The sequence below is a fragment of the Roseibium sp. genome (assembly GCF_965229775.1).
Classification (GTDB): Bacteria; Pseudomonadota; Alphaproteobacteria; order Rhizobiales; family Stappiaceae; genus Roseibium.
Genome location: NZ_OZ245929.1, coordinates 1191980 through 1249157 on the forward strand (window position 1 = coordinate 1191980; position 57178 = coordinate 1249157).

Sequence of the window (57178 nt, forward strand, 5' to 3'; positions counted from 1 at the left end):
GAGACATTTCATTCATGGGCAACCGATCCTGACGTTGGGGTACAATCCTGAGCAGACTAGAGAGTCGTGCCGGGCCGTCAAGCGGAACGGAAACAGACGCGGCCTGCGCACGGCCCACCTGTTGACAGCATCATATCGTTGAAATGCCGTGGGAATTTCAAACAGGCGACGCAGGGACTCGGCAAGCCGGTCATTGCTGTCCTGTCAATCCGTTTGGCACCACGCGTGCTGTGTGCCACTCTCTCTTCAGCCGAACGGAGCGGGACGTCATGCCGGATGACAAGTTGAAGGGATGGAACTATCTGCCAGACGTGCCGCTGAAAACCTCCCCCTTTTTCACATGGCCGTTGAACCCGGTCGAGATGGTGAAATGGGTCTGGAATTCGTGGTTCCTGATCACCGAGAAGCTGATCATCGTCGGCATCGCCTTCGCCTGCTATGTCTGGTTTCAGCCGCCGCTTGAAGACATGAAGACGTTTGAACCCGGCTGGATCGCGCAGATCTACATGCGCAACATCCTCCTGACGCTGATCGTCGCCGGATCGCTGCATCTCTGGTTTTATACGTTTTCGGCACAGGGCCGGAAACTGAAGTTCGACCCGCGCCCGCTGATGATCGAAGGCAGGCAGTTCACCCTCGGCGGGCAGGTACGTGACAACATGGTCTGGACGCTCGGAAGCGGTGTCCTGATCTGGACGGCCTTCGAAGCGATCTGCTTCTGGGCGCTGGCCAACGGGTACATGAAACTGATCACCTTCGAGGCCGATCCTGTCTGGTTTGTCGCGATCTTCTTCCTGATCCCCGTCTGGGAGAGCTTCTATTTCTACCTCATCCACCGGCTGCTCCACGTGCCGTTTCTCTACCGGCACGTCCATTCCCTTCACCACCGCAACATCAATGTTGGTCCCTGGTCCGGCATGTCCATGCACCCGGCGGAACAGGCCATCTTCCTCGGATCGGTGTTCATCCACTTCCTGATCGGCGCCCATCCGGTTCATATCCTGTTCCACCTCCAGTATTATTTCCTGACCGCGATCACGACCCATACCGGCTTCCAGGGTCTCCTGATCAACGACAGGAACCGCCTTTCCCTAGGCACCTTCCATCACCAGATGCATCACCGCTATTTCGAGTGCAATTACGGCAGCCTGGAGATCCCCTGGGACAAGTGGTTCGGCTCCTTCCACGACGGCACCGTGGAAGCCAACGAGCGCATGCAGGCCCGCCGCCGGAAGATGATGGAGTAGCCGGTTTCGCGCCGTCAGACGATCGGCCCATGTTTCAAGATCGCGACGCCGTTTGAGCTTGGACAAAAGTTCTTGCGGACACATCATTGCCCGTTGCCGCCAGAACCAGCCAAATGCGGGCCGCCATCGCAAAGCGCGGGCGGGGCATCGCTGCAACGTTCCCAAGGGCAGAATTTCCTTGATCACAATCCGACAGCGGGTGAGTGTTTACCAGACCGGTGGGTCGCTTGGGTACGTCAGTTGGCAGCAGCTAGCCGGCTAAACTGTAAGCTACGCCGGATATCCGCATTGGCAGGTCATTGTCTCGATGTGACCAAATTGGGCGGGTTGAGCAAGGAGCCGGTATGCCAGACTACCCGAACGACCAAGCGCCCGAGCAAGACTTGCTGGCAAGCAAAAAGGAAGTGTTTGCCAAGGCTTTCCCGTCCAGGGTCCAAGACAGCGCGATCAGCAAGATGTGGGATTTGCTTGTCGCCGGCATCAATACGCAGTGGCGCTTCATCCAGGAGAATCCGCGCAGCGCCAAGTCCAGAACCAATCCTGAATACCAGGAATTGGCTGAGCAGTATTCGGAACATCTTTCGGTCATCGCTCCCGGTCGGCCATTCGCGCTCTGGACCGGAGGAATAGCCGTCAGTCTGTACGCGCGCGAAAAACGGAATTGCACGACCCTTGAAAATACGGTTCTGGGCAACGCAATCCACAAAATGAACCTGCATGAAACCTGCGTACCGTGGGATTGTATTGGACCGTTGTGGAACAGTATCTCGCGAATGTTTGTTGCAAAAATGCAAGGTCAGTCCGTTTATCTCTTCATGAGGACCCACGCTCCGCTCAGTATTTTTTATCGGCAGGAATTAACGCAGCTGGCAGCTTTACCGGCGATTCCAAGGACACCGGCCGACAACAGCCCCGACGCCGGGGCAACGATGCAGGAACTCATAACAAGGTTGAACCGTCTGAAACCCAATGGGAGCTCATCCCTCGGGCTTTACTTCGTCGCACTCTACGCCGAGCGAAACAATCCGACACCGGACGAATTCAGGGAAATCGATGCGTCCGGTCATCTCGTTGCACGGCACAATTTCAATAGGGAACGAGACGCGGTCGCAGCTATCAAGCGGTTTCATGTGTTAAAAATAATGGAAAGCGACAGGGTTTATCGGGAGCTTGCCGGCAAGCGTGACGTTCTGGACATGAAACTGTTCGCAGCGAACGATGGCGTCTGGACAGGGATCGATCCCAAGCCGGAGTGGTGGGACGAATTGGCCAGAGCATGGCAGATCGCAAAGGCGGCCTCCAACTCCGTGGCAGCCTCCGAGATGAAGCTGGATTGATGTCGGCACAAAAGGCTCTCAAAGAAGCATCGCTTTTAAAATCCCCGCCGCTCATCGACTGATGATCAACATGGCCACTTCCGGCGGTGGGACAAAAAGCGTTCTCAAAATGCAGTCCGGTTCGCATTCTGAAACATGAACTTTGCATAACCATAACAATTCCGCTGTCTTCGCTCCACCAGACCCCTCTTTGGAGATGGCACCGATGTTGCCACGGAACACGGGCAACCACTTGTTCCGGCAAGGGTGCCGGCGCTTCAGGGTCCTTGCACACGACATCCTTGAGCGCAGATGCAACAGCGTTTTCATCGTGTGCGAGAGGGATATTTTAGATGTTCAAGAAATTCATCGGAACCACACTTGTGGCGATGGTCCTGGCCGGACCGGCGCACGCCCTGACCATGGGCTATACCGAAGGCTCGCGGGATCTTGTCGATGGCACGCAAAAACTGGGTGATGCCTCGTCCAGCCCCCTGGGGTCCAATCTTGGCGTATTGGGTTTTGGCACGTCGGAATACCGTCAGATCGATCTTCATGGCCGGATTGTCGGTGCCATCGACGTTTTTTCCTTCAGCGCCACATCGAACTTTATCGTCGAGTTCATATTCGGTCCGATTTCCGTCAAGAACGGCACCAAGACGGTCGATGGCGGTTTCGTCCAGGAAGGCAACACCGGGAACAGGTCCGAATTCGTGCTGGAATTGTCGGACACCTCAGACAGCAAGATGTTTCAGACCAACATCCTGTCCGAAGCGGACAACATGGGCACGTCGCTCATCTTCAAGGCCATGGCAGGCACGCCTTACACATTCTCGGTTCAGAACGGACCAGCCAACAACCCAAGCGGTGCCGCCACCTATGACATCCGGTTGACGGCTGTCCCCATACCGGCAGCCCTCCCCCTCCTGGCAGGTGGCCTCGGCCTCCTCGGCTTCGTGGGCTGGCGCAGGAAGAAAGCGGCCTGAGGCGATCCGGAAAAACGGTTCAAGAGGCGGTCCTTCTGGGCCGCCTTTTTCATTCGGCGCCATTGTGCCCGAGGCGTACCAAACGATGGGCCGTCTCGCCCAGAAAAGGCAAGGCAGACAATCAGTTCGGCACGAGGTTGTAACCCATGTCTCCGGTACAAACTGTTACCTATGTCTCCGGATCGGACACAGGAAAACATGGTGCCGCTGATAGGACTCGAACCTACGACCCCATCATTACGAATGACGTGCTCTACCAACTGAGCTACAGCGGCGTTTCCCGGTGGCGGGAAGGGCGCGCGTGGTGCGCGCGAACTCGATCAGGATCGAGTGGGCCGCTAATTACCGGAGCTTGCGGCCAGATGCAAGAGGCATCTGGCAGGTTCCTGGCGGGACACCCGAAATTGTTTTTGAATGGCGCTGGTCACGCCCCTCTGACGGGGCGCGAACAACCGGAACCTCAGTTGAAGAAACGCGGCCGCGCGGCCTTGTCGGCCTTGTCCTTGTCGTCCTCGTCCGTGCCGGGGTCGTCGGGCATGCGCTTCAGCGGGAACTGGATGGGACCGTTGCTTTCCTCGGGCGTTTCCGCCGCGGTGTCTTCCGCCTTCTTCCCGCCTTCCGGCTTTGAACTTCCCGCCTCCGCAGCTGCGTCTTTCTCGTCCCCACCCTTGCCGGCATCACTCTTGTCGTCGTCACCCTTATCCGCATCCGCCTTGACGGTATCCGCGTCTTCGCCGGATTTTGCAGACGGTTCTGATTTGGACCCTGCCTCGGCCTCGGCCGGCTTCGCAGTTTCCTTGGCTTCCGGGCTGCTCCCCGCCTCCGCCTTCGGTGAGGCATCGGGCAAATTGCTAAGGGATGGACTGTAGCGAACGTCGTCCGTCGTGCCTTCGAAACCGTGCTTCGCGGTTGCGTCCGCCGCAGGGGTGACGGGTGAAGGCTCGCCGGTTTCCGGAGCTGCCGCAGCTGCATCGGCAGCGGGCTCCGCCTTGAGTTCCACGGTTTTCGGCGCATCGGCCACCGCCACGTCTGCGGTGGCATCGCCTGCTGCCGGAACCGGCTCCGGGGACTGTGCGGGAGCCGGGTCGGCCGCGGGGACTGCCGCCGGAAGCACGGGAGCTTCGAAAAGGCTGTCCTCAATGAGGTCGCCCTCTTCCTCGATCGCGCTGCCGGGAGCTGTCCACTGGAAGGCGTCCAGTTTGCCGGTCACCGGTGACACCGGCTGCCATTCCGCGGAAACAATGCCGTCCGCCACCCAGGCCTTGTCCTGAGGCGCCTTTAGGGCGCGTGCCAGCCAGTCCCGCATGCGGCCCCGGTCACCATGTTCGGCTTCCTCGACTTCGGCCATGAGCAGGAAGGCGGATCGTGTCGGTTCGGACTGCAGAAGCTTTTTCAGCTGCGCCCGCGCATCCTCGAATTCCCGCGCCTCGATGGCCGCCCGCGCAATCGCCAGCGCGCCTTCCGGCGTGTTGGTGCGCTGCGCCGACAGCGACTTCACCCGTTTCAGCCTGTCGACGGCCGAGTCGCCGGTGCGCACATGCGCATAGGTCTCCGCGAGCTCCGGATGGGGTGACAGGCGCCAGGTGGCTTCCAGCACCTTCGCCGCCTTGCGGATATCGCCGCGGCGCGTCGCCAGACGCGAGGTCAGAACGGCGGCGGGCACGAGGTCGAGCGCCAGGCCGTGGGCTTCCTTGGCCAGCGAGAACGCCCGCTCCGGTTCGCCGCCTTCGAGTTTCTGCGCCAGCGCTGTCAGGATGACGGCCCGCTGACGGCGGTAGCTCTTCTTGTCGACAAGCTTGGCGGCATAATTGCTTTCCAGCGTCTTGAGCGCTTCGTCCCAGTGATGGGCGACGGCCTGGTAGCCGAGAACGGCCTTGCCGGCCCACTCCAGGCCCGGCGATGTCCGGGCCGCTTCTTCCGCATAGTGGCGGGCGGCAACCGGCTCTCCCTGGCGTTCCGCTTCGACGAAGAGGCCGTGAAGGCCGAGCGCCTTTGTCTCCGGTTCATCCAGCATCGCCTCGAACCGCTGGCGCGCCTCGTCGTCCTTGCCGGCAAGCTGCGCGGTCTGGGCCAGCAGAAGCTTGGCCGCGGGCTCTTCCGGCAGCAGCTTGTCCGCGTCCAGTCCGTAGCGCCTTGCGAGCTTCGCGTTGCCGGTTCCGAGCGCGATCAGGCCGTGGGACAGCGCCGTATAACCCTTGTCCTTGCGGCGGCGGCGGAAAAATCGGCCGGCGATCGCCGGCGACTGCAGGATCGTCCGGATCACCCAGACGACGAGCAGAAAGGCAATGAGCGCGACACCGGCAACGAGCGCGACGACGACCGGCGGCTGTTCCCAGACATATCCGTTCCAGCTGATGGAAATGGTCCCGGGCACGTCCGCCAACCAGGCGAATCCGGCTGCCAGCAGGAACAGCAGGAAAAAGAAGACAAAGACGCGGATCATGTAGCTCGCTCCCAAGCGTCGCCGGGCGACTCCGGCTCAAAACAACAACGGCACGGACCGCCCACCGGCGGCCGACGCTTAACTGTCCTTCGCAGCAAGCGCATTGAGCACTTCCTGTGAAGCCTTTTCCGTCAGCCCGTCCACCTGGACACGGGCCTCGGCACGCGCGACCCAGGCGCTTCCGGCAGCCTTCGCGGCGTCGGGAAGGTCCTGATACGCGGCAATCGCCCCGGAAAGGTTCCCATTGGAAACAGCATTTTCCATCCGCCGCAAGGCCGCCTCGGGTCCGGTGCCGTCCGCATCGCCCGGACCGCGCACGGCGACGATGGACCTGGCGCTTGCAAGCAGACTGTCGAGAACATCGTCGGAGTGGTCCGGTTCCGAGAAGGTCTGGTAGATATTCCGGGCGACCGGCGGGAACTGGGCAATCAGCACGGACACCGGTTCCACCCCGGTCTCGGCATGTGCCTCCAGCGCCTTGACGTCGATATCCGCCGGCAGTCCGGCCTTGACCGCCGCGAGTTCGGTTTCGTAGGGACGGCCTGAATCGACCGCCGACTTGAGCGCCGAGACGGACAGGGCGCGGGCGGCGACTTCGCGGGCGGTCGCGTCGCCCATGGTGCCTTCGACCTGCTGCAGCCTCTTCGACAGCGCGTCCAGCTCCGCCCGGATGCTCTCCAGGGCCGCCGTGTTGGCGGCACCGACGGAACTGATGTCGGATGACAGGCTGGACAGCGTCTCCGTTGCGCGGGCCTGGCTGTCGGCAAGGGTCTTCAGGGAAACGTCCGATGTCGAGACGGCGGTCTGCGCCGCCTTCGCCGTGGCTTCCGCGTTTTGCAGACGGTTTTCGACATCCGCAAACTGTGTTTTCAGGCCACCCAGTTCCGTTTCGAGCCCCGAGACCGACCCCGTCAGCTTGTCGGCTTCTCCTGTGGTCGCCGCGGCTTCGGTTTCAAGCTTGGAAAGGCGGTCTTCCAGGGGGCTCAGATCGACGGAGGTCTGCTGTCCGGTCGAACTCTCCAGCGCATCCAGCCTGCTTTCCAGCGGCTTCAGATCAACCGACGCCGCCCCGGTTGCCGCGCCGCCTGCAGACGCGACTTCACTGCGCAGGCTTTCAAAGTCCTGTTTCAGGGCCTCGAGCGCAGGCGTCACATCCGACGCGGCGGCAGAGGCGGCGCTTTCAAGTGAACTTTCCAGCGCGGACACCTTGGTTTCAAGCGCTGTGAGCGCCTGGCCGGCGGACGGGTCCGTCGCGGCCGTGCCGAGTTCGCCGAGCTTCTGCTCGAGATCCGCGATCTTTTGTTCCGCGGCGGACAGGGCGCTGGCGACCTGCTGGTCCTGTTCGGGCGTCAGCTTCAGGATCCCGGTCTGGTGAAGACCGAAGCCGCCGCCGAGCACGATGATGCCGCCGATCACGGCTGCAATCAGTACACCGAACGCGCCGACGCCGCCGCTCTCTTCAGGTGCCGGCGGGGTCGAAAACGACGACCCGGAAGGCTTTGCGGAAGAGGATGTGGTTGACGTCGACCTTGCCGATGCGCTCGCACCGGACGAGGCGGAGGCGGACGTTGCGCCAGCGCCCGTCTTGGCAGTGCGCGGCGCACTCGAGGATGCCGGGGTAGATTTCGGTGCACCGGATTGTGCGGACGTGCCGGTACCCGGTGTCTTGGTGGAAGATGATGTCCCCGCCGGCGCGGCTGCAGCGGCTCCGGCCGCGGTTTTGCTGCCGGTCGAGGTGCTTGTGCCGGGCGCACCCGGCTTCGCGCCCGTTGGTCGCGTGCTGTCCGGTTTGCTGTCCGCCGGTTTCGGGTCAGACGACGCCGTGGCACCGGTTTTGGGTATCCCTGAAGACGGAGAACCCGCGCCCGCGCTGCCGGCCTTTTCGTTCACTTTTTCGGCCTTGAGATCGATCGTTACCGGGCGCTTCGCGCTGGCTCCCGACGCTGTGGATGGCTTGTCGCCGCTGCCGGGTTTGTCGGCAGAACCGGATCCGCTTCCGCCCGATGAGGATGCACCGCCAGAAGATTTTTTGTCCGTCGCCATCTGCTCTCCTCCTGAACCTTCCGGTCACACTATACACACCTGATGACGAAGCGGAACTGCCTCGGCACAGACTTTTTCGCGCTGCAAAACAACGACTCCACCGGATCTGGTTAACACGCTCCTAAGACCAGTTCCAATAATGCCTTTTCACTCGGGTCGTCAGCCGCTTCAACGCGCATATACCCAGATAAGGGCTCTGCAGCCTGTTGCGAGATCGCAAAGGCACGTAACCCGGAAAAAACAGTTTCGGGACAGCTTGAACCGAGCAGCTGCAAGAATGTCTCCGCCGTCCGCCGCGAGTAAATCAGCACCCCGTCGTAGCCGCCGTCGCACAAGCGGGTGCGGACGTCATCGGCAAGCGCTCCGGCGGCCGCCATCCGGTAGACGACCACGGTTTCGCTGCTGATGCCGTTTTCGCGCAGAAAAGCCTCGATATCGCTGCTCCGGTCCCGTGCGGCAGGGTAGAGAACCTTGCCGCCCTCAAACATGCCGCGTTTTGAGACGATGAGTTCACCGAGCGACGATGCGTCGCCGGAAGCCGAAAGGACCCGGGAAAAACCGGCTGCGCGGCACGCGGCCGCCGTCGCATCGCCGACGGTGAAAACAGGCAGGTCTTGCAGCAGTCCCAGTTGCCGGTGTCCGGCAAGGGCATCCAGCGCCCTGCGGCTGGTGAAGACCAGCGCGGAAACGGCCGTCAGATCCAGTTGAGCCGGTGCCACGGCCTCTAATTCCAGAAGCGGGGCCTCGTCGGCACCATGGCCGGCTGCGCGGATCAGGTCGGCGGTCCGTTTGCACTCCGGTTGCGGCCGTGTCACCAGGAAACGCATGCCGTCATCAACCTGAGAGGAAACCCGGCCCCATGCGCTCCTTGAGGGCCTCGCCGACCGAAACACCTATGGACACCGCGTTTTCCACCGGTCCGTCTTCCTCGGCCTCGTGGTATGCGCTGCCGTCCGGCTTGAGCACGATGCCTCTGAACCTGAGGGTTCCGTCCGCAATGGTTGCGAGCCCCCCGATGGGCGTCCGGCACGATCCGTCGAGAACCCCGAGAAAGGCGCGCTCGGCATCGAGCCGGATCTGCGTTTCCGGATCGTGGATGGGAGCGAGCTTGTCGAGCGTTGCCGTGTCGTCTTCGCGGCTTTCGATGCAGATCGCGCCCTGTCCGACCGCGGGCAGGAAGTCATCGATCCCGAGCATGCTGGTGATCTCGGCCTCGAGCCCGAGCCGCTTCAGACCGGCCGCGGCAAGAAGGGTCGCATCAACGGCGCCCTCGGCGAGTTTTTTCAGGCGGGTTTGCAGATTTCCGCGATACATCACCACGTCGATGTCGGGTCGCAGCCGCTTGATCATTGCCTGCCTGCGCAGCGAACTCGAGCCGACCACCGCGCCGTGCGGCAGCGCCTCGAGCGACGTCGCCTTGGGAGAGAGAAACGCATCCCGGACATCCTCGCGCGGGAGGAAGGCGGTCAGGGCGAGACCGTCCGGCAGCACCGTCGGCATGTCCTTGGAAGAATGCACGGCGAGATCAATGCGCTTGTCGAGCAGGGCTTCCTCGATCTCCTTGGTGAACAATCCCTTGCCGCCCACTTCGGACAGCGGCCTGTCCTGAATGCGGTCGCCCGATGTCTTGATAACCACGATTTCGAAAGCGTCGTCCCCTAGCCCGTGCGCGGCCTTGAGCCGGTCTCTGGTTTCATGCGCCTGTGCCAGCGCAAGCGCACTGCCCCGGGTTCCGATTCGCAAAGGATTTGATTGCAAGGTTAACCGTCCAGATGTTACGCCCGGCAGAAATCAGCTAGACGCGGGATGAATGGTGCCTGACCCTAGCACAGGCCGTGATCACTAAACCAATGACTTCAGTCAATTCAAATAGCAATGCGACCAATCTGACCGTTCTGGGCATTGAAACCAGCTGCGACGAGACCGCCGCCGCCGTTGTCCGCGGGCCGGAGGCAAGGGAGATCCTTTCCAACACCATCCGCTCGCAGATCGACGAGCACACGGAGTTCGGCGGTGTTGTACCTGAAATCGCGGCGCGCGCGCATATCGAGATCCTGGACCGGATTGTCGCCGAAGCGATGCGCGAAGCCGGCTGCGGCTGGGACGACATAGACGCGGTCGCCGCAACGGCCGGCCCCGGTTTGATCGGTGGTGTGATTGTCGGCTTCATGACGGCCAAGGCAATCGCGATGGCCGCGGGCAAGACACTGATCGGCGTCAACCACCTGGAAGGTCACGCGCTCACGGCACGACTTACGGACGATCTGGATTTTCCGTTTCTGCTCTTGCTTGTCTCCGGCGGCCACAGCCAGTTTCTGCTCGTTCGCGGTGTCGGCGACTATGAACGGCTCGGAACGACGATAGACGATGCCATTGGCGAGGCCTTCGACAAGACCGCCAAACTGCTTGGCCTTCCCTATCCGGGCGGCCCGCATGTCGAAAAGATGGCTGCACGAGGCGATGCCGGCCGCTTCCGCCTGCCGCGCCCGCTGCTCGACAGGCCTGGGCTGGACATGTCCTTTGCCGGCTTGAAAACCGCGCTGCGCACCCAGGCCAAGAAGCTCGAACCGGTGGACGATCAGACGGTCGCAGACCTGTGCGCCGCATTCCAGCAGGCCGTCGCGGACGTCCTGGCCGCACGGACGAAATCGGCCCTCGATCTCTTCCGCATCCGCCACCCCGGCATCGCGCCGGTCATCGTTGTGGCCGGCGGTGTCGCCGCCAACCAGGAAATCCGCAAGGCGCTTACCGTTGCTGCCGGGGAGGCTGGCGCCGGGTTTGTTGCACCGCCGATGCGGCTGTGCACCGACAATGCCGCAATGATCGCCTGGGCCGGGATAGAACGGCTGCGCGCCGGTCCCGTCGACGACATGGACCTGTCGCCCCGCCCCCGGTGGCCGCTGGATTCGGAACGGGCCGGCATCCTGGGTGCCGGCAAAAAGGGCGCAAAGGCCTGATCGTTTCCGCTTGCCCGCGAATTCTTGCCCCGACCACAAACTTGCCCTTTTGCACGTGCAGGGAGCCTGTTAGATCAACGGATGCTCGGTCGCCATCGACTGAACATCCGAAAACTGATCGGTCTTGGCAAAGCTCCGCGGAGCATGCCCCTCGCAAAGGAATCCGGCGGCATGAACGTCTACCACAAGGCTTACGTTTACCTGACTTGCGGCACGGACCTGCTCGTTTTTTCAGAGCCGGACTTCCCGCATGTGGGTTTGCAGGTTCCCGGCGGCACGCTCGATCCGGGAGAAAGCTACCTGCAGGCGGCGCGGCGGGAATTTTGCGAGGAGACCGGACTTTCGTTGGATATCGCGCTCGAATCGTTCGCCGACCAGGATCGGATCCTGAAGAATGTCCCCGATTGCCTCGATGGATTGCATCGGCGGCGGCATTTTCACGGGACTGTTCGGGAAAAGGCTGCCGAAGAGTGGGAACATTTCGAATCCTCTCCGAGCGCAGGCGGCCCGCCGATCCGGTTCCGCCTGTTCTGGATCGACCTGTTCGCAAGCGATGTGACCCAGGAGGCCCGGTTCTTCGAAGGGTTTGGAGCACAGCTTGAGACATTACGGTCGCGCATGGAAAGGCAAAGCGATGGGCGCCATTAAGACAGTCGGTGTTGTCGGCGGCGGTGCCTGGGGAACGGCCCTGGCCCTGACGGCTGCCCGCGCCGGGCGCGACGTCCGGCTCTGGGCGCGGGATCCGGAGACGGTCTCCACGATCCGCTCGCGCCGGCAGAACACGCGCTACCTGCCGGGCATCACCTTCGACGAGGATCTCAATGCAACGGAGTCGCTGGAAGATATAGCGGGCGCGGATGCCATATTGCTCGTCACCCCGGCGCAGACGACACGCGGTGTGCTTGCGGCCCTTAAGAAAACAGGCGCCGTCTCCGGTCCGGTCGTTCTGTGCGCCAAGGGCATCGAGCAGACTTCGGGCAAGCTTCTCTCTCGTGTGATGAACGAGGAGCTGCCGGGTGTCGAACCCGGTGTCCTGTCCGGACCGAGCTTTGCCGACGATGTCGCCCGCGGTCTGCCGACGGCCGTCACGGTGGCCGCGAACTCGGCCAAGACCGCTCTCAGCCTGTGCGAAGCGCTCCAGTCCGCCTGTTTCCGGCCCTACGCCTCGATCGATATCCTGGGCGCCCAGATCGGCGGATCGCTGAAGAATGTGCTCGCGATCGCCTGCGGAGCCGTCGTCGGCCGGAAGCTCGGCGCGAGTGCACAGGCAGCTTTGACCGCGCGCGGCTTTGCCGAGCTGACCCGGCTGGGCACCGCGATGGGCGCACAGGGCGAAACCCTGACCGGCCTGTCCGGCCTCGGCGATCTCGTGCTGACCTGCTCGTCGACCCAGTCGCGGAATTTTTCATTCGGCCTGAGGCTGGGAGAAGGTTTCATGGCCTCGGAGCTGATCTCCGCCGGCGGCAAGCTCGCGGAAGGCGCCTATTCGGCACGGGTTGCGGTCAAGCTGGCGCAGAAACACGGCATCGACGTCCCGATCTGCGAAACGGTCGCGCGGATGATCGATGAAGACCTCTCGATAGACGACGCGCTCAACACGCTGATGGCGCGTCCGCTGAAGGCGGAGACGGAAAGCCTTTGACACCCGCAATCCGGCATTGAGTTTGTGACGACTCGGCCCTAGGTTCGCAGGAGTCACTTCAACCAGGAACCCCCGGCCATGCTTTATGCCCTGATATGCACCGACAAGCCCGGTGCCCTGCAAACACGTCTCGACAATCGCGACAATCACATTGCCTTTCTGAAGGGCCTCGGCGACGGTCTCAAGGCTGCCGGTCCGTTTCTCGACGACGACGGCAACATGACCGGGTCCCTTGTCGTGATCGAAGCCGCGAACAGGGACGAAGCCCTGGCCATTTCGCAGGAAGACCCCTACGCCGTCGCGGGTCTGTTCGAAAGCGTCGAGATCCGCCCGTGGAACTGGGTGATCAAGAACCCGGAGGTCAGCTAAGTGCAGTACTGGTTGATCAAATCCGAACCGGACAAATGGTCCTGGGAACAGCAGAAAGCCAAGGGGGATGCCGGCGAACAGTGGGACGGCATCAGGAACTACCAGGCACGCAACAACATGCGCGCGATGGAAATCGGTGACAGGGCGTTTTTCTATCACTCCAACATCGGCAAGGAAGTCGTCGGCGTCGTTGAGGTCTGCAGCGACATTCATCCGGACACCACGACCGATGACCCGCGCTGGGAATGCGTGGATTTCAAAGCCGTGTGCGACATGCCCAAGCCGGTGACGCTTGCCGATGTGAAGGCGGAGCCGCGTCTTGAGAAGATGGCCCTGGTCGCCAACACGCGCCTGTCGGTTCAGCCGGTCACGGCGGACGAGTGGAAAATCGTCTGTGAGATGGGCGGGTTGAAAGATCCGGCTTGAGCGAACCCGCATGCGCTGAAGGCACACGGCTTGGCTCCCTTTCCCCATGGGAGAGGCGTCTGGCGCACATTTGAAACGGTAAGCCCTATGCCGCCCATCGAGGATCCAGCCGCGTTCATACGCCGGGAAACCACGGTCAAGCCGGTTCCGCATGCGGAGGAAATCAGGCTCCACGTCGCGGACGAGGCGATGGAACTCTGGCAGAAGACGGAAGAGGATCTCGGCGCGCTCGGCCTCGATCCGCCGTTTTGGGCTTTCGCCTGGGCAGGTGGCCAGGGCCTGGCACGTTACATTCTGGACACACCGACACTGGTCGCGGGAAAGACAGTGCTCGATTTCGCCTGCGGCTCGGGACTGGTTGGCATTGCGGCGATGATGGCGGGCGCGAAATCGTGCCGCGCGGTCGATATCGATCCGTTCGCCGTTGCCGCTGCGCGTCTCAATGCCGAGCTGAACGGTGTCCAGCTCGACCTCGAAATGACCGACCTGACACGGCAAGCCCCGCCTTCGGTCGACATCGTTTTCTGCGGGGATGTTTTCTACGACCGGCCGATGGCGGATGCCGTTGCGGGCTTTCTGGACCGTCTGATCGATGCCGGCATTGACGTCCTGGTCGGCGACCCGGGCAGATCCTATCTGCCGACCGGCCGCCTCACGGAACTTGGCGTTTACGAAGTTCCTGTCGTCGGTGCCCTGGAAGACAATGAAATCAAGAAAACATCCGTGTTTCGCGTTGGAAGAAGCTGACGGCGCATGCCGCAATTTCACCGTGAGAGTTCTGTACTCACAACGATCTACAGAAGTTTTTACCGTTCGGGTCTTCCCCTTTGCAGTTCTTGCGATAGGTTAGCCCCACAAAGAGTTTACAGCAGTTCTCCCAGGAGCCCTCCATGCCCATCGTTAACCGACTTGCCGACCTCGCTGACGAGATTACGGCCTGGCGCCGTGACTTCCACGAGAACCCGGAAGTTCTCTATGAAACCGTCAGGACCGCCGGAAAGGTCGCCGAACTTCTGGAGAGTTTCGGAGTGGACGAGGTGACGACCGGTATCGGCAGGACTGGTGTCGTCGGCGTGATCAAGGGCCGCAATGGCGGCACTGGCCGGACCGTCGGCCTGCGCGCGGACATGGACGCCTTGCCGATCGAAGAGGAAACCGGCAAACCCTACGCCTCGAAGGTCCAGGGCAAGATGCACGCCTGCGGTCATGACGGCCATACCGCCATGCTGCTCGGCGCGGCAAAATATCTGTCCGAGACCCGGAATTTCGACGGCACCGTCGTGGTGATCTTCCAGCCCGCCGAAGAGGGCGGCGCAGGCGCCAAGGCCATGATCGACGATGGCCTGATGACCCGCTGGCCAATGGACGAGGTCTACGGCATGCACAACTATCCGGGCATGCCGGTCGGCGAATTCGCGATCTGCAAGGGCCCGATCATGGCCGCCACCGACGAGTTCCGGATCACGGTCACCGGAAAGGGCGGTCATGCCGCGAAACCGCACCAGACAGTCGATCCGGTGGTTGTCGGCTCCAAGATCGTGTCTGCGCTTCAGACCATCGCCAGCCGGAACGCCAATCCGCTCGACTCCGTCGTGGTCTCGGTCACCGTGTTCAATGCCGGCAGTGCATTCAACGTGATCCCGCAGGACGCGGTCCTGCGCGGCACCGTCCGCAGCCTGAACGCGGACATGCGGGACCTGGCGGAAAAACGCATGGGCGACATCGTCACCTCAATCGCGGCGGCCTTCGACGCAACCGCCAAACTTGAGTTCCGGCGCGGCTATCCCGTGACGAGAAACCACGACGAACAGACGGATTTCGCCGCGGAGATCGCGGAAGGCATTGCCGGCGACGGCAAGGTCAACCGGAGCATCGAGCCGATGATGGGCGGTGAGGATTTTTCCTACATGCTCGAAGAGCGCCCGGGTGCGTTCATTTTCGCCGGCAACGGCGACACCGCAGGCCTCCACCATCCCGAATACGACTTCAACGACGACCTCATTCCGGTCGGCTGTTCCTACTGGGTCAAGCTCGTGGAAACCGCCCTGCCCGCAAAGGCTGCCTGACGGCATCGCCGGCTTTACAGGCCTAACGCCCTCTCCCGGTCATTGCAGGGCCCGCCCCTGCAATCCATGCCATTGCCTCGTCGGTGACCGGGGCCAGGTATCGGCATGGATGCCATGATCAAGTCATGGCATGACGGCTTGGGACGGTCCGCAGTCAATGAAATTGTCATTCCGGCTGAAGCGCAGCGGAAGGCCGGAACCCAGTAACCACCTGTTTCTCGTTCTTCTTTCAACCGTCGGCCACAGGGAATACTGGGTCCCGGTCTTGCCGCTGACGCGGCAAACCGGGATGACAAATCGGGGAAACAAATCCGAAACCCGGTTTGGCGCCGCACGTCATTGCAGAGCCGACCCTGCAATCCCTGCTACTACCTCTCCTCGATCACCGGGCCGCGTAGCGGCATGGATGCCATGATCAAGTCATGGCATGGGCCTTGGGACGGTCCGCAGACAAGGAACTTGTCATTCCGGCTGAAGCGCAGCGGAAGGCCGGAACCCAGTACCACCTGTTTCTCGTTCTTCTTTCAACCGTCGGCCACAGGGAATACTGGGTCCCGGTCTTGCCGCTGATGCCGCAAACTGGGATGACAAATCGGGGAAACAAATCCGAAACCCGGTTTGGCGCCGCACGTCATTGCAGGGCTTTCTCAACGACATAAATTCGACAGGACTTTCTTGACCGGACTGCCGTGGACCAGGTCACGGCATGACACGGTGGAACCGCGAGACTGGGCAACACTCACCTCCGGTCATTGCAGGGCCCGACCCTGCAATCCATGCCATTGCCCCTCCTCGATCACCGGGCCGCGTATCGGTATGGATGCCATGATCAAGTCATGGCATGACGGCGTGCTTGGGTTTTTTGGCATCTCACTCTTTCTTCATCATTGCGGGGCTCGACCCTGCAATCCATGCCGTTGCCTGTCCACCAAGGAGGAGGACAGCGGCAAACGGAACAGTTTCAGCCGATTTGTCACAATCGGCGGCCGGCGGGATGACGGCAGCCGGGTTTCCCTATATGACTGACGCCGGTTCCGGCAGCCATATTCCTTTGGGCATTTCGACATGACATCTCAACCGTTCAAGCTTCCCTTCCTGGCGTCCTACGTGCTGGTTGGTGCAATTGTCGGCGTTCTTGTCATCCATCCCCTCAATCTGGTGGTCGTCTGGTGGGAACTGGCCCGGTTTTCCGAGACGGCCCCCGATCTGATCGAGTTCCTGTCGGCGCGGCTCTGGTTACTGCTGTTGCCGCGCCACCTGGATGTCGCCATTGCCTACACGCTGCTCGGCGCGGTCGTCGGGCTTGCCTTCGGCATCTTCAGCCGCAACTACATGCGCACCTCCGAAGCCTACCGGTCCCTGCGGCAGGAACAGACGCTTCATATTCCGAGCATCATGCAAATGGGCGAAACGGACGGCGTCGAGTTCAAGTCGTCGCTGCGCTGGGACATGAAGGAAAACCGCATCAACAGGGGGCTGGAAAAGGTTATCGCCAAGACCATTGCCGGTTTCTTCAACGCCGATGGTGGCTATCTGCTGGTCGGTGTCGATGACGACGGCAAGGCGCTCGGTCTTGAGAAGGATCTCGCCACGCTGAAGAGCGCGGATCTCGACGCGTTCGAGCGCACCGTAAACGATATCGTTTCCAAGAACCTCGGCGGCGATCTCTGTCCGTCCATTCACACCGTTTTTGCAAGCGTCGACGGCAAGGATGTCGCGATGATCATCATCCGACCGGCGCCCCGAGCCGTTTACATGGAAGACGGAAGATCCTCGGTTTTCTACGTGCGAAGCGGCAATTCCACCCGGCAGCTCGATGTGCGCGAGGCGCTGAACTACGCAAGATCGAGGTGGTCCTGATCCGATGGAATTCCTGGCAGCGGTTCTCCCCGATGAACTCGGTTCCCTTTCGATCGCCACGCTGATCCTCGCCAGCTTCTTCACATCCGGCCTCACCGCCGCCGTCGGCCTGGGCGGCGGCATCGCCCTGATCGCGATCATGGCGAACCTGATGCCGGCCAGCGCGCTGGTGCCGGTCCACGGCGCGGTTCAGATCGGCTCCAACGGCGGACGCGCGCTCGTGCAACTGAAGCATGTCGACTGGTCGATATTCGCCTGGTTCACGATCGGTGCGATTTTCGGCGCAGCGCTCGGTGGCGCGATTGCGGTCGAACTGCCGTCATCCATCCTCAGGGCCGGGATCGGCTGTTTCGTGCTCTGGGTGATCTGGGTCAAGCCGCCGAAATTCGACAGGGTCCAGAAAAGGGCCATGGCGGCTGCCGGGTTCGCTTCCACGTTTCTGTCCATGTTCTTCGGTGCCGCCGGTCCGATCGGCGGTGCGGTGCTGTCGACGCTCGGCCTGACGCGTCACGGCTATGTCGCCAACCAGGCGGTCACCGCTCTCGTCATGCATGTCTTCAAGATCGTCGCCTTCGGAGCACTGGGATTTGCCTTCGCGCCCTGGGCCGGGCTGATCGTGCTGATGATCGTCAGCGGATTCCTCGGAACGCTCGCCGGGTCGCGCCTTCTCGGCAAGATGGATGAAAAGACGTTCAAGACCGGTTTCAAATGGGTCATGACCGCGCTTGCGCTGAACCTCTTCTGGCAGGCGGGCCGAGGTCTGATCTGATGGCTTCTCTCAGAATCCGGTGACGCTTGACGGTTCCCGCACGCTCGCTTGAGTTATTCGCAACTGGCCACGCCTTGAAAGACGGGGCGCGACGCGGTAACTGAGCGCAACTGTTTTCAACAATGCGGGATGGAACGTTCATGGCTTCTCACAGTCTTCTGCTTCTGCCGGGTGACGGCATCGGTGCCGAAATCATGAAGGAAGTGGAAAAGGTAATCGACTGGTTCAACACCAACACCGATATGACTTTCGACACCACCGAGGGCCATGTGGGCGGCGCTGCCTACGACAAGCACGGACAGGCGATCTCCGACGAGGACATGGCCAAGGCGCTTGCAGCCGATGCCGTGATCTTCGGCGCCGTTGGCGGACCGAAATGGGACAAGGTCCCCTACGACGTCCGCCCGGAGGCCGGTCTGCTCCGCCTGCGCAAGGAAATGGAACTGTTCGCGAACCTGCGCCCGGCAATCTGCTATCCCGCGCTTGCCGACGCGTCTTCGCTGAAGCCCGAAGTGGTCGAGGGCCTCGATATCCTGATCGTGCGCGAATTAACCGGCGGTGTCTATTTCGGCGAACCGAAGGAAATCACCGACCTCGGCAACGGCCAGAAGCGCGGTGTCGACACCCAGGTCTACGACACCTACGAGATCGAGCGCATTTCCAGGGTAGCCTTCGAACTGGCCCGCACGCGCAACAACAAGGTCACGTCCATGGAAAAGCGGAACGTGATGAAGTCCGGCGTACTTTGGAACGAGGTCGTCACCGACACGCACAAGAACGGCTATGAAGACGTCGAGCTGGACCACATGCTGGCCGATGCCGGCGGCATGCAGCTCGTCCGCTGGCCGAAGCAGTTCGACGTTATCGTCACGGACAACCTGTTCGGCGACATGCTCTCCGACGTCGCCGCCATGCTGACCGGATCGCTCGGCATGCTGCCGTCGGCTTCGCTCGGCGCACCGGATCCGGTCACCGGCAAGCGCAAGGCGCTTTACGAGCCGGTTCACGGCTCCGCACCGGACATCGCCGGCACCGGTGCCGCCAACCCGATCGCCATGATCGCCAGTTTCGCAATGGCGCTGCGCTATTCCTTCGAGGAAGTGGACGCGGCCAACAAGGTCGAAAAGGCAATCGAGGCCGCACTTGAAAAAGGCATTCGCACCAAGGACATCGCCAAGGACGGTGACACGGTCGTCACCACGTCTGAAATGGGCGACGTCATCCTCGCGGAACTGAACGCGCTCAGCACCTGATCCGGTGACGAGATTGCAATAAGGACCGCCTGCGGGTATCCCGTGGGCGGTTTTTCTTTCGAAAAGATGCTGTCACATGATCGACGACAAAATCGCACCCTTCCTCGGCACCTGGATCCTCGACGCGGACGAAAGCGAGTTCGACCAGGGCGAACCGCCGCAAAGCGCCACGCTCCGGATCGAGGACAATTTCGGCATGGTCTCCTTCACCATGAACCAGATTTCGGCGGACGGCGAGGAAAGCAGCGACACGTTCGAGGCCGTCCCGGACGGGCCGGAAGTCAAGCTGGGCAAGAGCGGGCTTGTCGACGCGATGCGGCTTGTTTTCCAGGGCGACAGGAACCTGATATCCGAGGCTCGCCGCGGCGGCCTGACCATCATGAAGGCGGACCGGGAACTCTCCGACGACGGCCGCACCTTGACCGTAACGCAGACCGTCCATCTCGTTGATGTCGCCAGCTTCACCAACACCTCCGTCTATCGCAAGGCACAATAGGCAGATGCAGCAGACCATCGGTGCGATTGCACTTCTTGTCCCGGACTACGATGCCGCCATCGCCTTTTATGTCGGAAAGCTCGGGTTTGACCTGATCGAGGACACGCACCTGTCGGAGGTCAAACGCTGGGTGCTGGTCGCGCCCCCGGGCAGCAGCGAAACCCGGCTTCTGCTCGCGCAGGCCGATGGCCAGGACCAGGTGAACGCCATCGGCAAGCAGACCGGCGGGCGCGTATTCCTGTTCCTCTACACGGATGATTTCGACCGCGACCACGGGCGCATGCTCGCAAACGACGTCGAATTCCTGGAAAACCCGCGCGAAGAGGTCTACGGCAAGGTCGCCGTCTTCCGGGATCCTTTTGGCAACAAGTGGGACCTGATCGAACGCTATTGAGCCGACCGGGTGCGGGCGGGCAGCCTGGTGCAGCAAATGAGTCGAACGTCAGTATCAGGCGACTAACCGCGTTTCACGATCAGCAATGACAGACCGATCGTGACGACACCGATCCCGAGCCATTCCTGAAAGCCGGGCGTTTCCCCGAGAACGGGGATCGCCAGAACAGCTGCGGAGGCCGGAACGGCGGCCGAGAAACCCGCTGTTGCGGTCGGTCCGAGATGTGTTGCCGCCAGCGCGAACAGGATCACGGCCACGAAACCGGGCCCCAGGCCCTGATAGGCGGCCTGGAATACGATGCTTGAAAGACTTGCGTCGGCGAGACCGGAAGGCAGGAAGAGCAGCCAGACAGGTATGAACAGGAGCGCATTCGGGACATTGACCAGAACCAGCGCCTGCCGCGGTGTGATCTGCCAATGGCGCACGCCGAAAATATAGACCGAGAGAACCGCCGAGGCGGACAGGAACAGGCCGATGCCGACGGCCACGTTTTTCCCGCCTTGCATCAGCCCGGTGCTTCCGACCAGCACTGCCCCGGCAACGATCACGGCAATACCGATGACTTGCATTCTGGCGGGGAAACTTGCCGCAAACACGGCGACCAGCGCTGCGGTGAAGACCGGCAGCGCACCGTTGGCGAAAACACCTGCATAGGCCGCAGACGCTTCGCTCAGTCCCCAATACATCAGCATCGAATAGATGACACCGGGCCCGCACAGCGACATCAACGCGACGGCGCGGAACGGCAGATGGCGAGGCCACCACCGGATGGCAAATGGAAGCGTGATCGCGCCCGCCACCAGGAACCTGAGACCGGTCATGTCTGCCGGGGTGAGGCTTGTCGTGACACCGGCACGCGAGAACACGATGAAGCCTGACCAGATGAAAAGCACCGCGACGGCACTCGCAACCCCGAGATTGCGGTTCTGAACGGCAGCAGATTGACTATTCAATTCCAGGTGTACCTTTCGGGGAAGAACGGCAACTGCGAGGCGGATGCCCTGAAAGACGATGCCGGCACAGCATCTGCGGCTTCAACAAGCGACTTCGACGTCTCTCAATAAAGCCATTGCACGCGATTGCAACCACTTGCAGCCACGGCATCGCGGGACTTTGCAAGTCACCGCTGTCCGGCTCGTCACAAACTGGATCCCGCAACGTGATCTCAAGCCAATAGACTTGTCATTCCGGCTGCAGCGCAGCGGAAGGCCGGAAACCAGTAATCCCTTGTCTTTCCGTCTTCTTTCAAGATCTGTAGGCAGGGGCTACTGGGTCCCGGTCTTGGCGCTTTCGCGCCAAACCGGGATGACAAATCCGGGAGATGAATCCGGATCCAGCTTTGAGGACGGACGGAGTGAAGCCCCTCGCAACGACAAAAACTCGATGCCACTTTCCAATTCGATAGGAGTGGTCGCCGTGACAGGCTCAAACAGCACCGGTTCGGTATTCGGTGCAGCTTCCGCCGGGCGCGGGTGGATCATGGTTTCTGTGTCTGGAAACGTCGCAAAACCCAACTGAATACACGATTTTGCGTCTCTTCATGAAATCTCCAGGTTCTCCTCATGTGGACCTCAAGCAAACCTTGCTGCGCTGATCTACCTTTTCGGGATCGCCCCTGCAGAACGCGGTGGGAGAGAGAACCGTCCGGAAGGAAAGGTTTTCCCGTGCGATCAAGACAGACAATCCCGCACAATGCGGCCGGAAGGAAATACACATGCACCCTCATCCTGGATCCCGTCTCACCTTCGACAAGCCCGGGCGGGGCCGCGTCTACAGCAGCATTCTGGAAACCATCGGCAACACGCCGCTCGTGCGGATCGGCCGCCTGGCGGCCGAAGCCGGATGCCAGGCCGAAGTCCTGGCGAAGCTGGAATTCTTCAACCCGGTCGCCAGCGTCAAGGACCGGATCGCCGTCGCATTGCTGGAGGCATTGGAGGCCGACGGCTCCATCGGACCGGGCAGTGTCATTGTCGAACCGACCTCCGGCAACACCGGCATCGGGCTTGCATTCGCATGCGCGGCCAAGGGGTATCGCTGCATCCTGACGATGCCGGACAGTTTTTCGCTCGAACGGCGCAAGATGATGCGGCTGTTCGGTGCCGAACTTGTGCTGACCCCCCGTGAAGGCGGAATTCATGCCGCCATTGAAAAGGCGCGGGAGATCATCGCCAGCACGGAAGGGGCCGTCATGCCCGGGCAATTCGTCAATCCGGCCAACCCGGGCATTCATCGCAGAACCACTGCGGAAGAAATCTGGAACGACACCAACGGCGTGGTCGACGCCGTCGTGATGGGGGTCGGCACCGGCGGCACGCTGACGGGGGTCGCTGACATACTCAAGACGCGCAATCGGGAAATCCGGGTCATCGCCGTCGAACCTGAAGACAGCCCGGTCCTCTCCGGCGGGACGCACGCCCCTCACCTGATCCAGGGGATCGGCCCGGGTTTCATACCCGATGTTCTGGAGACCGGCCTGATCGATGAAGTCATGACGGTCAGCAATGAAAGTGCATTCCAGACAGCAAGATCACTGGCATCGATCGAGGGTATTCCGGGCGGCATCTCGTCCGGTGCCGCCATGCATTGCGCGCTTGATGTTGCCCGGCGCGGGCAGATGAAGGGCAGAACGATTGTCGCCATTCTACCCAGTGCCGCGGAACGGTACTTGTCGACCGACCTTTTTGACGATTACGGCGAATAGTACGAATCTTGGCTCGACGCGTAGCGGGACCCACTGTTGTCCGGTTAAGAAAGTCCTGTTGAATTTATGTCGTCAAGAAAGCCCTGCAATGCCGTGCGTCGCCAAACCGGGATTCGGACTTGTTTCCCCGATTTGTCATCCCGGTTTGCCGCATGCGCGGCAAGACCGGGAGCCAGTACGCCCTGTGGCTGAAGGTTAAAAGATGAAGGAGAAATAGGTGGTTACTGGGTTCCGGCCCTCCGCTGGCCTTCAGCCGGAATGACAAGTTCATTGGCTGAGGACCGCCTAGCTAGATGAACTACGGGTTAAACAGGACAGCAGTGTAGCGGGAACAGACATCGTTTGACTTTACGTAATATCACGTGGAAGTCTTGCTTCCTGTCACAATCGACAGGGGTCAGTTTATGGGCAGCTGGAAATATTGCACCGCGTAACTGGAGATCATCCGGGCAGGAAAACACCACGGCCGATGACCCACCACCGAGAGCACGGAACATGGAACGAAAGCTGATAACGATCGTCGCGATGGATGTGGTTGGCTACAGCCGCATGATGGAGCGCGACGAGGAACAGACGCTGCGCCAGTTGAACGAGATACGCACCTCGGTGGTCGATCCCTCGGTCGCCCGCCATTCCGGGCGCACTGTCAAGACGATGGGCGACGGCGCCCTTCTTGAATTCTCGAGCGTCGTCAGCGCGCTCCAATGCGCCATCGAGATCCAGAAGGATCTTGCTGCAAACCCGGACCACAGAGGCCCCAGTCAACTCAGCTACCGGATCGGTATTCACCTGGGCGATGTCATTGCCGAGGGCGACGACATATACGGCGACGGCGTCAATGTTGCCGCACGTCTTGAAACGCTGGCGCAACCGGGCGGCATCGTGCTTTCCAAGCAGGTGTACGATCATATCGGAGGACGTGTACCGGTCGAGTTCACGGCTCTTGGCGAACAGCACGTGAAAAACATCAGCCGGCCGATCGAAGCCTACAGCATCGATCCATCCGGCAGGGAAACGCCGCCGGGCGCGCTCCGCTTCGGGGCCTATGAACTGGACCCTGACCGGTTTGAACTTCGGCGGGACGGCACACCGGTCGCGGTCGAGCCGCAGGTATTCGATCTCGTGTCCTACCTGGCCCGGAACGCCGAGCGCACGGTGACGAAGGAAGAGATCTTTTCCAGGCTCTGGGGTGACCGGTTCGTGTCCGATTCCGCACTTAGCAGCCAGATCAAGATGGCCCGGAAAGTTCTGGGCGACGATGGCACGGCGCAGCACACCATCCGCACGATCCACGGCCGCGGTTTCCGCTTTGTCGCCAAGCTCAGCCAGCCGGAGGAAAAGCCGGCGCCAAACGGCGTTCAGGTGCCCGAGGCCATGGCCTACAAGATGGCAACGATGAAACCGTCCGTCGCCATCCTGCCTTTCATCAACCTGAACACCGAGCCCTCGGAAGACTATCTTGCCGACGGCATCACAGAGGACATCACGACGGCGCTTTCCAAGAACCGCTGGCTCACGGTGATCGCGCGCAATTCGACCTTCTCCTTCCGGAATTCGGCGGACGGTATCCGGGTGATCGGCGAGAAGCTCGGCGCCAGTTACATCGTCACCGGCAGTGTCCGCAAGGCCGGTCAGCGCGTGCGCATCACCGTTCAGCTTGTCGATGCCGGCACCGAGAACAGCGTCTGGTCGGAGCGTTTCGACCGGGACATGAAGGACATTTTCGATCTGCAGGACGAGATCACCGAACTGGTGGCGTCTCGCATCGAATCCGAACTCGGCATGACCGAGCAGCGCAAGGCGGAGCGCCGCTCCAGGAAGAACCTCGGGGCGTGGGATCTCTACCAGCTTGGCGTCGCGGAGTTCTACAAGTTCACGCCCGAGGCCAACCAGCGTTGCCAGGACCTGCTCCGCCAGTCGCTTGACCTCGATCCCGACTTCGCAAGCGCGCACTCGAGGCTCGCCTACGCAATCGTGCTCAGCATGGTCTATTTCGATGCCGCGCCCGACGACGACCGGATGGACGAAGCCCTGATCGCGGCCAAGCGGGCGCTGGAACTGGACGATCAGGACGCCAACAGCTTCTTCACCATCGGCAGGGTGTACCTGGCGCGCCGCGAATATGATCTTGCGATCGACGCCCTGGAACACGCGGTCGAGCTCAATCCATATCTCGCGGTCACCTATTGCGGCCTGGGAGACTCGCTCGCTTACGAGGGACGTCTGGACGAGGCCATCGAGCAGTTCGAGATCGCCATTCGCCTGAGCCCGCACGACCCGTTCCGGTGGGCGTTTTATTCCTATCGCTCGCTGGCACATCTGTTCAGGGGAGAATACGAGGACGCCGTCAGCTGGGCGCGCAAGTCGGTCCAGATCCCGAATGCGCAATACTGGGCGAAGGCCCATCTTGTGGCCGCGCTCGGTCTTTTGGGAGAAAAGGATCAGGCGGCACGCGCCATTCGCGAGCTGACCAAACTCAAGCCCGAATTCTCGATCGACTTTGCCAGGGAGCATCTGTTCTACCTGAAGAAGGAAGACCAGATCGAGACCTACATGGACGGTCTGCGCAAGGCGGGCTTGCGCGAACGCGCCTGATCGGCACCTTCTGACGTTTCGGGAAGCAAGGCCGGATCGGGCAGACGGATCGCACCGCCTGCCCGACAGGGTCGCAGATTATTCTGCCGGAACCACGGCTCTTTCCCGCAGGCCGTCGCGGTAGAGCGCCTTGCCCAGCGCGACACACATCAGGCCCATCACCATGGTGAACGGCAGGGCGCCGATGATCATCGCGCTTTTCAGCGCTTCCATCGGATCGGCACCACCATTGGTCTTTCCGGCAATCAGCAACGTCCCGATCACCAGTGTCAGGATGACGCCCCAGACAATCCGGTGCTTGATGCCGGTCTGCTGCTCTCCGCCGGACATGATCGTGTTCATCACGAGGATGCCGGAATCGGCCGACGTCACCAGGAAGGTCAGGATCAGGACAACGCACATCACGGTGATGGCGGCCAGGAACCCTCCGGACAGCATCTGCCCGAGCGTGACGAACAGTTTCGCCGTGTTGGAGGCCCCGATGATCGCCCCGTCCGCGCCGCCTGTCAGTTCCAGGTCGATGGCCGTTCCGCCGAGGATCGTCATCCAGGCGAAACAGACAAGCGCCGGCGCAATGACGCAGCCGATGATGAATTCGCGCACCGAACGGCCCTTCGAGATGCGGGCGAGAAACAGCCCCACGAAGGGCGAGAACGCGATCCACCAGGCCCAGTAGAACGTGGTCCAGCCGGCCTGCCAGCCGAACTGGCGTCCGGGTTCACCGGCCGCATAGGCGGCGGCAAGCACGTTTTCCGGCAGCGCCGCGGCATCGCCTTCGAGTCCCGACTTGAATGCGTCGAACGAGCCCCAGGCATTTGTCGCGCCCGCCCGCAAGGCGTCCGCGAAGGGCGCGGCCTCCGGCGGCAGCGCCGCAGCAAATTCGGCCGGTGACTGCGGGCCGAACGCCCCGAAGCTCAGCGACACATAGTGAAGGATGTAATCGGCAAACGCGGTGGCGTAGGTCGTCATCGCGAACAGGAACGAGCCGAAGATGACGAATGTCAAAAGCAGAATGATCGACAGCACCAGATTGAGATTGGACAGGTATTTGACACCCCGTCCGACGCCGGAGACGGCCGAGATGATCGACAGCCCCATGATCACGACGAGACCGGTGACCAGGCCGACCGTACCGGGTGCGGGCGCATCGCCGCTAGTGTCCATCATCCACTGCATGCCCGTGATGGCATAAAGGCCGTCTATGAACTGGGACACACCGAAACCGATGGTGACCGAGACGCCGAGGATGGTGGCAACGACGCCGAGAACGTCGACGACATGGCCGAGAAACCCGTTCATGAGACGGCCGAACAGGGGCGTCAGCGCGGTCCGGATCGTCAGCGGCATTCCGCGCGTATAGGCATAGTAGGCCAGCGAAAGCCCTGTCACCACGTAGATCGCCCAGGCGTGAAAGCCGTAGTGAAGGAACGTGTACCGGTAGCCGGACTGAACCGCGTTTTCGCTGTTGGCGACAACGTCACCGGCCAGCACGACCGGGTTCGAGCCCCAGAGACCAAGCGGTTCCGCCGTGGCGAACACCATGAGACCGACCCCGAGACCCGCACCGAACATCATCGAAAACCAGGAAAATGTCGAAAACTCGGGGGCTTCGCCCGGCGTTCCCATCACCCGGCTGCCCGTGCGCGGCAGGATGGCGATCACCAGAAGAAAGAACGAGAACAGCCCGACGATGACGATGTAAAAACCGTTGAAGTCCTCCAGAAGCCGCCAGTTGAGGCTCCCCAGAACACCGTTTGCGTTTGCGGGCCAGACCAGCGCCCAGATCACGAGCGCGACCATGATCGCCTTGCTGAGAAGTGCGATCTCGACGCTGTGGCCATCATAGAACCCGCCGGCGGACTTCTTGATCTGAAGATCGGTAAAAGGTTGTTTGATTGACATGTGTGACCTCCTGTTCACATGTGCCGTTACTGTCCGGGTGGAGTGATGCCGGCAGCTCCCCGGGTGGCCGCCGGGCTGTTCAGGTGAGAAGCGCTTCGATCTTTGCGAGCGTTGCGGCATTGACGGCAACGCCGTCTCCCCGTGCCGCCAAGCGCCTGGATCGCCGCCCGTCGCCGGGCAAATGCGCGCCCTCCTGAAACCGGATCGCTTCAACCAGTTCGGAAACGATGATGTTGAAACTGCCGCCGGACATCTCGCCCGGGTCGATTGCGATGAAGCACTGCCCGGTCCGCGGCGGACCGCCGGCGGTTCCCGAAAACGGCGAAGCATTTATCCCGAGCGTTGCTCCAGCGAGCGCGGCGGCCATGACTTCCGTCAGCAGCGCAATCCCGACGCCCTTGTAGCCGCCCGACGGCGCCATCGATCCCTTGAGCCCGACATTGGGGTCGGTGGTCGGATTGCCCTCGCCGTCGAGCGCCCAGCCGATCGGGATCGGTTTGCCCTCGCGCGCATGTTTCATGACTTCGCTCTTGGCGATCGTGCTGGCGCTCTGGTCGATCAGCAGCGCGGGCTGACCATCGGCGCCCGGAACCGCGACCGAAAACGGGTTCGTGCCGACGACGGGCTTTGCGCCTCCGGACGGCGCAATGGACGCCGGTGCATTCGTGAACCCGAGCGCGACCAGTCCTTCCTGCGCCAGCCGGAAGGTGTGATAGCCGAGAACCCCGCAATTGTAGCTGTTCCGGATCGTCAGAACCGCGATGCCCTGCTCGCGGGCAGCCGGGACAAGGGCCTCAAATCCCAGGTCGATCGCGGCGTGCGCAAATCCGGTCGCAGCGTCAACGGTAACCACACCGGGTCTCGGCCGCGCAAGCACGGGCTCCGCCGTGCCGTCAACCTTGCCGCAGCGAACGTGCTCGCAATAGATCGGGATATAGGCCAGGCCGTGACTGGCGACCCCGTCCGCCTCCGTTGCCGCGGTGGCGAGTGCCAGTGCGCGTGCGCTCTTTTCCAACGTGCCCGCCGCTACGAGGGCGCGGAAGGAAAGGTCTTCGATTTCGGCAAGCGAAAGTGTCCGCGTCTCGGTCATGATTGCACCTCATCAGTCATTGTCGGAGAGGCCCGCGCCCGCGCCCCGCAGACGCGATTCACGGGTAGCCGGCGCGTAGGTGCGGTGCGCGAGCACCGCAAGCCGGTCCCAGCTGTCCGGATCAGGGCACATCTGCGCGCTGCGCGGCCGCCGGGAAGACATTGTTTCGCGCGCGCGAACACGTATCTTTTCTGCAAGGTCCGGGAGCATGTCAGGGCAAAGCAGAATGTCGCCGTCGGTCTCCGCAACATGGCCATCCATCTCGACCCTCAGGCAGCACGTCAGCTCAGCAGCCGCGTTCGCTGCGAATGGCAGGATGAACAAGGGCACCGCCACCCGTTCCATTTCCACCGGAGCGGTGCGCAGGCTGCGCGCGCAGTCGGACAGGAATGCGCCCGTCATGAGCGGACACAGATCTCTTGCGCCGCGCCAGGTCTCGCCCGCGGCAAGCGGCCGATGATCCACCGAACCTGCAAGGTCCTTGTCAAGCAGCACGGCAAGCGCGGCGACACCGTCATGGCCATTGCGGCAAAGCCAGCGGGTTGCCTTGGACGCTTCTTCCGCAAGGCCCCAGGAATAGCCGGCCCCGCGTGCGGCACGTTTCGCTGTCGCCTCGATCTCGTTCAGGGATCGTTTCATCCGCCCGGCTCCGGATAGACCCAGAGGTCGGCATTTGCCGTGGTGAGGTCTTCGGGATAGGGCGCACCTGAATACATGCAGATCCGTACCCATCGGTCGGAGCGGGGATCAAAATGCGTTGCACCGAAAAACGACAGTTTCGCACGCAGCATGTCGATCGGCATGACCGAGGCGCTGATCGTATTGTCGCGGATTTCCCCGTAAGGCGCGACACGTCCCATCTGCGCCCGCCGGACGGTGTGACGGTGCTCCGGATACCGAAGGAGAAACTTGGCGACGGCCTCTTCCGGGTCGCATCTCTCCAATGCGGCGAACGCGGCAGCCGCATCGCGCGCAGGCGCAAGCGGCTGCTCGTAATCGGCGATCGGTTCCTCGAACCGTTCCCCCATGCGCGGCTCGAGTTTCTCCTCCGAAACATACCAGGCGCGGCCGCAATTGGCGGGATCGGCCCAGTCGAGGTCCAGAGCCCAGCCGAATTGCTCCTGAAGCAGAGCCACGACGTCACGCACCGACATCGAGCCGTCAATACGGAATGCGTCCGGATTGCCGTCAGCCATGCACCCCGCGAGGCCATCGACGAGCGCGCCATAGGGCTCCAGGATGAGCGAGGCGACGAGTTCCTGCCCTTCTTCGCTCAAGGATCTCTCCGACCATTCGATCAGGCTGTTCCAGGGATGGTCCGCCGTCGCATTCCAATCGGGGAGATACTGCGAAAGGATCTGCAGGTCGGCCTTCAGACGGGACACTTTTTCAAGTTGCACCGGATGCTCCGATCGCCAGCGCCCGACGGAGACAGCGCTTCGTTCGACCAGTCGGCGGAAGTGTGCCGCGTCTTCGGGGCTTGCGTGCCTGACGCTCCGGACACGGGATATCGCCTCCTCGCGCACCATCATCCAGTTATTGAAAAGGATCGGATGATTGATGATGAACGGCGCCATGCCGAGGCCGGTGGAGTTGCCGATACCAAGACACCGCGCGATTTCCGGCTCCAGCGGGACCGCCCGTGTGCCACCAAGGCTTGCGGCCATGTGGTTTACAAGGTCGCGGACGAATGTCCTTGTCAGATAGACCGACAGCATTTCGGCCTGAAAAGGTGCCTGCATTTCCTCACGATCCGCGATCACATCCCGGTCGGCGGCGCCGAACTTGCCGGACCCGTAAACCGCGGTCGTGCGCATCAGGTAACCCACGGCATCGATCTGGTCACGATCCGGTTGCCGGCCGGATGCCAGCCGCTCGACGACATGGGTCCAGAGCCGCACGGACCGGTTTGCCCGCGACAGCGACAATTCGTGCTGGCTGACCCGCCCCGCTTCCTGCAACGGGACATTTTCGGCCAGCCGCTCGATGTCATCGCCGGTCGGAACACCGTCAAAGAGCGTGAAGGTTGCGTCCCAGGCATCGGCAATCACGCGGTCCGAGCGTTTGTCGGCCGGAAGATCGTGGGCGAAGGCGACCAGCGAATAGGCGCGCTCCGGGCCTTGCGCCGTATAGACCGCCCGTCCCACGCCGTTGCTGTCGATGTCGAACAGGGAACGCGAAAACTGCCAGGTCTCCCGCGCCATTCGGCGCGTCAGGATCCGCATGAAGCTGAGACGGCACTGATGCAGAGACCCCAGGCGGCTGAGCCGCATCATCGTTGCCGGGTCCCGGCGGGGCACATGCAACTGCTCGGGAGTCACCGGGGCATCCTCCCGAAGCTGTCGGCAAAGAACCGGTACCAGTTGTCCCCCATGATCGCGGAAATCTCGGCCTCGTTCATGCCGACCGCACGAAGGCCGTCTTCGATATTGCCGAAGTCCCTGTTGTCGCGGAACCAGCCGGGCATGTCGGGAAATCCGGGCTTCTCCGCCGAGCCCTCGCCATAGTCGATTTCCCTTGTCCAGCGCCCCACCCGCATCCATTCGACCACGCTGTCGGGCTGGTCCTGACACAGGTCCGTGCCGAGGCCGAGATGCTCTATGCCGTACTTGTCGGCCGTGCGGGCAATCATCTCGCAAAAGCTTTCAAGTGTGCACCCGGACTTGTCCTTCAGGTGATGCGGATAGATCGAAAACCCCAGTATGCCGCCATGTCCGGTGACCGCCCGGATGACATCATCGCGCTTGTTCCTGAGCGCCGGCGCCCAATCGAAAGGATTGGCATGCGTGATCGCGATGGGCCGCTCGGAAATTTCCGCGGCTTCAATGGTTGACCGGTCGGCCGAGTGGCTCATGTCGACGACCAGGCCGACCCGGTTCATCTCCTTGATGACCTGCCGCCCCATGCGGGTGATGCCGGTATCCTCACTCTCATAGCAGCCTGTCGCGAGCAGCGACTGGTTGTTGTAGGTGAGCTGCATGAACCGGGCACCCAGCGTGTGCACGATCTCGACCAGCCCGATATCGTCCTCGATCGGCGACGGATTCTGGAAGCCGAAAAAGACGGCCGTGCGCCCGGTGCGCCGCGCCTCGTCGATATCCGAGGCCCACGCGCCCTTCATGATCAGATCGGGATACTGCTCGAACCAGCGGTTCCACGTCTCGAAGTTGAGCACGGTTTCCCGGAAATTCTCATGGTAGGCGACCGTCACATGGATCGCGTCGACGCCGCCTTCGCGCAGTTGCCGGAAGATCTTTTCCGACCAGTTGGCGTATTGCAGCGCATCGATCCGCATCAGTCCGGGCTCCCCGCGCTGATATAGGCAGTCTTGACCGTGGTGTAGAATTCGGCCGCGGCCTTGCCCTGTTCTCTGGGTCCGTAGGAACTGTCGCCCCGGCCGCCGAACGGGACATGGTAGTCGGTACCTGCCGTCGGCAGATTGACGGTCACGACCCCGGTGCGCGCATTGCGGCGGAAGTGGCTGGCCCGGGCGAGGCTCTTCGTGACGATCCCGGAGGTGAGCCCGAAATGCGTGTCGTTCACCGTCGCCAGCGCCTCGTCGTAACTGCCGACGCGGATCACGCTTGTGAGCGGCGCGAACATTTCTTCGCGGTTGATGCGCATGGCGTTGTTTGTGTTCAGGAAGACACCCGGGGACATGTAATACCCCTCGTGTTGGCGCTCCAGCCGCACACCGCCGCAGGCGAGTTCGGCCCCCTCGGATTTTCCGAGTTGCACGTAGTCGAGGTTCTCCTGAAGCTGTTCTCCGCTCACCACCGGTCCCATCTGGGTTCCCTCTTCAAGCGCATGGCCGACGGTCATCGCCTTCGCGCCCGCGACCAGCTTGTCGACAAAGGCATCATGCACACGCTCGTGAACGACCAGTCTCGAAGAAGCGGTACATTTTTGCCCGGTCCCGCCAAAAGCGCCCCCGAGCGCGAGCGTGACGGCGAGATCGAGATCGGCGTCATCCATGACGGCGAGGGCGTTCTTCGAGCCCATCTCCATCTGCACCTTGGTCAGGTTCCGGATGGCCGATCCGGCAATTCCCTTTCCGACCTCAACCGACCCGGTAAACGAGATCGCATCCACCTGCGGGCTCTCCACGAGCCGCTGACCGATGGAACGGCCGGATCCCATGACAAGACTGAACAGTCCCTTCGGGATGTCCTGCTTCTCGATGATTTCGGTTAGCGCAACGGCGGATGCTGGCGTCAGGTTCGCCGGTTTCCAGACAACCGCATTGCCGTAGCACAGCGCCGGAGCGATCTTCCAGGAAGCTGTCGCAGTCGGAAAATTCCAGGGGGAAATGACCGCCACGACGCCCACGGGCTCACGGCGCACGTCGATTTCGACCCCGTCGCGGACGCTGTCGGCATTCTCGCCGATCTGACGCAGGCATTCGCCCGCATAGTAGGTGAAGAACTGCCCGGCCCGGTAGACCTCGCCTCTGCCCTCGGCTAGTGGCTTGCCTTCCTCGCGCGACAGCAGCCTCCCGAGTTCTTCGGCGCGGGCCATCAGCTCGGAGCCGATGTTGATCAGCACCGCTTGCCTTCGCTCCAGGCCATAGGACGCCCATTCGGCTTGCGCGGTGCGGGCACGCTCCAGCGAGAGATCCAGTTGCTCCAGACCTGCCTGCGCGAAATGTCCGATCAGGTCACTCAGGTCGGACGGATTTCTGTTCTCGATTTCGCTTGTTCCGGCCTGCCAGCTGCCGGCAATCAGGTTGAGGTGTGTCACGGCGGATCCCAGGTCCATGAAGTCTGTTGTCAGACAGCATGGACATCCGGCGCAACATCAGTCAAACTCAAATAACTTAAACTAACTTCAGAAAAATTTAAATATGTCCATCAAGATCGAGATGCTCCGCTGCTTTTGCACCGTGGCCCAGACCGGCAGTCTTGCCGAAGCAGCCGACCGGCTCGGCCGGACCCAGTCTGCGGTGTCGATGACGCTGAAACAGCTGGAAGACCATCTGGACAGGAGACTGTTCGAAGGCGAGCGCAAAAACCGCCTGTCTCCCCTGGGGGAGCAGGTATTTGAAATTTCCCTGAAGCAGGTGCGCCAGTTCGAGCAGACGGTTCGCAGCATCGAAACCGCAGCGGACGCGTCACAGGGGCTGATCCGCATCGTTTCCGTTCCCTCGGTCGCGGCAATCCTGTTTCCGGCGGTGCTGGACCACATGACGCGGATGTTCCCAGGCGTGAAGGTCGAATTGCGTGACACGGACACGCAGCAGGTGCTGGACGCGCTCGCCCAGGGCAAGGCCGATATCGGCATCGCCTCGGGGCATCATCCGCTCAGCGGTGTCACGTCAACACGCCTTTTCGAGGACAGGTTCGGCCTGGTCTGTGCTGCCGATCATCCGCTGATCACCCGGAGCAAACCGCCCCGGATCGCAGACGTCACCGCCGCTCCGTTCATCCGCAACGCCTTGTGCGACCTTATCAAGACGCCGCGTCTCATCGAAGCGATCCGGAACACCGAAGTCACGATCCACAATACCCATTCGCTGATCACGATGGTCAGGACCGGCGCCTGGGTCACCGTATTGCCGGAAACCGTTGCCCGCTTCATTCCCGAATCGACGGCTTTCAGGCCGATCTCGGACCTGGCCGACAAACGCGAGGTCTATCTCCATGTCCGGGACCGCACGCGGTTCAGGGACCTGACGAAGGAATGCTCCGACTTCATCCTGGGGACCGGGCTGGCCTGAGGGGTGGATCCGGTTAAGCCGCCGCCACGTCATTTAGGAAGTCCCTGATCTCGTTGCGCAGATCTTCGGTCCGTTTTACCACATCGCTGGTCCGGCTCTCCATTTCAGCGGCCGCAGAGCTCGACTGCTGGGCGATCTGCTCCACCTGCGCCATGTCGCCGACGACCGACCGTGTCTGGTCCGCCGCTTCAAGAACATTGCCCTTGATCGCGTCCGTCGACTGCCGCTTGCTTTCCAGATCGCCCGCGATCTGCGTGGTGCAGTTCGTGACATCGCCGATATCGGCGATGATCTTCTCGATCGCCTCGACGACGCGATCCGTGCGCTCCTGAACCAGCGCGACCTGGCCGGTGATCTGTTCCGTTGCCGAAGCGGTTTGCCCGGCGAGAGTCTTGACCTCGCCAGCGACCACTTCAAAACCCTTGCCGGCGTCACCTGCGCGCGCTGCTTCGATGGTCGCATTGAGCGCCAGGAGATTGGTCTGGTCCGCAATCGCGTTGATCAGTGACACGATCTCGCCGATCGACTTCGAAATTTCCGAAAGGCTTTCGATTTCCGCGTTCGCCGCGGTCGCATTCTGGTTCGCGGCCTGCGCGAGATCCGTTGCATCCTGCGCCTGCCGGCTGATCGCGGTTATGTCATTCGCCAGCACTTCGGTCGCCTCTGCGACCGCATCGACATTCTGCGACGCACCGGAAGACGCGGCGGCCGTGTCGCGTGCCCGCTGGTCGGCGTTCTGGGCCACGTCCTCCAGCGTTCCGGACGTGTGTTGCATGTCGGCGAGCGCATCGTTCACTTCCGACAGGAGATCGGTCATGCGGGTCCTGAAACCTTCGATGAGCGTTTCGACCCGTTGCTGGCGTTCCGCCGCGGCCTGCCCTTCCAGACGCTGGCGTTCCTCCGTCAGCTCGATCGTCCGGTCACGATAGTAGCCGACAGCGCGGGCGATATCCGAAATCTCCGTATGGCCGTAGGCAAACGGCAACTCCTTGTCGAGCCCGTCCGAGTCGGCCAGATTCCGGATCCCGCTGTTGAGCGCGTGGATGCAGTAAAGAATGGACTTGCTGAAGTGCCAGGCGACGCCAAACGCGAGCAGGAAGACGACCCCGAGAGCAATGGCAACACCCCACATGCGCAGCTTCGATTGCCCGACCATCGTCTCCAGCCTGGATGTGAGTTCCGTCTTGCTGACCTGTTGCAAGCCGTCAATCGCGGCAAGGAATTCGCCGAAACGCGCGCGCAGCGGTGACAGATCGATTTGTGTTCCGTCGGCCCCCTGGCCGACCTGTTTGGCCACGCGCGCCATTTCGCCCTGAAACTTGCCGTTTGCCTGCCGGTAGGCCTTGGCCGCCGTGCTGAACGGCGTATCCTCGCTTGATGTCAAGGCGCCCTGGTCCGCGCGGGTCGCAGCGCTGATCGTGTCTGCAAGCACCTTGAACTGGCCGGCTCCGACCAGCACCGACATGGTGTCGGCATGACTGAGCTCCGATTTGCCGGTGACCCTTTCACCATTGCGTACGAGAGCGCTGGTCCGCACCACAAGATCGGAAAGCTGACCGGCAACCAGACCGGCAAGGAAATTGGTCTCCTGGGACCTGTTGGCGGTGACACCGGATTTTTCGCCTATGCACAGGTTGACCCTGTGCGCCTGTCCCAGTCTTCCGGAACTGGAATCCGAAGGCTTTTCAGGTGCACATTCCGGATACGCGGCCAGCACGCTGCCGGGCAAGGCTTCCGAATCCCGCAGGACGGCCTCGTTCCACAGCGTTTGCAGCGCAGGCAGGCTTGCGAGTTTCGCGCCATCGCGCGCCAGGTCCTTGTAGGCTGACAGAATGATCCAGCCGGCGCATGAAACGATCGGCACTGTCAGCACAACTACCAGAAGAAATAGCCGCTTGCGGATGGTCAAAGGAGGTCTCCCGAATCGCGCTGGAACGCATTGAGAGAAAACCTAGTCCGAAATTACCAACAAATTCGAAACGGCAACAAGAACGGCAAGAACAGGCGCGGCGGCAAGCCCAGAGACTTTCAACCCGCCAGCGCTGACCCTCAGGGTTGAGACCACGTATTTGCGCCGTCCCGGACCTGATCCGGGACCTTCGCAGCGACTGGCAGGAGGCCCCGGCTCAAGGCCGGGGCGGCGAACGAAGGGCCCGCTGGATCACCGTTTCCTTCGCAATGAGGGATGTGCATCAGGCATTTCACCAGCCACAAGCCAAGTCACCTCTCCCCGTGGGAGAGGTCGGCCCGCAGGGCCGGGTGAGGGATCAGAGCCATCAGCCCTCCTGAGACGTTCGCCCCCTCACCCTGACCCTCTCCCCACGGGAGCGGGAAACCGGGGAAGCGGGGAGACTCTCACCCCGCCCGCGCCGGTCTTCAGAGTTGAGACCATCTACCCGCGCCGTCCCGGACCTGATCCGGGACCTTTGCAGCGACTGGCAGGAGGCCCCGGCTCAAGGCCGGGGCGGCGAACGAAGGTCCCCGCTGGATCACCTTTTCATTCCGCAATAACGAGGAATGCACGTCCTGCACCTGACCAGCCGCAAGCCAAGTCACCTCTCCCCGTGGGAGAGGTCGGCCTGAAGGGCCGGGTGAGGGATCAGAGCCATCAGCCCTCCTGAGACGTTCCCCCCTCACCCTGACCCTCTCCCGGCGGGAGAGGGAAATTGGGGAAGCGAGGAGACTTCATCCCGCGGGAGAGGAAATCCGGGCAGCGTGAGGCTCAGCAACGCTAAAAAACCCGGCTGCCGCGGCAGCCGGGTTCTTCAAGGAAGGAGCAGAAAAGCCCTGACTAGTTCAGCCGCGATGCCGGGCCGAGGTTGAAGAGTTGCGTTTCGCCCGGAGCGTCATCGACGCCGTCATTGTCGGTCACCAGGATCAAGTGACCGTCGGCGGTGATGGCAAGGCCCTCGGGCTTGTCGAGGATCCAGCCCTTGCCTTCAGCCATGGCCGGCAGAATGTCCATCGCGTAGCGCTTCTTCAGCACCGGCAGGGTTTCGCCGTGCGCGGCAGGAACGACATCCTTCAGGGAGATCACGGTGATCTGCTTGATCGCCGCATCCTCGCCGCCCTTGTTGTCCCGCTCCAGAACGGCGAAGTCGCCGCCGCCCATGGAAACGATCTCGGAAAGACCGACCCAACCGCCGGCTGCGCTCCTCGGCGCGTCGAGCGGATAGTGGACGAAGCCCCAGGACGCGTCTGCGGGATTGTAGATGCCGATCTTGGTGTGGCCCTTCGGATCGTCGTTCCATTCCCGCTGCACGGCGACAGCAACAAGGGTCTGGCCGTTCATCTCGAACTCGGCCACACCTTCGAACGAGAACCGTTTCGCCTGGTCGATGAGGCTCTGCGGCAGGGTGATCTGCTCCTGGATCGCACCATCGGTACCGACCTTGAGAAGGAGATGCTCGCGCTCGTTTTTCGGATGGCCTTCAGAGGCGAGCCAGAAACCGCCGTCCCTGGCAACCGAGATGCCTTCCAGGTCCAGCTTTTCCTGGTCGAAACCGGTGACGGTCACGTAGGACGTGATCTGCGCCGGTGTCGACGCGATGTCCAGGGTGTAGATCCGGGCATCGTCGTAGAAGCTGTCGCTGACGGCGTAGAGCGTGTTCGCATCCGATGGATCTGCCGCAAGTGCGGAGATCGCGCCCCAGCCGATCGGCGCACCCTTTTCCGGGTCGACGCCTGAAACGATGGACGGATAGGACGGTGCATCGGCACCGAACTTGTAGAGCGAGAGATGCGAGCGGACATTGTCCTCTGCGCTGTCGACCTCATTGGCAACGATGAACAGGTCCCGGTTCGGGATCGCCAGCAGGCCTTCCGGGCCGACATGGGTCGGCAGGAACTGGACGAATTCAGGCTCTCCCCCGGTATCCTTGTAGACCGCAACGAAATTGCCGCGTTCGGAGTTGACGAAGATCAGCGTGTCACCGCCAAAGGTACCGACGGCAACACCTTCCGGTTCGGTGCCTTTCTTGGCGGCGCGCTTCGCCGGATAATGGCCGTGCGACATGCCGAGATGTTCCATTTGGTTGCCGCTGTCGAACAGGACCTCGCCTTTCGTGTTCCAGATCGTGAAGCCGCGCGAGCCTCCTTCGTAGTCGCCTTCATTGGCGGTGACGAAGCGCTCATTGTCGATCCAGGCGACCGCATCCGGTTCGCGTGCGACATTCTCGTTGTTGCCGGACGCGTCGCTCATGCGTGCCTTCGACACCGGGATGTTTTCCGCAGACGCTGCGCCGGCGGAGAAATGGGCAACGACATCGCCGGATGCAAGGTCGACGATGGCCAGGTGATTGTTTTCCTGCAGCGTAACAACGGCCTGGTTCGCGGAGTTGATGGAAACGAACTCCGGCTCCGGATCGGTCGGCGCAACCTCGGCAAGGCCCGTCAGATCGACGATGCGGACTGCATCGCAGTTCGTCGGCGCGCCATTCTCGTCGAGATCGAAGATTGCAAGATGTCCGGCCGGCATTTGCGGAATGACACCGTCGTTGAGATCCTCGTCGCGCTCGTTTTCGATCGCGATCGCCACAAATTTGCCATCCGGCGAAATGGCGACGCTGTCAGGCTGGCCCTTGGCATCGCATGTTGCCGTGATGCCCATGCCTTCGAGCGCTATCGCGGCCAGATGACCGGCCGGATTCACGTAGTCCTCGCTGGTGTTGACACCTGCGTAGGCGGCTTTTTCGCCGACGGCAACGGATGTCGGCTCACCGCCCAGATCGACCCGTGCCATGGGCTGAATGTTCAAGGGATTGCCGGCATTGACGAACACGATCGCATCGCCCGGGCTGTCGGTGAAGGCCAGCGTGCGGCCGTCCTTGGACGCGTAGATGATTTCCGCGACGGTCTCTGTTGCCGTGTCGGCGCCGTCCGGCAGGGTCTTGTAGACCGGATAGGTGTTGATCCGTTCGAAGTAGTCCGCCTGCGCCGCCGACACGGTTCCAAGACCGGCCAGAATGGCAAGGCTGACGCCCTTCAGGAAACGTCCGCGAGGGTCTGACATTGCACTAGCTCCCAGTTTTTTTGGTGTGAGGTGGGCGCAAGCTAGTCGGCGACATTACAGAAACGGTGACAGTTGCATGAAGGTTCGATGACACGCACGCGCATAAATTATGCGCGCGATAGAGTGCCCGAACGTCAGAATTAACTGGACAAGACCCGACAATTCTCTCACGTTGCATCACGCAAAATTTCTTGCGCCGATTGCGCGCAATTCAATCTCGGATAACTCACATGCAGATCGGATTCGTCCGTGCCGCCCTTGTTCTGGGGCTGCTGGCAGCCGTCGGCCCGTTCGCCATAGACCTCTACCTTCCCGCGACGCCGCAGATCGTCAGCGATCTCGGGACGGACGACGCGGGCGCCCACATGACGTTCACCGTCTATTTCATCGCCTTCGGCCTGGCGCAACTCATCTACGGCCCGATCGCGGACTGGATGGGCCGCAGGCCGCCGATCTTCGTCGGACTGACGGTCTTCATCGCCGGATCGGTCATCTGCGCGATGGCAACCGACATCTCCATACTCACGCTCGGGCGTTTCGTCCAGGCTCTCGGAGCGGCAGCGCCGATGGTGATCGTGCGTGCCGTCGTGCGGGATCTGCATACGGGAACGGAAGCGACGCGGCTGATGGCGCTGGTGATGCTGGTGATCAGCATCTCCCCGCTCCTGGCCCCCCTGACCGGAAGCATGATCATCTCCGTGGCCAGCTGGCGCATGATCTTCGGTGCGCTCGGCCTGATCGCCCTGGCCGCGATGATCCTCACCGCCCTGCGCCTTCCCGAGACGCTGCCGCATGACAGGCGGGTGCCGGTCAATCCCGCGGCGCTCCTGCGCAGCTCCATCTTTCTGATGAAAGACTTCAGGTTCATGGGCCTGACGATGATCGGTGGCTTCGCCCTGGCGAGCTTCTTCGTCTTCATCGCCTCCGCGCCGCTCGTCTACATGACGCAGTATGCCCTCTCCCCGACGGAGTTCTCGCTCGTCTTCGCCGTCAACGCTGTTGGATTCTTCGCCGCGTCCCAGTTCGCGGCCGGCCTTGGCCAGAAATACCGCATGGGCCGCGTCGCCTTCTGGGCCGTCTGCGGCTTCGCCCTGGCGACGTCGAGCCTGTTTGCACTTGTCTGGCTGGGCTTCGATGACCTTCCGGTGCTGATGGCGATGTTCTTCCTTGGAAACTCCTGCCTCGGTCTTGTCATCGCGCCGACGATGGTCATGGCGCTCGAAGAACACGGCGAACATGCGGGCATGGCGTCGTCCCTCGGCGGGACGTTCCAGATGGTTGCCGGCGGGGTGATGATCCTGATCTGCAGCCCGTTCTTCGACCGGACGGCATTGCCCCTGGTCGGTGCGGTCGCAGCCTGCGCCCTTATCGCCTTCGTTCTGGCGGTGCTCACGCTCCGCCCGCAACCGGAAGCCAAGGCGCCCGCCTGAAGAAAAAATCAGGCCGGGGCCTTGCTGCCGATTTCGTCGAGCCGTTCCTGCAGTGACAGCTTGTCGAGCGACGACAGCGGCAGGTTGATGAAGATCGAGATGCGATTGTTCAGCATGCGGAACGTGTCACTGAACGCCAGCCGCTTTTCGGATTCGTTGCCATTGACGGAAGCCGGATCCGGAACGCCCCAATGCGCGGACATCGGCTGCCCGGGCCAGACGGGGCAGGTTTCCTTGGCGGCATTGTCACAGACGGTGAAGACGAAATCCATGACCGGTGCAGCCGGATCTGCAAATTCGGACCAGTCCTTTGACCTGAAATCCTCAGTCTTGAAATTCAGCTTCTTCAAGAGCGCCAATGCTTCCGGATGCACGTGACCGGCAGGGTGCGACCCGGCTGAGAACGCCTTGAAACGGCCGCGTCCGTCCCGATTCAGGATCGCCTCCGCAATGATCGAACGCGCCGAATTGCCGGTGCAGAGAAACAGGACATTGTAGGTTTCGCTGGACATCAAAATCTCCCGAAATACGCGATTACTTCCGGCACACGACCGTTTCCATCACCTGGGCACACAGCTCGGGGTGGCCGCCGCAACAATCGGCCATGAGGAAAGTCAGCAGATCCTTCGTTCCATCCAGATCCGCGAAATAACGGATCGAACGCCCGTCGCGCTCGTTTCGAATCAGCCCGGCCTGCAGGAGAATGGACAGATTGGTCGACATGGTGTTCTGGCGAACACCGAGGACTTCTCCGACGTCTCCCGCACTCATGCCCTCCGGACCTGCGTTGATCAGGAGCCGGAACACATCAAGGCGCGTTTTCTGGCTCAGCGCACCAAACGCGCCCAATGCATCATTTATATCCATAATTCATGATATCTTGATGTCTCGGTGTGATGCAAGAGACAAATTCGCTGACGCAACCGGACCCCGATTGTTCAGATTGCGTCATTTCGCAGGGTGCTCTTGTGTTCGGTTGTCCGACCTGCTGATCTGCGCTGACGGACGGAGAAAGAAACTGCATGAAAACACTGGCGAATGCATGGTTCGGCAATGGCCTGGACACAACACCGGAAATCGCTTCAGGTGACATTTCGCGATCATTGGGTCCGGCGCGGAACTTTTTTACGGACGTGACCGGTGTGACGCCGTCTCCGCTGCTGGATCTGCCGGCGCGCGCTGCGGAACTCGGGATTGAAGCTCTTTATATCAAGGACGAACGCAACCGCCTGGGTCTCGGCAGTTTCAAGGCGCTTGGCGCCGCCTATGCGATCGCCAAGCAGGCCTTCGCAAAAATCGAGGCAGGCGCAGCAAAGGATCCGGAGTCTGCACTCAATGGCACAACATTCGTCTGCGCCAGCGCGGGCAATCACGGTCTGTCGCTCGCCGAAGGGGCCCGGATCTTCGGCGCGTCGGCGGTCGTCTTCGTCTCCGAGACGGTTCCAGAGGCTTTTGCGGACCGGTTGAGGGACCGGGGTGCGCAGGTTGTCCGTGCCGGCGCGATCTATGAAGACAGCATGGCCGAGGCCGAACGGCAGGCAAGCGCGAACGGCTGGCAGCTCCTCTCCGACAGCACGTGGCCGGACATGACGGCACCCGGCAGGGACGTTATGGAAGGGTATCTGATCATGGGTGCGGAGATCGAGGAACAGATCCCGGAACCGCCGACCCACGTGTTTCTGCAGGCAGGCGTCGGAGGCCTGGCCGCCGGCTGCGCCTCGAGTGCGCGCACGAGTTGGGGAAACGAGGTCACCATCATCGTCGTGGAGCCGGAAGCAGCCCCTGCCCTTCAGGCGAGCATTGCCGCCGGCAGACCGGTTGTTGCCCCCGGCCCGGTCTCGAACATGGGCCGCCTCGATTGCAAGGAGCCATCCCACCTCGCTCTCAAGTTTCTGGCCCGTGAGGCGAACACCTTCGCCACGATCACGGATGAAGAAGCAGACGGGACCGTGACCTGGCTGAAAGACCATGACCTCGCCACCACGCCGTCCGGCGCAGCCGGGATCGCTGCGCTTCATCACGCCAGGGGCAAATTCGAGGACCTGGGTCTGACCGCGCAGTCGCGGGTGCTCTGTTATCTTTCGGAAGGCCCGGAACATGGCTGAACCGGATTTTCCGGAAACGGAGTTCGAAGAAAGACTGACGCGTGCACAGCGCGCGATGCGGTCAGCGGAGCTCGACGCGCTCTTCTTCACCACCGAGGCAGAGCTGCGGTACTTCACCGGTTTCCGGACGCTGTTCTGGCAGAGCCCGACACGCCCGTGGTTTCTTGTCGTGCCGGTATCTGGAAAACCGATTGCCATCATCCCCCAGATCGGCGCCCACCTGATGGCCGCGACCTGGATCGACGATATCCGAACCTTTGCTGCTCCGCATCCAACCGACGACGGCATTTCACTTTTGGCGGACTGTCTGTCGCGGTTCAGCAGGGTCGGCATGCCGATGGGCCGTGAGAGCACGTTGCGCATGCCGCTTCGCGACTTCCGGGAACTGACCACCCGCCTTTCACATCTGGAATTCGTTGATGCCTCCGATCTGATGCTGCGGCTTCGCATGGTGAAATCCGAACGCGAGATCGCGCTGCTGCGGCAGATCTGCGGGATCGGGTCGGCCGGATTTGCAAACGCCGCAAGACTTTTTCAGGAAGGGCAAACACTGAAAGAGGTCTTTCGCACCTTCCGGATCGAACTGCTGCGTCAAGGCGCCGATGACGTCCCCTACCTTGTCGGAGGCGCGGGACAGGGCGGCTACGGTGACGTCATTTCGCCGCCGACGGACCAGCAACTTGAAAAGGGCGACGTCCTCATGCTGGACACAGGCGCGACGAAAAACGGTTATTTCTGCGATTTCGACCGCAATTTCGCGTTCGGCGTCGCAACAGATGCGGTCCGTGTCGCGCATGAAAAACTTGTTCTGGCCGTCGAGGCGGCCGCGGCCGTCGCCCGGCCAGGCAGGACCTGTGCGGATCTTTTCAGCGCCATGACTGCCGTTCTCGACCAGGACGACGGCGATGTCGGCAGACTGGGCCACGGCCTCGGCATGCAACTGACCGAAATGCCCTCCGTCACGGGCTTTGATACGACCGGACTGCAGGAAAACATGGTCATGACACTGGAGCCGAGCATTGACCTCGGGAACGGAAAGATGATGGTGCATGAAGAAAACATCGTCGTGCGGGACGGGCCGCCCGAGTTTCTCAGCACGCCCGCACCGAAGGAAATACCGGTCATTTAGGGTACGGACCCTAGAGCAAGCACACCGGGAGGAGCACCTTGGAACTGCAATTTGAATGCGACGAAGGCATGGGCTCAAGGGCGGCGCTCGGCCTGATCGTGCTTCAGGCCGACGAGACCATCGAAAAGGAATTCCGCCCGCTCTTCGATCTTGATGACGTGGTGCTCTACCACTCGCGAATCCCGAGCGATCCGGAGGTCAACGAGGAAACGCTGATGCGCATGAAGGCGAGCCTCACGGACACGGCTGCCCTGCTTCCGGGAAACCGGCCTCTCGACGTGATCGGTTACGCCTGCACCTCCGCGTCGACGGTGATCGGCTCCGAGGCGGTCGAAACGGCTATCCGCAAGGCGCATCCGCACGCCCGCGTCACCAATCCGGCCGTGGCGGTCGTCGCGGCGCTGAAGCATCTCGGCGTGACCAGGGTCGGCGTTGTGACACCCTATATTGCCGAAGTCTCGGAAGCCGTCGTTGATCTGCTGCGGAAAGCGGGCCTGGATCCGGTCAGAGTGGGATCGTTCGGACAGTCCGGGGAGGCAACGGTCGCCCGGATCACACCGCAGTCTGTTGAGCAGGCCGTTCAGGCAGTCGGAGGAGACCCCGAAGTGGAGGCAGTGTTCGCCTCCTGCACCAACTTGCGCACCTTTCCGGTCATTGACGCGTGTGAACAAAGACTGGGCAAGCCGGTGATCAGCTCGAACCTGGCCCTTGCCTGGCACATGATGAAGCTGTCGGCTCTGAAAACAGCAGGAGCCGGCCCCGGCAAACTGTTCGAAAGCTGACCCGTCAGCGACAATCTCGGCGTTTGGGCAACAAATCGACCATTCTCTTTCCGATTCGCAGGTTTGCGTGTTGACTTCGCCTGATTTCCGGGCAAAAACACCGCCGTCTCAAGTTTTGACGATTGCGAGCACCCGATGAACCGGCTCCGCGCCGACATTCTGGATATGATGTCCAAGGCACTTGCCAGCGCAACTTTCCTGCGCGGCGAGACCCGTTCGGCTGCCGTAACCGCTTTCAAACGCACAACAAATACAACCAAGACCACCGCTTGACGGTGCCGCTCATCCCGCCTCCCCGGGGATGGGAGGCGCCGAGAGCCGGCCAGCCTTCTTCCGGGCAGCCGGTGAAGCGGGGAGACGGACAAGGACTAGACCGAAAATGGGTTTCAAGATCGCAATTGCAGGCGCCACGGGCAATGTTGGCCGGGAACTGCTGGATATCCTGGAAGAGCGCGGCTTTCCGGCCGATGACGTTGTCGCCCTCGCCTCACGCCGTTCCCAGGGCACGGAAGTGTCCTTTGGCGACAAGACGCTGAAGGTTCAGGCGATGGAGAATTTCGACTTCTCCGACACGGATATCTGCCTGATGTCCGCCGGCGGTTCCGTTTCCAAGGAATGGGCGCCGAGGATTGCCGCCAAGGGCTGTGTCGTGATCGACAATTCCTCGGCCTGGCGTTACGACGCCGACGTGCCGCTGATCGTTCCCGAAGTGAATGCCGATGCCATCACCGGCTTCACCAAGAAGAACATCATTGCCAATCCGAACTGCTCGACGGCGCAATTGGTCGTGGCGCTGAAGCCGCTTCACGAGCATGCGAAGATCAAGCGGATCGTCGTGTCGACCTACCAGGCCGTGTCCGGCACCGGCAAGGAGGCGATGGAAGAACTGTTCAATCAGACCCGCGCCGTCTTCGTCAACGACCCGATCGAGCCGAACAAGTATCCGAAGCGGATCGCCTTCAACGTCATTCCTCACTGCGACGTCTTCATGGAAGACGGCTACACCAAGGAGGAATGGAAAGTTCTGGCGGAAACCAAGAAGATGCTCGACCCGAGCATCAAGGTCACCTGCACGGCTGTCCGCGTTCCGGTCTTTATCGGCCACTCCGAAAGCGTCAACATCGAGTTCGAAAACGAGATTTCCGCCGAGGAGGCACGCAGCATCCTGCGGGAAGCGCCGGGCTGCCTCGTGATCGACAAGCATGAAGACGGCGGCTACATGACGCCGTACGAGGCTGCCGGCGAGGACGCGACTTACATCTCGCGCATCCGCGAAGATGCGACCGTCGAAAACGGCCTGAACATCTGGGTCGTCTCCGACAACCTGCGCAAGGGCGCGGCACTCAACACCATCCAGATTGCCGAAGTCCTCGTGAACCGCGGCCTGATCACTCCGAAAAAAGCCGCCGCGTGATCCCCTTTGGCGGGCGCCGTCCGGCGCCCGCCTGATCCACCCTTTCCGAAAATTCCGTCATGTATCTCTACGAAGCCGCCGCGCTTGGAGCGGCAGCATTGTGGGCGCTGACCGGGCTGCTCTCGGCAGGCCCTGCGCAGCATCTTGGCGCGATCGCCTTCAATTGCACCCGCATGGTCATGGTGACACTGATGCTGTGCATCTGGGTCGTGTTCGCGGGCGGTTGGGACACGATCGGCGGCGAGCACCTCGCACCATTGGTTCTGTCCGGTTTCATCGGCATCTTCGCAGGAGATACCGCCCTCTTCCTGACGCTGAACCGGATGGGTCCGCGCCGGACCGCAATGCTGTTTTCCCTGAATGCGCCGCTCTCCGCGATCCTCGGCTGGCTGGTTCTCGATGAGACCCTGACGGGCATGCAATCCATCGGGATCGTGACCATCTTTGCCGGCGTCCTGCTCGCGATCCGCTTCGGTAAACGCAAGTCCCAGCTGCACAAGTGGGAAAGCATCAAGGGACCTGTCTGGATCGGCGTCGCCCTGGGATTCGCCGCCGCGCTATCGCAGTCGGTCGGCTCACTCATCGCCCGGCCTGTCATGGAAACCGGTGCGGACCCGGTGGCGGCTTCAAGTATCCGGGTCGGTGTCGCTGCCTTCTGCCTGGTGGTTCTCACGCGGCTTCCCTTCAGCTGGGTGAAGCCCGCGGGCCGCTTCACGGTTCCGATCGTCGGTATCATCGCGCTCTCCGGCCTCCTTGGAATGGGCATCGGGATGACACTGATCCTGTTTGCGCTGTCCGGTGGCGAGGTCGGCATCATCGCGACGCTTTCAGCGACGACACCCGCGGTCATGCTGCCGATGATGTGGTGGCGGACCGGTGAATTCCCGGCGCTTGGCGCCTGGGCGGGAGCGCTTCTGGTCGTCGCCGGCAGCGCCCTGCTGTTTGCGTTTTAGCGCAATTTCGCAGAAGCAGACTTCTCTCATTTTTTCGTTTTCATAGTCAGTATTTTTAACGATGACGCATCCATGAAAGTCGACCTGTGCTTTTTCCACAGGCCGTTGAAATTCATGACTCATCGCTGAATACGTTTGCTCAAAATTTACTTTAATTCCGTAGATCCCCTTAGGAGAGGCAAAAGGGGTATTCCATGAAAAATCTATTCGCTCGACTGAGCGTCACGTCGACGCTGGCCATCGTTTCGGCCGGTGTCCTGACAATCTCCATGTTCGTTGTCGGGTTCATCCTGTATCAGGTCGCCCTCGGCCAGGCGCAGACCGCGGCAATCACCAAGCAGGACGTGAACCTGAGGGTGGCCGCGACGATCTTTCAGGACCGCGTGGAGGGGGCCGACGTCACCTGGACCGACACCGGTAACGTGACGCGGATCGAGCTCGCGGAATTCCCCGTTTTCAACGACGATCACAGCATGATCGATTCGATCGGCCGGATGACCGGCGAAACCGCGACCGTTTTCCAGTGGGATCCTGCAAACAAGGATTTCTGGCGCAAGACCACCAACATCATCAAGGGCGACGGCAAGCGGGCCGTCGGGACCCCGCTCGGCAAGAACGGCGCGGTCTATCCGGTGATCATGAGCGGCAAGACCTTCCACGGACAGGCGACGATTCTCGGCAAGGATTATTTCACCGTCTACAAGCCGATCTTCGACCCTCAGGGCAATATCACCGGCATTCTTTATGCCGGGGTCGAGAAAGCCGCGGTGGAAGCCAATGTCTGGGAGCTGATGGGCGACTACACCATGCTGGCGCTGCCCGTGGTCATCATTTCCGTGCTGCTACTGATCTTCGCGATCCGCCGGCAGCTGCGCCCGGTCACCGCGCTTGCCGAAATCACGTCGCAGATCGCGCAGGACAATCTCGACGGCGAAGTTCCGTTCAAGGAGCGGACAGACCAGATCGGCATGCTTGCGCAGGCGGTCAACGGGCTGAAGAACCGGGCAGCGGAACGCATCTCGCTTGCAGCGCAGCAGCGTGAAAACGACTCCGCCACGCTCGATCGCCAGAACACGGTGCAGACCCTGATCGAGGATTTCCGCAACAACGTTTCGAACGTGCTGAGCTCGGTCAACGACACCGTCCAAGACCTCGGCGGCACCGCCGGCCGGTTGTCCGACCTGTCCGGCCAGAGCGCATCCGGAGCGATCGAGACCCTCAATTCGGCGGACGACGCGACCTCGAGCGTGCAGACCGTTGCAAGTGCCGCGGAAGAACTGTCGGCCTCCATCGGTGAAATCTCGCGTCAGGTCGCACAAACGACGGAAGTCGTGAGCCGCGCAACCGAAGGCACGCGCGTCACCAACGAGAAGGTCGAGGGACTGGCGTCGTCCGCCTCCAAGATCGGTGAGGTCGTCACCCTCATTCAGGCCATCGCCGAACAGACCAACCTGCTGGCGCTCAATGCGACCATTGAGGCAGCCCGCGCCGGCGAGGCCGGCAAGGGCTTCGCGGTTGTCGCCGCGGAGGTGAAGGAACTGGCCACGCAAACCTCGAAGGCAACGGAAGAAATCGGTGCGCAGATCACGGCAATCCAGGACGCCACCAAGGAATCCGTCAGCGCGATTGCGGAAATCACCACGATCATGGAGGAGGTCAACTCCTACACCAGCACCATTGCCGCCGCAGTGAACGAGCAGGGCTCCGCGACCGGGGAGATTTCCCAGAACGCGCAGAAAGCCGCCGAAGGAACGACCTTCGTTTCCTCGCGCATGTCCGAACTATCGGGCACCGTCAACGAGACGTCCGAATCGTCACAATCGGTTCTGGATGCCTCCGAGATGCTCAACGCGCGCACGGAGGAACTGAAGCAGGAAGTCGAAACATTCCTGCGCAACGTGGCTGCTGCCTGAAGATATCTTTTAGGACAAATCCTGCACGGGGGCGTTTCGCCCCCGTGTTTTTTTTGATTTTTCAATCGCCGGAGACGTCGGCCAGCCACTTGAACACGAGCTTTGCCTGTTCGGAGGCGTGCGGATGCAGCTTGACGAAATAGACGCGCGGCGACGACACCGTTTCAGGCAGCAGCTTCTCCAGCCTGCCGCTTTCCACGAAGGAGCGGGTCAGTCCCTCCCAGCCCAGAACCGCGCCCATGTCGTCCTGTGCCGCCTGCAGGGCGATGACATAGTTGTTCACCCGATGCGCGTTGCGCAACGCACCGCGATATCCGAGCGCGGCAAACCAGTCCTGCCAGTCCGTCCAGTCGGTCCCCGCCGAATCCAGGTGGATCAGCGGAAGCGCGGCAAGATCCTCGATCGTTTCCATCCGGTTCTGTTCGGCAAAGCGCGGACTTCCCAAAGCAGAGATCCGGTCGTGGAACAGCGCCCGGCACGATCCCGTTTCCTGCGACATGTCCCCATAGTGAATGCTCAGGTCGCAGTCGCCGCCGCCCTGGCCGGTGTCGCTGACAATCTGCGAGACGGAAATGTGCGGGTGTGACTTCCAGAACTGCGCAAGGCGCGGCGTCAGCCAGAGCGCGCTCATCGCGGTGGTGGCACCCACGGTTACCGACGCTCTTGAGACCCTGGCGCGCAACTGGTCGAGCGCATCGCCGATTTCCTCAAAACCCCGTTGAAGCGCGACGAACAGATAGGCGCCGATCTCCGTCAGTTCCACGCCCCTGTGGTGCCGGTGGAAAAGCGCGCATTTGAGGTCCTGTTCAAGCGATTTCACCTGGTGGCTGACAGCGGCCGGCGTAACGTTCAACTCGGCTGCGGCGGCCTTGAAACTGACATGGCGCGCAGCGGCCTCGAAGCTCAAAAGCGCATTCAACGGCGGCAGGTCATAGGGGCGTTTTGGCAAATCGACCTCATGCAGAGCCTATTCAAAGTGGTTTCATCGTATGACTTGGCCGCCTCTATTGCATTACTTTTTCTAAGCCAGAGGAAAAATTTTTGACGTTGCCAGGAAGGGCATTCCCGGAAAACCATGACGAAGCTCACGCGTGACCCGTCAGGAAACCAGATGCCGAACGACCAGATAGCCAAGCTCGACGATGCCTTGCATGCCAAACGCCAGTCCTTCGACAAGATACCGGTTGTCGATCTCGCGCCTCTTCTGGACGGCAGCGACCCGGACAAGGTTGCCGGCGAGATCAACTGGGCGCTCGCCAATGCCGGTTTCATGTACGTGAAAAACCACGGCATCGCCGACGAGGTGGTCGAAAACGCCTTTGACCAGACCAGGGCCTTTTTCGATTTGCCGGAAGCCGAAAAGATGGCCCTGCACGTATCCCGCTCAGGTCAGACACTACGCGGCTATATCGAACCCTTCGGCGAAAACACCGACCCGGAAAAGACCAGGGACCTGAAGGAGTGTTTCGACCTCGGTCCTGAATCAGAACCGGACTGCCCTTTCTTCGGGCCGAACCTCTGGCCGGACGAAACACGGCTGCCGGGCTTTCGCGCGGCGGTCTACCACTACCACGAAGAGATGAAGCGCCTTTCCATGACGATCCTGTCCGGGATCGCGCGGAGCCTCGATCTTGCCCCCGACTACTTCGAGGCCAAGCTGAAGAAGCCGATCAGCATTCAGCGTCTCCTGCATTACCCGCCGCAGACCGGCATCGTCGATGAAAGCATCATCGGCATCGGCGCGCATACGGACTACGGCAATCTGACGATCCTGGCGCAGGACGATGTCGGCGGCCTGCAGGTCCTGAACCGGGACGGGCAATGGGTCGAGGGCACGCCGATCCCGGGAACGTTCGTCATCAATATCGGCGATCTGCTGCAGCGGCTGACCAACGACCGCTACCTCGCCAACCTGCACCGCGTGGTCAACACCAGCGGGCGCGAACGCTATTCCATCCCGTTTTTCATCGACGCCGACTACGACGCCGAATTCGCGCCACTCGCCTCCTGCATCGACGCGGACAATCCGGCCCGCTACGAAGCCGTGACCTGCGGCGCGCACAAATACGGCCGTTTTGTTGACAGCTACCCCCATCTTCAGAAGATACCGGCCTGACGTCATTCCGGAAATTGCGCCTGCATCCGGCGCACCCTTTCGCAGACCCGGGGCAGTGATGAAAATCGAACGTATCGACCTCTATCAGGCGGACCTGCCCTATGCCGGCGGCACCTACACGCTTTCGGGCGAACGCGAATTTCAGGTTTTCGATGCCAGCATCGTGCGCATGGAAACCGCCTGCGGCCTGGAAGGCTGGGGCGAAAGCACGCCGTTCGGATCAAGCTATATCGCCGCTCACGCCCAGGGTGTGCGTGCCGGCATTGCCGAGATCGCCCCGCACCTCATAGGCAGGGATTCGAGGCAGGTGGAGCGGCTCTACGACGCCATGGACGAAGCTCTTGCCGGTCACCTTCACGCGAAGACCGCGCTTGATGTCGCCGCCTGGGACATTCTCGGCAAGGCTGCGGACATGCCCTGCTGGATGCTATTGGGCGGCTCCACTTGTCAACGCATGCCGGTGATATCGTCGATCCCGGCCGATACGCCGGAAAAGATGCGGCGGAACGTTTCGAGGCATCGTGAACGGGGATATCTCGGGCACTCGGTCAAGATAGGTGCCCTGGACAGCGACGGCGGACCTGCGCTGGATGCGGCGCGGATCGAGGCGTCGCTGGCGGACCGGCAAGCGGGCGAGTTCTTTCTGGTAGATGCGAACGGTGGCCTCACACCGGAAACTGCACTCAGGCTGCTGACCCTCCTGCCGGCCGGTCTCGACTTTGTGCTGGAAGCGCCTTGTGCGACCTGGCGCGAAACACTGTCGCTCCGCACCCGCTGCCGGGTCCCGATCATGCTCGACGAACTCATGCAGGCCGATGCGGACCTTGCCCAGGCCATCGCGCTGGATGCCTGCGACGGCATCGGCCTCAAGATTTCCAAGGCGGGCGGCCTTACGCCCGGCCGGCGCCAGAGAGACATGGCCAGGGCGGCGGGCCTGACGCTCAGCGTCCAGGATACGGTCGGCTCCACGATCGCGTTTGCCGCGATCGCGCATCTCGGTCAGACGGTTCCGGAAAGACACCTCAGATGCATTCTCGACTGCCGCGACATGGTCACAAGGCAGCTCGCGGAATTCGACGCGCCCATCGCGAATGGCGGTGTGCTTGCACCGGATGCACCCGGCCTCGGATTGACCGTCGACCGCGCCGCGCTTGGCGATCCGGTCGCAAGCTGGACGTAGATCACCTCACGCTCTGTCAGTTTGCGTTAGAGAAGACCCTCAGTCATCGGCTCCGCGAGCCACGCGAAAGTCAGTTTCCCGGCAAAGGTTTCAATGTCGCCGCACATCTCCAGATGCGCATTTCGCAGGGCATCCCTTGTTCATAGCGGCAAGATCAAGGTGTAAACAACATGCGCATAATAGTGCGCATTACTTGCTTGCAGAACATCATGGCCATGCGTATTTATATACGCATTGACTGAGAGAACAGAGATGGAAACCAACAGCCGCAAGATCATCAAAAAGCTGGAAACGGACGGCTTTGAATTGGTCAAGGTCGTTGGCTCGCATCACAAATTCCGGAAAGGCGCACGGATAGTTACCGTGCCACATCCAAAGAAGGACCTGCCTATCGGGACGGTGCGTTCCATCTACAAGCAAGCTGGCTGGCTTTGAAGGGAGAATGAAATGAAACTCTTTTTTGCGCTGGTTCACCAGGACGAGGGCAGCGCCTATGGCATCCAGTTTCCAGACGTACCCGGCTGTTTTTCCGCAGCCGATGAACTGGACGATCTGAGCCGCAATGCAACCGAAGCTCTTGCCCTTCACCTTGAAGGCGAACTCGTGCCCGAGGCTCGTAGTCTGTCGAACATCATGGCAGACGCGGAAGTAGCGAAAGAGCTCGCCACTGGCGCTTTCCTGGTCGCCGTGCCTTTTGTCATGCTGACCGGTCGCAGCCAGCGGGTTAACGTCACGATGGACGCCGGATTGATCGACGCGATCGACACGACCGCGAAAGATCGCGGTCTGACCCGCTCTGCCTATCTGGCCGACCTCGCCCGGCGTGATATCTCCGGCTGAGCGTCCGGCCCCGGAACAATGTGGCCCGGGTCAATCTGCATTGAACACTCCCGTCGATCGTCAGCTGCCGGCGGGCAGCGCGTCCGGCAGGGCGGCGTCAAATCTTTCGGTTTCTGGATCCATCAGCCGAAGCTCTCCGGAGCCGATGTCGAACCAGGCGCCGTGCAGCAGCAGGCCGCCATCCGCGACTGCCCTTTCGATGAACGGAAAGGTGAGCAGGTTCTTGAGCGAATGCCGGATCCCGGCATATTCCATTGCAAGCTGCGGATCGTCGGCCTTGTCGATCGGCATGCAGGCCATGGCGATTGCGGCCGGCTCCAGAAGCTTGATCCAGCGGCCGATGAACTCACCGGTGGCCATCGGCTCGTTGGCGTGTTCGCGGAACGCCTTCACCCCGCCGCACTGGCCGTGCCCCATGACGACGATATGCCCGACCTTCAGGCCGTTGACCGCAAACTCGATCGCCGCGCTTGTGCCGTGCTGGCCCTCGGTTTCCTCATAGGGCGGCACGAGATTGGCAACGTTGCGGATGACGAACAGTTCCCCCGGACCGGCGTGAAAGATACCTTCCGGCGTGACGCGGCTGTCGCAGCAGGAAATCACCAGGACGTCTGGTTTCTGACCGTAGACCGCAAGGCGCTCATGCGTTTCCTTGTAGCGGACGAAGCCCTTGCTCAGGTAGCGGCCATAGCCTTCCAGAAGGGGTGCGGGAAAAGTCAACGAATTAGCCTCCTGAACTGCAAACAGGTCTTGCCGCCTGTCAGGAGGTTCTTATCACTTGGGCCTGCGAATGCAAATTGCCCGAAACGGCTTAGGGTACAGACCCATAAATGAAGCCGATACGGTCCGTGCCCTAGAAACGTTCCGCGCGCAGCACCGAACAGTCCGAAACGGTCACGACGCCGATATGGCGCTCGACCACCTCGAAAGCCGCCTGAAGCAGCTCGTCCAGCCGCTCGGGGCGGATGATGCAGATGATGGCGACCATGCCTCCGGCGCGCGAGACCTGGCCTTCACGGCTCCACCTTCCGGACCGGCCGCTGCCGCCCATCACCGGCAGGATCGTGTATCCGGTGACGCCGGCCTCGTCGAGTGTGTCTGTCAACCGGGTTTCCATCGGTGCTTCGATGATGATTTCCACCCGTTTCGCGTTCTTCATCTCCATGGGCTTAACCTCCCGTAGCCTGGGCGATGCTCAAGTAAAGCGGTATTCCGAGCGTCAGATTGAACGGGAACGTGATCCCGAGCGACATTGTCAGATAGATCGAGGGATTGGCTTCCGGCAACGCAACCCGCATGGCGGCCGGAACCGCGATATAGGATGCCGACGCACTCAGGGTCATGAGCAGCATGGTTCCTCCCACGGACAGACCGATGAGGCTGCCCGCCGCAAGACCGGCAACCGCTCCGATCATCGGCATCAGGACACCGAAGAGGATCAGCCCCGGCCTGAGCAGTCCCGCACTGCTGCGCAGGCCGCGCCCGGCAACCAGTCCCATGTCGAGCAGGAACAGGCACAGGACCCCCTTGAAGGGAGAAACGATGAAACTTTCTATCTCCGACAGGCCTTTCGGACCGGACAGGAAACCGATGAAGAACGATCCGACCAGCAGGACGATCGACCCGTTGAGGAGAATTTCACGCAACAGGCCTTTTGATCCCTTTGCGCGCTCCGCATTGGTGTCCGGTGAGGAAAACTTGGCGGCCAGCCAGAGTGCGGACAGGATCGCCGGCGCTTCCATGGCGGCCGCGACGGCAACGAGATAGCCCTCGCTGGCGATCCCCTGGCTTTGCAGGACCGAGGTCGCCGCAACGAATGTGACGATCGATATCGAGCCGTAGTGCCCGGCCACGGCCGCCGCATCGACCGTCCCGAGGCGCGTCATCACCCTCAGCAGCCCGAAGGCGGTGAAGGGGATCGCGAATGACAGGATCAGGCCGGCGACGAGCGCGAGCAGAAGCGTGGAATCGACGCCATGCGCGCTGACGCTGACACCCCCCTTGAAGCCGATGGCAAACAGCAGGTAGATTGAAAGTGCCTTGGCCGCCGCCTCCGGCACCGACAGGTCCGAGCGTACCAGCGCCGCGCCGAGGCCGAGCGCAAAAAAGAGGATGATCGGCGACAGCAGGTTTTCCGCCGCCAATGAGAGAATTGTGTCTGCCAAGACCGTTTTGCCCTTAACCCACGCGCATCCCGCCGATTTTCAGCTTGCAGCGGAATACGTAACAATACGTATTCGGGCGGATATGGGACATTCCGGCAGGCGGTTCAAGCAAAATCGGCTGCCGAGGCCGCGGTTTTACGACAACCTTCCCCTCGGCATGTCAGGTCGCCACGTTTATCTCGTGTCGCTCTTCCGTCTCGCCGTGATCTTCGTAGGCGTGGCGGATATTGTCCGGCCCGATCCCTTGCTGGGCGCCCCGGAGCGGGTGCACCGGTCCGTGTTCGACGCGCGGTTCAAGGGCCTGCAACGCAGCCGCACGATAGGCAGCCACTCCGTCGAGCGCGTGGTTTTCCAGGTGATGTGCATCAATGAGAACAGCCGGCTCGTCCGTGGAGTAACCGGTGTCGCTGTCGTGTCGCTGCGCGCCGTTACGCTTGCCTCTGCGGTCATAACCGGTGCCGTCACCGTCCCTGTCCGCAGGATACTCTGTCGCATGCGCCACGACCTGGGCCGATTGCGGCCTTTCGATCGTCGTCGCCATTCCGGCCTCCTGGCCATCAGAGAATCCCGCCTTCTGGCGGGACTTCCCTCATGATCTCAAGGAAGAATTAACAAATCTTTACGATCCGTTAACCGCTTGCTTCACTTCAGGAAATGCAACCGCGAATCATCTCCCCGGCCAGACACCGCCTGCTGTTCTAGGGTACGGACCCATAAATGAAACCGATTTGGCGGCAGAAATGGCAACATCTCGCGAGGAAGCGTGCGCAGAGCGGGCTTTATGCCCGGTCAAGCGCGATGACGCTGCGAGGTGAAGCCATTTTGCCGTCCTTCGGATTTGGCCGTTTTGGCCATCTGCCGCGTCGCGAAAGGCTTGAAAATGAACCACATTTCCTGCGCTTTCGCTCCTCGCAGCTGATCAAAGCGATCCAAACCAAATTGACTTCATTTATGGGTCCGTACCCTAGGCCGCCCGCGCCCCTTTCGCGCCAACGATCCTGACCACATCGGCCATGATATCCGTCAGCTGGAAGTCTTTCGGCGTGTAGACGGCGGCGACACCCATGGCCTTCAGTTGCGCTGCATCCTCGTCGGGGATGATACCGCCGACAACGACGGGAATGTCATCCGCGCCGGCCGCCCTGAGCCGCTCCATGACGTCGCGCACCAGCGCCAGGTGCGACCCGGACAGGATCGAAAGACCGATCACGTGCACATCTTCTTCCACGGCCGCGTTGACGATCTGCGCCGGTGTCAGGCGAATACCCTCGTAAACGACTTCCATGCCGCAATCACGGGCCCGCACGGCAATCTGTTCCGCGCCGTTGGAATGACCGTCGAGACCAGGCTTTCCGACCAGGAACTTCAGCCTGCGTCCGAGCGTTTCGGAGACGGCGTTGACGTCCGCCCGGACCGCGGCAAGGTCCCCGGCATCGTCGCGCGCGGATTGCCCGACCCCGGTCGGGGCACGGTATTCTCCAAAGACCTCGCGCAGCGTGCGGCCCCATTCCCCGGTCGTGACCCCCGCCTTGGCCGCCGCGATGGAAGGTTCCATGATGTTCCGGCCTTCCTGGGCAGCGGATTTCAGCTCCGACAGCGCCGCGGCAACGGCGGCATCATCGCGCGCATCCCTCCAGGCCTTCACCTTTTCGATGGCCTCCGCCTCGACATGTTCGGGAACGGTCAGGATCGCGCCGTCTTCTCCGGCCGCAAGGGGCGATGGCTCCGTTTCCGTCCATCGGTTCACGCCAACCACGACCTGGTCTCCGGCCTCGATGGCGGCCAGGCGCGCGGAATTGGATTCAACGAGCTGCCGCTTCATGTAGCTGGAGTCGACAGCGGCAACCGCACCGCCCATCGCGTCGATCC

At 61.7% G+C, this 57178-nt stretch carries 52 protein-coding genes and 1 tRNA gene (2 of these 53 cut by a window edge); 30 read left to right on the forward strand and 23 right to left on the reverse strand.

Annotation, left to right across the window (positions count from 1 at the left end):
• On the reverse strand, positions 1-16 hold the 5' portion of the coding sequence (locus tag ACO07N_RS05205) for a hypothetical protein (protein WP_421980003.1). 1385 nt of this gene lie to the left of the window's left edge; the window shows 16 of its 1401 coding nt (coding positions 1-16); it begins with the start codon at positions 14-16; the stop codon falls past the left edge of the window.
• A gap of 253 nt (positions 17-269) precedes the next feature.
• On the opposite strand from ACO07N_RS05205, the gene ACO07N_RS05210 reads away from it, so the two are divergent.
• The 3 genes from ACO07N_RS05210 to ACO07N_RS05220 all read left to right on the forward strand — a co-directional run bounded on the left by ACO07N_RS05210 (position 270) and on the right by ACO07N_RS05220 (position 3549).
• Positions 270-1247: a sterol desaturase family protein gene (locus ACO07N_RS05210; RefSeq protein ID WP_421980004.1), complete on the forward strand. Its 978-nt coding sequence runs from the start codon at positions 270-272 to the stop codon at positions 1245-1247.
• Positions 1248-1591: 344 nt separating this feature from the next.
• A complete protein-coding gene (locus tag ACO07N_RS05215) occupies positions 1592-2584 on the forward strand; it encodes a hypothetical protein (protein ID WP_421980005.1) in 993 nt (330 codons plus the stop codon).
• 332 nt (positions 2585-2916) lie between these two features.
• Entirely contained in the window at positions 2917-3549 is a 633-nt protein-coding gene (locus ACO07N_RS05220; protein WP_421980006.1) for a hypothetical protein, read from the forward strand.
• 199 nt (positions 3550-3748) lie between these two features.
• Here ACO07N_RS05220 and ACO07N_RS05225 read toward each other — a convergent pair.
• The 3 genes from ACO07N_RS05225 to ACO07N_RS05235 form a co-directional block, all read right to left on the reverse strand.
• A tRNA-Thr gene (locus ACO07N_RS05225) sits at positions 3749-3824 on the reverse strand.
• Positions 3825-4009: 185 nt separating this feature from the next.
• On the reverse strand, positions 4010-5992 hold the full coding sequence (locus tag ACO07N_RS05230) for a heme biosynthesis protein HemY (protein ID WP_421980007.1): 1983 nt from the start codon (positions 5990-5992) through the stop codon (positions 4010-4012).
• A 78-nt stretch (positions 5993-6070) separates the two neighbouring features.
• A complete protein-coding gene (locus tag ACO07N_RS05235) occupies positions 6071-7408 on the reverse strand; it encodes a hypothetical protein (RefSeq protein ID WP_421980008.1) in 1338 nt (445 codons plus the stop codon).
• On the opposite strand from ACO07N_RS05235, the gene ACO07N_RS05240 reads away from it, so the two are divergent.
• Positions 7395-8078, forward strand: coding sequence for a hypothetical protein (locus ACO07N_RS05240; RefSeq protein ID WP_421980009.1), 684 nt, complete (start codon positions 7395-7397; stop codon positions 8076-8078). The genes ACO07N_RS05235 and ACO07N_RS05240 overlap by 14 nt on opposite strands.
• A gap of 67 nt (positions 8079-8145) precedes the next feature.
• On the opposite strand, the gene ACO07N_RS05245 is transcribed toward ACO07N_RS05240, so the two are convergent.
• Both ACO07N_RS05245 and hemC read right to left on the reverse strand, forming a co-directional pair.
• Positions 8146-8862, reverse strand: a complete 717-nt coding sequence (locus ACO07N_RS05245; RefSeq protein WP_421980010.1) for a uroporphyrinogen-III synthase — start codon at positions 8860-8862, stop codon at positions 8146-8148.
• A 7-nt stretch (positions 8863-8869) separates the two neighbouring features.
• Positions 8870-9793 carry a hydroxymethylbilane synthase gene (gene hemC / locus ACO07N_RS05250; protein ID WP_421980011.1) on the reverse strand — a complete coding sequence of 308 codons (924 nt, stop codon included), beginning with the start codon at positions 9791-9793 and terminating at the stop codon, positions 8870-8872.
• Positions 9794-9885: 92 nt separating this feature from the next.
• Here hemC and tsaD point away from each other — a divergent pair, with 92 nt between their 5' ends.
• The 12 genes from tsaD (at position 9886) to ACO07N_RS05310 (ending at position 20267) form a co-directional block, all read left to right on the forward strand.
• Complete coding sequence (gene tsaD / locus ACO07N_RS05255) at positions 9886-10992, forward strand: tRNA (adenosine(37)-N6)-threonylcarbamoyltransferase complex transferase subunit TsaD (RefSeq protein ID WP_421980012.1); 1107 nt, start codon at positions 9886-9888, stop codon at positions 10990-10992.
• Positions 10993-11163: 171 nt separating this feature from the next.
• Complete coding sequence (locus ACO07N_RS05260) at positions 11164-11640, forward strand: NUDIX hydrolase (RefSeq protein WP_421980013.1); 477 nt, start codon at positions 11164-11166, stop codon at positions 11638-11640.
• Complete coding sequence (locus tag ACO07N_RS05265) at positions 11627-12634, forward strand: NAD(P)H-dependent glycerol-3-phosphate dehydrogenase (RefSeq protein WP_421980014.1); 1008 nt, start codon at positions 11627-11629, stop codon at positions 12632-12634. Before ACO07N_RS05260 ends, ACO07N_RS05265 begins: the two co-directional genes overlap by 14 nt.
• A gap of 78 nt (positions 12635-12712) precedes the next feature.
• A complete protein-coding gene (locus ACO07N_RS05270; protein WP_421980015.1) occupies positions 12713-13003 on the forward strand; it encodes a YciI-like protein in 291 nt (96 codons plus the stop codon).
• The gene (locus tag ACO07N_RS05275; protein ID WP_421980016.1) at positions 13004-13429 is read left to right on the forward strand and encodes an EVE domain-containing protein; all 426 of its coding nucleotides are present in this window, start codon (positions 13004-13006) and stop codon (positions 13427-13429) included.
• Between the two features lie 87 nt (positions 13430-13516).
• Positions 13517-14176 carry a class I SAM-dependent methyltransferase gene (locus ACO07N_RS05280; RefSeq protein ID WP_421980017.1) on the forward strand — a complete coding sequence of 220 codons (660 nt, stop codon included), beginning with the start codon at positions 13517-13519 and terminating at the stop codon, positions 14174-14176.
• A gap of 143 nt (positions 14177-14319) precedes the next feature.
• A complete protein-coding gene (locus ACO07N_RS05285) occupies positions 14320-15495 on the forward strand; it encodes a M20 aminoacylase family protein (protein ID WP_421980018.1) in 1176 nt (391 codons plus the stop codon).
• 1065 nt (positions 15496-16560) lie between these two features.
• The gene (locus ACO07N_RS05290; protein WP_421980019.1) at positions 16561-17355 is read left to right on the forward strand and encodes a helix-turn-helix domain-containing protein; all 795 of its coding nucleotides are present in this window, start codon (positions 16561-16563) and stop codon (positions 17353-17355) included.
• Positions 17356-17359: 4 nt separating this feature from the next.
• Positions 17360-18124 (forward strand): sulfite exporter TauE/SafE family protein, encoded by a 765-nt coding sequence (locus ACO07N_RS05295; protein WP_421980020.1) that lies wholly within the window; start codon positions 17360-17362, stop codon positions 18122-18124.
• 140 nt (positions 18125-18264) lie between these two features.
• The gene (leuB, locus tag ACO07N_RS05300; protein WP_421980021.1) at positions 18265-19377 is read left to right on the forward strand and encodes a 3-isopropylmalate dehydrogenase; all 1113 of its coding nucleotides are present in this window, start codon (positions 18265-18267) and stop codon (positions 19375-19377) included.
• Positions 19378-19453: 76 nt separating this feature from the next.
• Positions 19454-19873, forward strand: coding sequence for a hypothetical protein (locus tag ACO07N_RS05305; RefSeq protein ID WP_421980022.1), 420 nt, complete (start codon positions 19454-19456; stop codon positions 19871-19873).
• A 4-nt stretch (positions 19874-19877) separates the two neighbouring features.
• Positions 19878-20267, forward strand: coding sequence for a VOC family protein (locus tag ACO07N_RS05310; RefSeq protein ID WP_421980023.1), 390 nt, complete (start codon positions 19878-19880; stop codon positions 20265-20267).
• A gap of 62 nt (positions 20268-20329) precedes the next feature.
• Here the strand turns inward: ACO07N_RS05310 and ACO07N_RS05315 are convergent, their stop codons facing one another.
• Positions 20330-21220 carry a DMT family transporter gene (locus tag ACO07N_RS05315; RefSeq protein WP_421980024.1) on the reverse strand — a complete coding sequence of 297 codons (891 nt, stop codon included), beginning with the start codon at positions 21218-21220 and terminating at the stop codon, positions 20330-20332.
• A 761-nt stretch (positions 21221-21981) separates the two neighbouring features.
• Here ACO07N_RS05315 and cysK point away from each other — a divergent pair.
• Together cysK and ACO07N_RS05325 are read left to right on the forward strand one after the other, a co-directional pair.
• Positions 21982-22968 (forward strand): cysteine synthase A, encoded by a 987-nt coding sequence (gene cysK, locus ACO07N_RS05320; RefSeq protein WP_421980025.1) that lies wholly within the window; start codon positions 21982-21984, stop codon positions 22966-22968.
• A gap of 495 nt (positions 22969-23463) precedes the next feature.
• Positions 23464-25563, forward strand: a complete 2100-nt coding sequence (locus ACO07N_RS05325) for a winged helix-turn-helix domain-containing protein (protein WP_421980026.1) — start codon at positions 23464-23466, stop codon at positions 25561-25563.
• Positions 25564-25641: 78 nt separating this feature from the next.
• On the opposite strand, the gene ACO07N_RS05330 is transcribed toward ACO07N_RS05325, so the two are convergent.
• From ACO07N_RS05330 to ACO07N_RS05355, 6 genes are all read right to left on the reverse strand, one after another.
• The gene (locus ACO07N_RS05330) at positions 25642-27465 is read right to left on the reverse strand and encodes a BCCT family transporter (RefSeq protein WP_421980027.1); all 1824 of its coding nucleotides are present in this window, start codon (positions 27463-27465) and stop codon (positions 25642-25644) included.
• Positions 27466-27544: 79 nt separating this feature from the next.
• Entirely contained in the window at positions 27545-28555 is a 1011-nt protein-coding gene (locus ACO07N_RS05335; RefSeq protein ID WP_421980028.1) for an Ldh family oxidoreductase, read from the reverse strand.
• A 12-nt stretch (positions 28556-28567) separates the two neighbouring features.
• The gene (locus tag ACO07N_RS05340) at positions 28568-29194 is read right to left on the reverse strand and encodes a DUF3726 domain-containing protein (protein WP_421980029.1); all 627 of its coding nucleotides are present in this window, start codon (positions 29192-29194) and stop codon (positions 28568-28570) included.
• Positions 29191-30876, reverse strand: coding sequence for a hypothetical protein (locus ACO07N_RS05345; protein ID WP_421980030.1), 1686 nt, complete (start codon positions 30874-30876; stop codon positions 29191-29193). The genes ACO07N_RS05340 and ACO07N_RS05345 overlap by 4 nt, the downstream gene beginning before the upstream one ends.
• On the reverse strand, positions 30873-31850 hold the full coding sequence (locus ACO07N_RS05350; RefSeq protein WP_421980031.1) for a membrane dipeptidase: 978 nt from the start codon (positions 31848-31850) through the stop codon (positions 30873-30875). The genes ACO07N_RS05345 and ACO07N_RS05350 overlap by 4 nt, the downstream gene beginning before the upstream one ends.
• Complete coding sequence (locus ACO07N_RS05355; protein ID WP_421980032.1) at positions 31850-33313, reverse strand: aldehyde dehydrogenase family protein; 1464 nt, start codon at positions 33311-33313, stop codon at positions 31850-31852. The genes ACO07N_RS05350 and ACO07N_RS05355 overlap by 1 nt, the downstream gene beginning before the upstream one ends.
• Before the next feature lie 85 nt (positions 33314-33398).
• Here ACO07N_RS05355 and ACO07N_RS05360 point away from each other — a divergent pair, with 85 nt between their 5' ends.
• Positions 33399-34271, forward strand: coding sequence for a LysR family transcriptional regulator (locus tag ACO07N_RS05360; protein WP_421980033.1), 873 nt, complete (start codon positions 33399-33401; stop codon positions 34269-34271).
• A gap of 13 nt (positions 34272-34284) precedes the next feature.
• Here the strand turns inward: ACO07N_RS05360 and ACO07N_RS05365 are convergent, their stop codons facing one another.
• Together ACO07N_RS05365 and ACO07N_RS05370 are read right to left on the reverse strand one after the other, a co-directional pair.
• On the reverse strand, positions 34285-36180 hold the full coding sequence (locus tag ACO07N_RS05365; protein ID WP_421980034.1) for a methyl-accepting chemotaxis protein: 1896 nt from the start codon (positions 36178-36180) through the stop codon (positions 34285-34287).
• Positions 36181-37062: 882 nt separating this feature from the next.
• A complete protein-coding gene (locus tag ACO07N_RS05370; protein WP_421980035.1) occupies positions 37063-39282 on the reverse strand; it encodes an esterase-like activity of phytase family protein in 2220 nt (739 codons plus the stop codon).
• A gap of 230 nt (positions 39283-39512) precedes the next feature.
• On the opposite strand from ACO07N_RS05370, the gene ACO07N_RS05375 reads away from it, so the two are divergent.
• Positions 39513-40712: a multidrug effflux MFS transporter gene (locus ACO07N_RS05375; RefSeq protein ID WP_421980036.1), complete on the forward strand. Its 1200-nt coding sequence runs from the start codon at positions 39513-39515 to the stop codon at positions 40710-40712.
• Positions 40713-40720: 8 nt separating this feature from the next.
• Here ACO07N_RS05375 and ACO07N_RS05380 read toward each other — a convergent pair whose 3' ends face one another.
• On the reverse strand, positions 40721-41224 hold the full coding sequence (locus ACO07N_RS05380) for an arsenate reductase ArsC (RefSeq protein WP_421980037.1): 504 nt from the start codon (positions 41222-41224) through the stop codon (positions 40721-40723).
• Positions 41225-41246: 22 nt separating this feature from the next.
• The gene (locus ACO07N_RS05385) at positions 41247-41579 is read right to left on the reverse strand and encodes an ArsR/SmtB family transcription factor (RefSeq protein WP_421980038.1); all 333 of its coding nucleotides are present in this window, start codon (positions 41577-41579) and stop codon (positions 41247-41249) included.
• A gap of 155 nt (positions 41580-41734) precedes the next feature.
• Here ACO07N_RS05385 and ACO07N_RS05390 point away from each other — a divergent pair, with 155 nt between their 5' ends.
• The 6 genes from ACO07N_RS05390 to ACO07N_RS05415 all read left to right on the forward strand — a co-directional run bounded on the left by ACO07N_RS05390 (position 41735) and on the right by ACO07N_RS05415 (position 49008).
• Positions 41735-42817 carry a pyridoxal-phosphate dependent enzyme gene (locus ACO07N_RS05390; protein ID WP_421980039.1) on the forward strand — a complete coding sequence of 361 codons (1083 nt, stop codon included), beginning with the start codon at positions 41735-41737 and terminating at the stop codon, positions 42815-42817.
• On the forward strand, positions 42810-43946 hold the full coding sequence (locus ACO07N_RS05395; RefSeq protein ID WP_421980040.1) for a M24 family metallopeptidase: 1137 nt from the start codon (positions 42810-42812) through the stop codon (positions 43944-43946). The genes ACO07N_RS05390 and ACO07N_RS05395 overlap by 8 nt, the downstream gene beginning before the upstream one ends.
• Positions 43947-43984: 38 nt before the next feature.
• Positions 43985-44728 carry a maleate cis-trans isomerase family protein gene (locus ACO07N_RS05400; RefSeq protein ID WP_421980041.1) on the forward strand — a complete coding sequence of 248 codons (744 nt, stop codon included), beginning with the start codon at positions 43985-43987 and terminating at the stop codon, positions 44726-44728.
• Positions 44729-45107: 379 nt separating this feature from the next.
• Complete coding sequence (locus ACO07N_RS05405) at positions 45108-46142, forward strand: aspartate-semialdehyde dehydrogenase (protein WP_421980042.1); 1035 nt, start codon at positions 45108-45110, stop codon at positions 46140-46142.
• A gap of 59 nt (positions 46143-46201) precedes the next feature.
• A complete protein-coding gene (locus ACO07N_RS05410) occupies positions 46202-47095 on the forward strand; it encodes a DMT family transporter (RefSeq protein ID WP_421980043.1) in 894 nt (297 codons plus the stop codon).
• A gap of 194 nt (positions 47096-47289) precedes the next feature.
• Positions 47290-49008: a methyl-accepting chemotaxis protein gene (locus tag ACO07N_RS05415; RefSeq protein WP_421980044.1), complete on the forward strand. Its 1719-nt coding sequence runs from the start codon at positions 47290-47292 to the stop codon at positions 49006-49008.
• 61 nt (positions 49009-49069) lie between these two features.
• Here ACO07N_RS05415 and ACO07N_RS05420 read toward each other — a convergent pair whose 3' ends face one another.
• Positions 49070-49957 carry a LysR substrate-binding domain-containing protein gene (locus tag ACO07N_RS05420; RefSeq protein WP_421980045.1) on the reverse strand — a complete coding sequence of 296 codons (888 nt, stop codon included), beginning with the start codon at positions 49955-49957 and terminating at the stop codon, positions 49070-49072.
• Positions 49958-50083: 126 nt separating this feature from the next.
• Between ACO07N_RS05420 and ACO07N_RS05425 the strand changes: the two genes are divergently transcribed.
• The 4 genes from ACO07N_RS05425 (at position 50084) to ACO07N_RS05440 (ending at position 53144) form a co-directional block, all read left to right on the forward strand.
• A complete protein-coding gene (locus tag ACO07N_RS05425) occupies positions 50084-51124 on the forward strand; it encodes an isopenicillin N synthase family dioxygenase (RefSeq protein ID WP_421980046.1) in 1041 nt (346 codons plus the stop codon).
• Positions 51125-51182: 58 nt separating this feature from the next.
• Positions 51183-52304: a mandelate racemase/muconate lactonizing enzyme family protein gene (locus tag ACO07N_RS05430; protein WP_421980047.1), complete on the forward strand. Its 1122-nt coding sequence runs from the start codon at positions 51183-51185 to the stop codon at positions 52302-52304.
• A 252-nt stretch (positions 52305-52556) separates the two neighbouring features.
• The gene (locus ACO07N_RS05435; RefSeq protein ID WP_421980048.1) at positions 52557-52739 is read left to right on the forward strand and encodes a type II toxin-antitoxin system HicA family toxin; all 183 of its coding nucleotides are present in this window, start codon (positions 52557-52559) and stop codon (positions 52737-52739) included.
• 12 nt (positions 52740-52751) lie between these two features.
• Positions 52752-53144: a type II toxin-antitoxin system HicB family antitoxin gene (locus ACO07N_RS05440; protein ID WP_421980049.1), complete on the forward strand. Its 393-nt coding sequence runs from the start codon at positions 52752-52754 to the stop codon at positions 53142-53144.
• 60 nt (positions 53145-53204) lie between these two features.
• Here ACO07N_RS05440 and ACO07N_RS05445 read toward each other — a convergent pair whose 3' ends face one another.
• The 5 genes from ACO07N_RS05445 to ACO07N_RS05465 form a co-directional block, all read right to left on the reverse strand.
• Positions 53205-53864 (reverse strand): carbonic anhydrase, encoded by a 660-nt coding sequence (locus tag ACO07N_RS05445; protein ID WP_421980050.1) that lies wholly within the window; start codon positions 53862-53864, stop codon positions 53205-53207.
• 133 nt (positions 53865-53997) lie between these two features.
• Positions 53998-54309: a P-II family nitrogen regulator gene (locus tag ACO07N_RS05450; protein WP_319384438.1), complete on the reverse strand. Its 312-nt coding sequence runs from the start codon at positions 54307-54309 to the stop codon at positions 53998-54000.
• Between the two features lie 4 nt (positions 54310-54313).
• Positions 54314-55309, reverse strand: coding sequence for a sodium-dependent bicarbonate transport family permease (locus tag ACO07N_RS05455; protein WP_421980051.1), 996 nt, complete (start codon positions 55307-55309; stop codon positions 54314-54316).
• A 160-nt stretch (positions 55310-55469) separates the two neighbouring features.
• Entirely contained in the window at positions 55470-55850 is a 381-nt protein-coding gene (locus tag ACO07N_RS05460) for a hypothetical protein (RefSeq protein WP_421980052.1), read from the reverse strand.
• 423 nt (positions 55851-56273) lie between these two features.
• On the reverse strand, positions 56274-57178 hold the final stretch of the coding sequence (locus ACO07N_RS05465; protein WP_421980053.1) for a methylmalonyl-CoA mutase family protein. It continues 1093 nt past the right edge of the window; the window shows 905 of its 1998 coding nt (coding positions 1094-1998); its start codon lies off the right edge, out of view — the gene reads right to left on this strand; it ends in the stop codon at positions 56274-56276.

What these genes read in the sequence shown, in the direction of transcription:
- ACO07N_RS05210 (WP_421980004.1), top strand. Translation starts at nt 270, where the DNA reads ATGCCGGATGACAAGTTGAAGGGATGGAACTATCTGCCAGACGTGCCG.
- ACO07N_RS05375 (WP_421980036.1), top strand. Translation starts at nt 39,513, where the DNA reads ATGCAGATCGGATTCGTCCGTGCCGCCCTTGTTCTGGGGCTGCTGGCA.
- ACO07N_RS05265 (WP_421980014.1), top strand. Translation starts at nt 11,627, where the DNA reads ATGGGCGCCATTAAGACAGTCGGTGTTGTCGGCGGCGGTGCCTGGGGA.
- ACO07N_RS05295 (WP_421980020.1), top strand. Translation starts at nt 17,360, where the DNA reads ATGGAATTCCTGGCAGCGGTTCTCCCCGATGAACTCGGTTCCCTTTCG.
- ACO07N_RS05285 (WP_421980018.1), top strand. Translation starts at nt 14,320, where the DNA reads ATGCCCATCGTTAACCGACTTGCCGACCTCGCTGACGAGATTACGGCC.
- ACO07N_RS05260 (WP_421980013.1), top strand. Translation starts at nt 11,164, where the DNA reads ATGAACGTCTACCACAAGGCTTACGTTTACCTGACTTGCGGCACGGAC.
- ACO07N_RS05335 (WP_421980028.1), bottom strand. Translation starts at nt 28,555, where the DNA reads ATGACCGAGACGCGGACACTTTCGCTTGCCGAAATCGAAGACCTTTCC.
- ACO07N_RS05270 (WP_421980015.1), top strand. Translation starts at nt 12,713, where the DNA reads ATGCTTTATGCCCTGATATGCACCGACAAGCCCGGTGCCCTGCAAACA.
- tsaD (WP_421980012.1), top strand. Translation starts at nt 9,886, where the DNA reads ATGACTTCAGTCAATTCAAATAGCAATGCGACCAATCTGACCGTTCTG.
- ACO07N_RS05360 (WP_421980033.1), top strand. Translation starts at nt 33,399, where the DNA reads ATGTCCATCAAGATCGAGATGCTCCGCTGCTTTTGCACCGTGGCCCAG.
- ACO07N_RS05230 (WP_421980007.1), bottom strand. Translation starts at nt 5,992, where the DNA reads ATGATCCGCGTCTTTGTCTTCTTTTTCCTGCTGTTCCTGCTGGCAGCC.
- ACO07N_RS05435 (WP_421980048.1), top strand. Translation starts at nt 52,557, where the DNA reads ATGGAAACCAACAGCCGCAAGATCATCAAAAAGCTGGAAACGGACGGC.
- ACO07N_RS05380 (WP_421980037.1), bottom strand. Translation starts at nt 41,224, where the DNA reads ATGTCCAGCGAAACCTACAATGTCCTGTTTCTCTGCACCGGCAATTCG.
- ACO07N_RS05280 (WP_421980017.1), top strand. Translation starts at nt 13,517, where the DNA reads ATGCCGCCCATCGAGGATCCAGCCGCGTTCATACGCCGGGAAACCACG.
- ACO07N_RS05215 (WP_421980005.1), top strand. Translation starts at nt 1,592, where the DNA reads ATGCCAGACTACCCGAACGACCAAGCGCCCGAGCAAGACTTGCTGGCA.
- ACO07N_RS05355 (WP_421980032.1), bottom strand. Translation starts at nt 33,313, where the DNA reads ATGGACCTGGGATCCGCCGTGACACACCTCAACCTGATTGCCGGCAGC.
- ACO07N_RS05430 (WP_421980047.1), top strand. Translation starts at nt 51,183, where the DNA reads ATGAAAATCGAACGTATCGACCTCTATCAGGCGGACCTGCCCTATGCC.
- ACO07N_RS05415 (WP_421980044.1), top strand. Translation starts at nt 47,290, where the DNA reads ATGAAAAATCTATTCGCTCGACTGAGCGTCACGTCGACGCTGGCCATC.
- ACO07N_RS05240 (WP_421980009.1), top strand. Translation starts at nt 7,395, where the DNA reads ATGCCGCCGATCACGGCTGCAATCAGTACACCGAACGCGCCGACGCCG.
- leuB (WP_421980021.1), top strand. Translation starts at nt 18,265, where the DNA reads ATGGCTTCTCACAGTCTTCTGCTTCTGCCGGGTGACGGCATCGGTGCC.
- ACO07N_RS05405 (WP_421980042.1), top strand. Translation starts at nt 45,108, where the DNA reads ATGGGTTTCAAGATCGCAATTGCAGGCGCCACGGGCAATGTTGGCCGG.
- ACO07N_RS05310 (WP_421980023.1), top strand. Translation starts at nt 19,878, where the DNA reads ATGCAGCAGACCATCGGTGCGATTGCACTTCTTGTCCCGGACTACGAT.
- ACO07N_RS05460 (WP_421980052.1), bottom strand. Translation starts at nt 55,850, where the DNA reads ATGGCGACGACGATCGAAAGGCCGCAATCGGCCCAGGTCGTGGCGCAT.
- ACO07N_RS05350 (WP_421980031.1), bottom strand. Translation starts at nt 31,850, where the DNA reads ATGCGGATCGATGCGCTGCAATACGCCAACTGGTCGGAAAAGATCTTC.
- ACO07N_RS05370 (WP_421980035.1), bottom strand. Translation starts at nt 39,282, where the DNA reads ATGTCAGACCCTCGCGGACGTTTCCTGAAGGGCGTCAGCCTTGCCATT.
- ACO07N_RS05220 (WP_421980006.1), top strand. Translation starts at nt 2,917, where the DNA reads ATGTTCAAGAAATTCATCGGAACCACACTTGTGGCGATGGTCCTGGCC.
- ACO07N_RS05440 (WP_421980049.1), top strand. Translation starts at nt 52,752, where the DNA reads ATGAAACTCTTTTTTGCGCTGGTTCACCAGGACGAGGGCAGCGCCTAT.
- ACO07N_RS05390 (WP_421980039.1), top strand. Translation starts at nt 41,735, where the DNA reads ATGAAAACACTGGCGAATGCATGGTTCGGCAATGGCCTGGACACAACA.
- ACO07N_RS05290 (WP_421980019.1), top strand. Translation starts at nt 16,561, where the DNA reads ATGACATCTCAACCGTTCAAGCTTCCCTTCCTGGCGTCCTACGTGCTG.
- cysK (WP_421980025.1), top strand. Translation starts at nt 21,982, where the DNA reads ATGCACCCTCATCCTGGATCCCGTCTCACCTTCGACAAGCCCGGGCGG.
- ACO07N_RS05305 (WP_421980022.1), top strand. Translation starts at nt 19,454, where the DNA reads ATGATCGACGACAAAATCGCACCCTTCCTCGGCACCTGGATCCTCGAC.
- ACO07N_RS05385 (WP_421980038.1), bottom strand. Translation starts at nt 41,579, where the DNA reads ATGGATATAAATGATGCATTGGGCGCGTTTGGTGCGCTGAGCCAGAAA.
- ACO07N_RS05450 (WP_319384438.1), bottom strand. Translation starts at nt 54,309, where the DNA reads ATGGAGATGAAGAACGCGAAACGGGTGGAAATCATCATCGAAGCACCG.
- ACO07N_RS05410 (WP_421980043.1), top strand. Translation starts at nt 46,202, where the DNA reads ATGTATCTCTACGAAGCCGCCGCGCTTGGAGCGGCAGCATTGTGGGCG.
- ACO07N_RS05330 (WP_421980027.1), bottom strand. Translation starts at nt 27,465, where the DNA reads ATGTCAATCAAACAACCTTTTACCGATCTTCAGATCAAGAAGTCCGCC.
- ACO07N_RS05395 (WP_421980040.1), top strand. Translation starts at nt 42,810, where the DNA reads ATGGCTGAACCGGATTTTCCGGAAACGGAGTTCGAAGAAAGACTGACG.
- ACO07N_RS05245 (WP_421980010.1), bottom strand. Translation starts at nt 8,862, where the DNA reads ATGCGTTTCCTGGTGACACGGCCGCAACCGGAGTGCAAACGGACCGCC.
- ACO07N_RS05325 (WP_421980026.1), top strand. Translation starts at nt 23,464, where the DNA reads ATGGAACGAAAGCTGATAACGATCGTCGCGATGGATGTGGTTGGCTAC.
- ACO07N_RS05340 (WP_421980029.1), bottom strand. Translation starts at nt 29,194, where the DNA reads ATGAAACGATCCCTGAACGAGATCGAGGCGACAGCGAAACGTGCCGCA.
- ACO07N_RS05425 (WP_421980046.1), top strand. Translation starts at nt 50,084, where the DNA reads ATGACGAAGCTCACGCGTGACCCGTCAGGAAACCAGATGCCGAACGAC.